The sequence below is a fragment of the Ruegeria sp. CG11 genome (assembly GCF_056537245.1).
Genome location: NZ_JBQFRE010000023.1, coordinates 1 through 43747 on the forward strand (window position 1 = coordinate 1; position 43747 = coordinate 43747).

Sequence of the window (43747 nt, forward strand, 5' to 3'; positions counted from 1 at the left end):
TGCATCGTTCTATTTGATTGAAAGACGAATTGCATTCAGTCGATCAGTTATGTTGAAAAGACATTCCAAGCTGGGCCGAAACGAGTTGGAAGTGGCGTTTTGAAAGTCGTGATCCATCAGGGTTTTCACAAAACCGGAACAACGACGTTCCAAAGGACGCTTTCCAGGAATCAGCATATCCTGAAAGATCGCGTAAATGTGCTTTTGCCTCGGGATGTTCAGGATGCTGGTTTCTCAGCACGACGGTACTCTGTAGCGCCCAAAGATCGAACCCTGCTTAACTTTGGAAAAAAGCTTCGGAGCGCACTTAAGCCCTATATAGGCCAAACTGAAAAACCATTGTTAATCAGCAATGAAGAGTTTGCCGGTTTGATTCCAGGGCGCAAAGGTGTGTGGTCCTATGCCCATACCCACATTCTTGCGGAGGTCCTGTTGGATGAAGTTTTCCGGCTTACAGAGGGGCAAATTCATATAACGCTATTATATACGACCAGAAACGCTGCCGAATGGATTCGAAGTACTTTTTGGCAGAACCTTCGTTCAAACCGAATCCGCTCAGATATCTCTGAATACAGCAATTCCCTGAAAAATGGAGCGGACCTCGACGCGGTGGTTGATCGTGTCAAGGCGTCAGTTTTGTCCCGTGCCGACATCGTATCTATCGATGTAACCGATCTAAATGACCGTTTGCTGCCACTCACCAAGGCACTTTCCATATTAGATGTGAGGTCGGATGACTTGGTTGCAATCAAAGACCAAAATGTTCAACCAGACGGAAGCGCGGAATACTTCCTGGAATTGAACCGATCAAGTATGACAGACGAAGAAGTCGCGGCGGCGAAACGTGCACATTTAGAGTATCTGAAGGCTTCGAAAAAACAACATGCCAAGCTGCCCGGCTTTGGATTTGATTAAGGTTTGTGTGTGCCGATCAAGCAATCAAGTTCGTGGCTGAGGCGAGATGCTATGAGGTGTGGAGCGCAGGCTTGCGCGACCGCAAATGCGTTTTTCCTAAGCTCGAAAATATCGCTCTCACTCAATTCACAAGCCGCTCGCATAGAGCGCACCAATCCGTCTGGGTAAGCCGGGTCATACAAAAGCGGATGATTGCTTTCGGGAAGCATGCTGCGAATGGCTGGCGTGTTCGCGCCGATGACGGGCAATCCAAATGTCTGGGCCAGCATAATCGTCCCGGATGATAAAACGTCGTCGTTAAAGGGAGCGAGGAAGAAATCCGATCCAGAAAACAGTGCCGGTACTTCGAGATCGGGAACTCTGTCCATGTTCAGCAGAACATTTACGCCGAAATGAGCAAACCTGTCCTCTATTTCTTTGCGTCCAGCGTCGTGAACTTTGCCACTGACCGTTGTCTGAAATAGCCGACCTTCTTTTTCCAGACCGCTGAGCGCGTCAGCGATCCGGGCAATGCCCTTGTTCTGTCGAAAAGCGCCAAAGAACAGGAAATTCCGCGTCTCGCCAATAATGGGCTGTCGTGCCAGTGTCGTCTCAGAAGCCTCATAGACCCCCAAGTAAGATGGGTGTGGGATCAAACGGATCTTGTCGGGGTTTACGCGGTACTCAAGACAGATGTGATCGGCAGCATAGTCTGTATGGACATGGATGACATCACTGAGATCGCAAATGTTTCGCCGCAGGTTTACGAAGCTGCCAAAGCTGGCTCCGGGTCGATGGGGGCGCGCATTGTGAACTGAAAACAGGATCGGAATGCCAAGGTCCTTGATCTTTTTAAGCGTATTCAGAATTGCATTATTTTTTTGCTCCTGATCGGCCTGGTCTTGCCACCTATCCAGGTGGAAGATCAGGTCATCCCAATGAAGATGCACGGCTGCGAATTGACCTGATTTTGCCTGTTTGATAATCCGCCGAAAGTTACGTTTTCCAGGCAGAACGGTGTAATTTGAGACCCCGGGCCAATACATCATCCGTTGGTAAGGATTGCTTTCGCCATAGGGTAGATTGAGAATGCTGACCTTGTGGCGACCGTCTGTTTTAAGCTCAGCGGCCGATGCATCCAAGAGAGCAGTAGGTATTTGTTCGCTCATGCGCCTACGTGTCCGACCAGACAGATAGAATGGCGCGTGCACTTAAGGCCTTTAAGGTTGTCATCCACACTTCCCCAGCTTTAGTACGCCCCGCAAAGGTTTAGCTCCACCAACGGCTATATACAGTGCTTTGGATGCTGCTCTATGATGCGTTAGTCCGCTCGCATCTAGTATGATCCGAAGCGGATGATTGCAATCGCGTCGCAAATAATGTGAGTTTGTGCCCCCGGATAGTCGCAGCTAATTCGTGCAAGAATCCAGGATGTTTGCAATCGGAGCGTTGGATAGGTGCGTTCCCTTATAGTTAATGAGTGTCTGGCTGGGTATAATCTATCCATGTTTATCTACATCCCATCAAGCATCAGCGGCCTGATCGCCATGATCCTGGTTGTCGTGATCATCGGCCTGTGTGCGTCAACCGTATGAAAGAGCAAGAAATCCGAGATCGCATCCTGTCATCCGTCGCGATGCTGACCGAGCAAGAGATTCCAGCTAGGTGCGTGGGGCAGGGGCTACGCTTTGAAATCGACGGAAACGCAGTAGTGCCAGCATTCCAGCTCGATGCAGACCAGAGCCGAATTCTGCCAGTCTTGACCAAGATCCTGAAACTGCGACCGCATGACTGGAGTGACCTGCGGGTATTGGAATGGATGACACGGCCACACCTCGATTTTGGATGTGCCCCATGCGATGCCCTGGTCAACCAGCCAGACGAAGTTCTGGGTGCATTCAAACGAGCCATAGAGCCGCCAGCACACGGTTAGCTGTCACAGACACCGGCAACGAATTACCTGACGCCAATGGGCATCGAATGTGCTACTGTCACCGACATGAATGGTGATTTTGATATCTCTAAACGGCCTGCCCAGAAAGCTGTTCAAAGAGCGGCCGATGAAGCACGTCTGAAAAATGGTGAGATTTCAGCTGAAGATCTCCAGGCTGAAAACAGCCATGGCATGAGTAAGTTATTCAGGGGAGCCAGTTGGGAAGAGAGAATGCCTGATGGCTCGATCAGGCGGATCAAGCCGTGATCAAATGAAAAGCCCCGCTCTGGCGGGGCTGTTTTGTCTTCAGAAGCTTGGAGCGAGTTGTTGCCGTTGTTCCATGCGCTCAACGGCATCATCTAGTAACTGCAAACAAACAGTCGTCTCCTAGTCACCAACAATGCCCTGTCAGCCGCCCTCGATGATCGCAACGTGACGAGATTCCCTGGTGAAATCGTCTGCTGCGCATGTGTATGCCTCCAGAGCCGCCTTGGCCTCATCAACTGTCAGGGCTTGTCATGGATCATTACTGGATAATTCCGCGTCTCGATTTGACTCGATCACCAGGCCGCGTTCAATGCGGTTCATGACCTCATCGACATCTTGGCCATCAAAAACTACTGAAAGCATCTCACGTGCCTCGGCGAAATTCTGAAATGAATACTCAGCGCGGTTTGTGACCTGCGGCAGAGCCGGAACGATCTCAGTTGAGTTCTCATCGTCAACCAATTGGCGCAGCCTAAGTGTTTCCTCAAATGCCTGCTCAAGTGCCATTTTACTCATCTGACTATCCTCTTGTTATCTAGTCAGATTAGATGTGCGCTGATGCTTGCAAAAAAGAAAAAGTCAGTCGTCTTTTGTCGGGCCATCATGGTCGATGCCCATCGACTTCAGATACTCGTGCTCCTCAGGCGTGACGCTTTTCTTGCAGGCTAGTGTGGCGATCTTCTCGATTTCAGCTTTAGTCAGTGAGGCCCGATTTAAGTTAGTTTTTTCAGCCATCTTCTAGAAATGGCGCGAAGTCAGAATCCGGCTGCGAGCAATGATCAACTGGCGGCTAAGGAGGTTTGATACCCATGCCAACTCATCCTCTGTTGCCTCACTGACCATGTTTTCCAAAGCTTCCAGCGCAGCAGGAGACAGTAAGCTAGCCAGTTTTTCGGCCACCGCGGCCGAGGTGCTGTCTGTCATCCTGATCATCGGTCATGATATTGGTGCTCTTGTATAGGTGCCATGGCTAACCGCCGTCAAAGCTGGCACTCGCTGATTCTGCCACTCCAAAATCCACTCCTTGGAGCGGAACCGTGCGCACCCATTCCGATACTGGGTAAAAGTCGGTCTGGAATTGGATCAGACCGCGTATCCCCATGGAGGTCACTTGGCCTGCACGTTTTTTTACGCCGTCGTCAAGTTCGTTGAAGAGTACCGTCTCGGTAACTGGGTTTGGCGTGATCGTGGATGGCCCGAAATACCAGAGTGTTGCACCCAGTACGGTTGTGCAAACGCCCAGCTGAACTTTCCTGTTTGCTTTGAAACACTTGCTGGCCAACCAACTGGTCTTCGTAATGTGGAACAACGCCCCAATGATTGAAAATGTGAAAGCTACGAATGGAACAAAGGCAATTCGGACGGCGAGATCGCCAACGTTCTGGTGGCGACCTCCGGCCTCGAAGGTTTCGACAGGGGCTAAGAACTTATCCGCTTCCTTATCGACGATAGCCTGTACCCACGGCTCATACACTTGCGCCTTGAATTGCTTGGGGTTCAGATCCAATGCCAAAGGTATACTGGGCACCATGCCGATCTCTTTTCGCCACTTGGACTGGACCGCGTCACTATTGAAGAATTGTGCCTGCGGCAGGCCGGGTTTCACATAAATACCTGCCTCATTAATCATGCGATAACGGTACTGCTGTTCCGCCTCGTCTTCGATCTTCTCACGTATCACCCGATTAAAGGTTTTTTGATCGCCTGGGTTCCAGTCGTAAGGCACCCATATGCCTTTGTTCTGGACTTTCCTGCGGGCTTCAGCGTGGTACTTTCGTGGCAGATTCCAAGGGTTGTAGTGCTTTCCCAAGGCTCTTCGATATTCCCACCAAGCGTCGTGCTGTTCTTGGGGAATTCTATTTACAGCCTGAAAGTAGCGATGAGAACCTTCGGCGTAGGCATTCCACCCTTCCTTGATAGCAACTTCACTCTCTAAATAGACGTCTTCAAACATTTCCTTGAAATTTGGCATCTGGCCAACGACCTTCGCCCGAATGAGGGCCCGTACTTCGTGTTCGGTTTTGTCTTCTACGTTCTCAGTGTAAAGGGCCATGGCTGGAAACATGGCCATAAAAGTTTTGAATTCCGGACTGTCCCGGTTCATTTGCTCCAAGTTCATACCCGCTAGGGTGGCATCGTCCGCGTGTACTGCTTCGGTCGCCAGAACCAGCATGGAAGCTGCCCGTTTCTGGGCAGGTGTGGCACTTTCTGAAATAACGTGAAGTATACGCTCCTGGATGAAGTATGACGCTGCAAAACATGCGCCGGCAACCAGTGTCATGGCAAGAAGTGAGTCCCGCATACTTCTGTTTGCCTTGATGGCTAGAGACCAGAACCCAAGCGTCAGCGCACATCCGGAAATTAAGCGGCCCCACAGCTCGATTTGATCAATGTCGTGCGAATCGACGGTTGTCCCGATGACATCAAGAAGACGCGCGTTAAACGCAAGTTCGAATGCCAGATAGGTTGCTGTCAAAACAAAGAGTAAAAGAGCCTTTTTTTGCTCTCCGATGCCGTCAGCATTGGCTCCGGCTCTGCTGAGCCGTTCGGCTTCCCAACGCGCTGCTCTGTCTTGAAATGCAGATAAAGAAACCCTCGCACCCAAACGATCCAAAACCTCGGGCGAAATGCTGCTGTCGTATCGGCTCATTCTGGATCGCGCGTTTCGATGAGAGCCGAGGATGCCTCACTGTGGTTCATCTGCATCTCGATATCTGAGATTTTCATTGTCAGCCTCGAAGGTGTTCAAATTTACTCTGAGTTCTATCAATAGGTGTACTAATAATGAAAGAGATTTCATGCAACATCAGTTGCTTGATGCGTAAATAGGGTTAAAGAATGAGCGACCGCTTACAGGGTGATGACTTATCAGGGGTTGAGTCAACGCAAGAACAGAATGTCGATGGCAATGGTGAGCTGGCGCATGATGAAGGGGTTCCGGTCTCCTCGACATCTGATTCTGAAGAACCAGTTGAAGTTGATAGCTGCCTGGATGCTCACCGTGCATGCGCGGCGACAGATAAACTATCTAAATCTGAGAACGAGACCGTTCATCCCGTTGCCGACGAAGTGTCTGGCATTCTCGAAAAAGCAGTCGTTTCCACTTTGAATTACCTGGGCGAAAGTGACGATGACGTTTTGGCTGCCAATACAATTGTCGAGGCTGTTGATATCCCCACTATGGTGACAGCAACAAAAGTGTGGTCGCCTCTGATTGGTGATGACGCCTTCTCAAAGACTGACACTTATAGTGATCGTGGCGATGCCGAGAAGGTCCTTAAGGCGTTCAGAGCTGAGTGCGAAAAGCAGCCTTGGATTGAAGCCAATGTGCAGGATCCTTGCGAATGCGGCTGTGAGACTGTCATTCATTCTAAAGGTGTCAATTATAAGAAAACGTGCTCTACCTGTAATGGCACGAAGACTGTAAGGTGTTCCAAGTGTGGCGAGACAGGTCAGCGTTCCTGTGGCTCCTGCGGTCGCACGGGCAAGCGCACTTGCACTGCCCACAATTGCCACTTGGGCAAGCAGCGTTGTTGGAAATGTCACGGCAATGGCCAGGTCCATGTTTCCAATGGTCAGCAAAGTGGTTACCAGCGGTGCAATACCTGTTCCGGTCTCGGTAACCTGGGAAATTGCATGACCTGCTGGGGTTCGGGCCGTGTGGATTGCGGAACCTGTCAGGCTTCGGGCTTTGTCACCTGTGCGTCTTGCCGAGGTCGTGGTCGAATTCTATGTGGGCCATGCGACGCAACAGGCAAGACCACGCACGGCCTGTCCATAAAGGCAACAATGAACTCTACGGTTGAAGTTCCTGAAATATCTGGATTCAACGATCAGGAAATTGAAGTTCTCTTGCGCCAGGAAGGCCGCGTTGTAGACCGGCTGTCGATTGAGAAGAATGAGAGCCGAGGCATTGTGAAATTCAGTACGTGTTCGTGTGTTGCGACTAAGGAGGGGAGCAACATTCAAGTGAGAGGTCTTGGCAAGGAGGCTCCTATGGCTTTTTCCTTTGCCACGCGGGAGTACTTGTCCAAGACAATTGTGCCAAAGATTGCATCGGGCAACTTGATCAATTTAAAAGAAACCCTTGCTGGAATGGATTTTCTGGCCGTCGCTTCAAAAGGTAAACAAGTAGATGGCGCCCGGTGGACTTTGGATGGTGTCCTTGGTGACGTTAGCGGCGCTGTAGAAGGGCTGGCTGAGCGGCTGGAAAAAGTCTTAAACAAAGGCCAGAAGGCCTTGCGCTGGAAGTTCATGGGGCTTTCATTCGCGTTGGGAGGAGCTTCGCTTCTGCCCCATGTACTCGGGGTTCCTAAACCTGTCGCGCCAACTGTCGTGCAACTCTTGCTGACGCTGTCTGTAGTAACTCCGTTTATTGGATATTCGATTGCCAAAAAACGACGCAGCAAGCTTGTTTTGAGTGAATTGGGAATGGACGCGGATTTTGTTTTGCCCGTGTCATTTTGGAAATACGCAATCGGTGGTCTGGGTCTCGCGGCATTGGGGTTCGCATTTGCCGTCGCTTGGACACCAGTTTTTGGGGGTGAATTGTCGTGCATTGCCAGCGTGACACCTGAGCAGTGTATGCAAGCCTTGGCCTATGTCTCAGCCGTCGGGCTGGGGTTGTAGGAAACGATATCCGGAGAAAAAGGGCGCACTAATGCGCCTTTTTCATTCGATCAGTTGCTATTCGCCGGACATCTGAGCCGTCGATTGACGTCAATCAATCAAGTTTATTTCGACATCAGACGTTTCTTCCTCTTCAACTGCCGTCACACTTCGCTTGGTAGTGTCAATCTTTTGTGCTGGCGGAAGGTAATTGGGCTGAGGTTTGGCGGCGGGTGTTGCCACGGCAGCTGTCCGTCGGTAAACGGGTTGTGGCTTGTCTGCCGGGGCCGCTTGTTCTTGGGGAATAACACCTGAGAGCATCTCGCCGACGGTGAGGTCAAAGTTCCCCGTGCGGCGGAATTCTTCAATTTTTTGGTTAGTAACTTCTTCAGAGCATGCCGATATCAGAGTTGCGATAGTAAGCGCTGCGCCCGGAATGGTTTTGCCTTTAGTAGTCAATTTCTGAGCTCCTTAGGGGGTGCTGTTATTGCAAGAGTTGTTGGGACCTGTCGTGTGAGGAACAAATCTACTGATGTTCGATTTGAAGCCAGAACGCTTGGCAAACTGCTAACAGATGCACAGTAAGTCTTTGTGTTCGTCATCAAATCATTTTTTTGGATGATGCTTCAGTGGATATCAACGGCAGAGATCGTTCGTGCCTAGACAGCGCAATGATCACAAATGTTTAATAGTGTTCGCCGAACCTGTTTTATCAATTCTAGGAGCGTATTCGTTGTCCAAGAGGATGCGCGGTATTCAATTTTGTCACTATTTGTATTCTGTTCTTCTTTGAACAATTATGTAGCCTATTGTGATTATTGTCTCTTAGAAGCACAATCTCAAGTGGAAACAAACACCACAAGGAAAGTTTCGTAAACTATCTGTTTCGTTTCTAGAAAGCCGTGGTTCTGTCCCACGATCCGATCCTGTAGTGGGCAGCAAGACGTTGAGTTTGGTTGGGAGCCAAAAGTTGCAACAAGTGAGAACGTATTCCACTGACGAAGTCTTGGATCCTCATCTGAACGATCCCGAAACTGCGTTGTACTATCTGATGCACTTCTTCGAAGAGAGCAGCCCGGACGATCAGCTTGAGTACGCAATCAAGAGAATTGCATCTGTCTTTGGTGAACAGGTGAACTTCGACCAGCCTGCTATTCAACAGAAGATTTCACAGCTTCGCACGGTTCAAGCGGATCACTTGACGCTTGAGATGATGGCGGAACTGATGGAGTTGGCCGGTTGCAAAGTTGATATGTGGCCTTCGGGCTAAGGATGGCTCGACCACTGGATTACCTCGTTGACGACGTGATCCTCGGATTTTTTGCGGCTTGCCTAATCTGGTTCGCATAAGGGGTTGCTTGCGATACGACGGACTCACATTGGCTGCGCAAGTTCATCGATCCAATCGGAGAACTGTTTTTCCGATACATCCCCCGATGCCAGATCTTCCATCATCCTGAACCTTGAACAGGATCTGGACGAAACGAAAGCCCGTTCAGACGCAGAAAAGTGGCTGCTGTCACAAATGCAATACGTTTGTTGCCGTCCACAAAGGCAGGTGCTTTGGCGATGCCAAACGCGTAGGCTGCCGCGATTTCTGGAAGGCCTGCATCTGTGTAAGCAGCGAAGTTCATCGCCCGAGCACAACCCATTTCCAGAAGAGCGGCATCTCGTAGTCCAGGCGCCCCACCGTGTCGGGCAATTTGTCTGTCATGGATAACGATAATTGCGCCTAACGGAACCCAAACAAGTTCCTTCACGCAAGGGCCTTCAGAAGATCACGGTTTTCATCCATAACGATCTCTGCCGCGGCAAGTGCTTCGGCCACCGAGGGATCATGTGCCATAACCTTCAAAGCGCCATCATCACTGCACACCACGAATAGGCTATCGCCTTCCTTGATATCCAATATGGTCAGCATCTCTGTGGTCAATGTCATGACCGCAGAGTTTCCAACTTTACGAATTTTGCTTTCAATCATGGCGGACTCTTGCGTGTATCCAGATGTATATACTTAACGGGATGTGTCGCAAATTTTAGGGTCAGATTGACTGGGCAGCCTGTTCTGGCATTTGTTTCGCGCAAAAAATTTACTGACAGGTCTTAGTATGATCTCTTTGAAAGGCTGCCATTTCCCCAAGGATGCGGTTCTGTATGCCGTGTATTTCTATCTGCGGTACACAGTGTCCTATCGTGATTTGGAAGAGATCATGGCCGAACGTGGTGTCCGCATTGACCACGCCACCTTGAGCAGATGGGTAACGAAGTACTCGCCACTGATCGCAGCGCGAGCGCAATCAAAGAGACGGCCAACGCTGAAATCTTGGCGTATGGATGAAACCTACATACGGGTTTGCGGCAAATGGATGTATCTTTATCGAGCAGTCGACAAAGCAGGAAACACCCTTGATTTCATGCTGTCTGAGAGAAGGAACTGTCCGGCAGCCACCAGGTTCTTCGCCAAAGCGCTGTCCACAATTGGGATTCCAGAAAAGATCGTGATCGACAAGAGTGGAGCCAACGCGGCAGGTATTCGGGAAATAAATAAGATCCTGAGGCGGTTTGGCTGTCCAGCCAAATTACAAACGATCAAGTCCAAGATTTTGAACAACATGGTCGAACAGGATCAACGGTTCATAAAGCGGCGTGTTCGTCACATGTGTGGCTTCAAGTCTTTCGCATCTGCCTCCGCTACTTTAGACGGCATCGAGGTTGCGAACATGATCCGCAAGCGCCAATTCTCTGACTCTACGAATTCCGGCTTTCAGCAATTTACCCAACTTGCAGGATAAGTGTGACCCGCGAGAGGTCGACTATAACCCCTTCAAAAGTTTGCGACACAGTCTATGGTTTGTACGTCGATCACGACATGATCGGCAATATCGTCAACAGCGGTACAGTGAATGTGCAAGGCAACGGTTTTACCGACGCGACAGTCGGAGGCTTTTATATCAATGGTGACCTGGCCGGTAACTTCAGCAATTCTGGTTCGATAGCTACAGTTGCGACGGATCAGACGGACGACGCGGTGGCGTATGGTCTTTATGTTGACGAAGATTTGACGGGCAACACTTCCAACTCCGGCTCAATTGCATCTAACGCGACCGCCGCGAACCTGGGACTGGATACAGATACGCAAGCAGCGCTTGCAGGCGCTGCAGGGTTCTACATCGACGAAGACTTTGACGGAAACTTCTCGAATTCAGGATCGATTTCAACTGTATCAGTTGCTGATAATGGCGCATCCAATGCTCTTGGACAGGCCTATGCAGACGGGCTTGTCGTGAACGGAGAGATGACCGGGAACATCTCCAACAGCGGAACGATCAGCGTCTCTGCCGAGAGCGAATTCACGGTTGGAGCATCGGGTTTTCATATCGACGACAATTTGGATGGGGACTTCTCGAACTCAGGCTCGATTGCGGTCAATGTGATTCTAGACGGAGGCGAGGTTGAGGCCTGGGGGCTGTATGTCGGCGAGGACGCGACTGGCGATGTCGATACCTCAGGAAACACCAGAGTATCTGTAATGCAAAACGGCGGACCGTCTGGCAATGCCAAAGGCATCCATATCGAAGGGGACCTAAATGGCGCTGTTGAGAATTCCGGCACAGTGGTGACAAGTTTTACCGGCACGGCAGATTCTGCAAGTGCACAAGGGATCGTAATCCTCGGAGACTTGGGTGCAGGCAGTGGTATCCGTAACTCAGGGTCGATCATTTCTCGCGCCGAGAGTGAAGGCGGTTCTTTTGCTGGCGCAACGGGAATGCTCATACGTCGCGCAGCCAACGCCGACATTGAAAACGCCAGCATCATCAACGCAACTGTCACGGGTAGCCGGATCAGCACCGCAACAGCAACCGGTATCAATATCAGTGGCGGGATGACCGGGACTTTGCCCAACAGCGGAACAATTTCAGCTGCAGTTGACGGCGCATCATCCGCTGTTGTCAACGGTGTATCGTTGGCCGGCGGTTTGGTCGGCGATCTGCTAAATTCAGGCACAGTAAGCGTTTCGGTACAAGGCATTGATGGTGACGGAGGAGGAAGTGCTCTGGCGGTGTACGCTAGCGCAATGACCGGAAATATCGAAAACTCTGGGACGCTGGTCGCAATTGCCAGAGGTGACGGCTCGTTCATGAGCGCGGCTGGCATTAACATTCGCAATACGCTTGACGGGAATTTCAACAACAACGGCACAATCAGCGTTCTCGCAGATAATGCGCGAACCGGATCGGCATCTACTGTCGCAATCGGCATTTACATTGGCGACACATCCGGTGTTGTTACCAACAGTGGCTCGATCACCGCAACTGCGATCGGCGTCGGGGCGGAAGCCTACGGTATCAAGATCGACAATTTCGACGGCGTGATCACCGATGTTGGCACGATCTCGGCCAAATCAGAGGGCGGTGATGCCTATGCCATCTATCTGGGCAGCGGCACCGGGACACTGAATGTCGATACCGAAGACAATGTGACCGGCACCATGCGGGTCGAAGATCATAACGTGAATCTGGACGCACGTGGCGGCAGCAGCGTGTTCTTCTTCGAGGGCGCCGCGACTGCTGCCGGGACGTTTACAACCACCGTGTCGGATGGTCGCTCGGCGTGGTATGTCCAAGACGAAGGCGGCTCCAACCCGATCTACGCCAGTGTGGACTCTGTAGATGTGTTTACGCCAGGCAATATCATTGCTTCGTATGGTGGGCTAGTTGGAAGTGCCGGGCGGGTCTTGAGCTACAGCACTCCGGGGCAGGTCGCGCGTGGTTTTGCATTCAGCGAGAATGTTGTGAACAGGTTCCGCCCCTATGCGCTTGTTGATGTGCAATCGAAACAGTTCGAGCAACCCGGGGGATCCGATACCAATCTGAACTTGCTCAATGGCAGCTTCGGTGTCTCTGGCCAATTTGAGAATGGGTGGGCCTTAGCCGTGGGTATAGGTGTATTCACCGCAGATGGAGACAGCGACACGACGTCTTTCGAAACCAACGCTGTCTACCTGAACGCTGCGGTTGGCAGACAGTTTGGCGATTACACGGTTGAAGCAGATATTGGCATCGGGTTCCTGTCGAATGACAAAGCCTGTGAAATTTCGGGCAGCCCGGACGCTAAGGGTGATTATGACTCGACCCTCTATACAGCGGGCTTGAACGTCGAACGGCCATTCAACCTGCAGAGCAACTTCGACCTGCTGGGATTTGGCAGCCTACGCTATACAAGGCAGGATGATGACCGCTATACCGAAACCAGCTCTCTGGCGAATGCTACGGTCGGGGAAGTGACACTGAGGTTTTCGAAGCGCGACTTGGGGTCGAGGTTGAGAAAGCCCTCGTCAAAGATGGTGCCCTGATAGGCAAGCTCAGCGGCGTTTTGCGGCGTGATCTCGGCGATTTATCAACTGATGTAACCGTTTTTTCGACAACGAATTCGCTGATCTTCCCGGGCACGGATTTCACCGGAGGCAGTGTGCTGATTGGCTATGAAAAGGACTTTGCCACCGGCCCGTAACTGGAATTGAACGCAGAACAAGAGTTCGGCACCGATGCCCAAGGACCGTATTTCAATGCTGGTCTTAAATGGTCGTTTTGACCCGATAAAAAGCTGAAAAGAAAGTTTTTCGGGTACTTTTCGATGGGCTCTATTGCAAACTTTTGACTATTGACGCGCTCGAACGCAGACGGTGAATGATCGCCGGTGTATTCAGTCGGGAACCAGTTCATGATCTCTTTTAAAGGTGTGCAATATCCGGAGGACGTGATCCTGTTCGCCGTGTTCTTCTATGTTCGATACGGCGCGTCCTACCATGACCTTGAGGAGATCATGCGAGAGCAAGGTGTTTCGGTCGATCACACCACGCTGAACCGTTGGGTTGCTCGATACTCTGGCGCGATCGCTGAGTACGCGCGTCGCCGCAAAGGATCTTGCGACCGCTCTTGGAGAATGGACGAGACTTACATCAAGGTGAAAGGTGCGTGGGTCTATCTCTATCGAGCAGTCGATAAGTATGGCAGGACACTTGATTTCATGCTCTCGCAACGCCGAAACAAACCGGCCGCCACCAAGTTCTTCGCTCGGATGCTGGAAGTTAATAGGCTACTGCGGAAGATTGTCATCGACAAGAGCGGTGCTAACGCTGCTGGCATCAAGGCTATTAACAGAATGCTTAATGGCTTCGGCTGTCCGATCCCGATCGAGATGGTAAGGCGCAAGTATCTCAATAACGTCGTGGAACAGGATCATCGCTGCATCAAGCGGCGAACGCGCCCGATGCTTGGTTTCAAATCTTTCGTTTCTGCAGCTTCTACCTTGGATGGTATCGAGGTAGCGGGCATGATCCGCAAAGGCCAATTCAAACCCGGACGCTGCCCGCTTCGTCAATTTGCGGAACTGGCTGCTTAACCCGCCGGTTCTGCGGGATCTCTTCGTTCAGTCAGAAACTTCGCAACAAAACCACTTGTATTTGGGAAAAACACGTCAGTTCACGTTCCAAAGAGGAAGGCCGGGTTTTGGCCCGTGATTTGAGACAACAGCGGATCGTGCTACCTTGTGGTAAGGGAAAGCACACATGGAGATTGTGAAGCACTACCTAAACCTCTTCTGTCTCATCATCCTGTGTTTCCTGTCAGCAGACCGGTTGAACGGCCAGGTTGACGCGACAGACACAGCTAGGAACCGCGTGCTGCACACGGTGATTGAAGGGCCGATTGGTCCTGCAACCGTGCATCACATCGCGCGCGTGCTCGAATACGCGGGGAACCAGCCCACAACCGTGGTCGTGTTGCAGTTAAACACGCCTGGAGGGTTGGCGGATGCAACCCGCGAAATCATCTCGGAGATACTGGTGTCACCGGTTCCGGTGATTGCCTATGTCGCCCCGCCCGGTGCCCACGCCGCTAGCGCGGGCACCTTTATTATGTATGCCAGCCACATCGCCGCGATGGCGCCGGGAACGAATTTGGGTGCGGCCACGCCGGTTGCGATTGGTGGGTTGCCCGGGCAACCGCCCGGCGGGGCCGAGGACAAGGACACTGACGGGGACTCCGCCAATGACCCGCTGGCGCCAAGAGATGCGATGACCGCCAAGGTCACCAATGACTCGGCTGCCCTGATCCGCAGCTTGGCTGAAATGCACAACCGCAACGCGGACTGGGCCGAACGCGCGGTACGGCAGGCCGAAAGCTTGTCGGCGGCGCAAGCGCTGGAGCTCAATGTCATCGATCTGATGTCCCCTGACCTGACAACGCTGTTGCGTGACGTGGACGGGCGCAGCGTGACGATGGGCGACACCCGGCAAACACTGGAAGTGTCCGGCCTGCCGGTTGAACGGATCGAGATGGGGACGGTCACACGCATTCTCAGCGTTCTGTCCAATCCGAACGTGGCGTTGGTGCTGATGATGCTGGGCGTTTACGGTCTGATCTTCGAATTCTGGAACCCCGGTGCGATCGTGCCCGGCGTGGTCGGCGCGATCTGCCTGACGCTGGGTCTCTATGCGCTCAACCAGTTGCCGCTCGACTATGCCGGGCTGGCGCTGATCGGGCTGGGTATTGCCTTCATGGTGGCCGAGGCCGTTTCGCCCAGCTTCGGGGTGCTGGGACTGGGCGGGATTGTCGCCTTTTCTCTGGGCGCTGCGATGTTGGTGGACACGGATGTCGAAGCCTACCGCGTTTCATGGTGGTTGATCGGGGTCATGGCGCTGGTCAGCGTATCGGTTCTGGCCGTGCTTCTGGGATACACTGTCCACACCTACCGGCGGGCGCCGGTGTCGGGGTCGAACCTGATGCTGGGGGCGCAGGCTCGGGTGCTGGATTGGTCCGGTAGCGCCGGGTTCGTCTGGATCGAGGGTGAACGATGGCAAGCCAGGGGAATGACCGGCCTTCAGCCCGGGCAAGACGTGCGCGTTCTTGGGATCGATGGGCTTACCCTACGCGTTGGGCTTGCGACTGGTGAGAATTCAGAGGCTGGCAGAGGAGTTTGACCATGGAAGTTTTCCAGTTCGAATGGATCGCTTATCTCATCGCTTTGGTGCTGGTGATCCTGTTCCTGCAAGCAGCGATTTACATTTTTAGGGAGTATGAGCGTGGGGTTTTGTTTACGCTGGGGCGGTTCACACGGGTTTCGGGGCCGGGGTTTGTTCTGATCATTCCGGTGGTACAACAGCTTGTGCGCACTGACCTGCGCATGTTTGTCGAAGATGTGCCCAGCCAGGACGTGATTAGCCGCGACAATGTCTCGGTCAAGGTCAATGCAGTGATCTATTTCCGCATCGTGGACCCACAGCGTGCCATCATCAACGTGGCCGATTTCCGCGCCGCTGTAAGCCAGTTGGCGCAGACCACGTTGCGGTCGGTTCTTGGCAAACACGAACTGGACGAGATGCTGGCCGAACGCGACAAGCTCAACGTCGATATTCAGGAGATTCTGGACCGACAGACCGACGCCTGGGGCATCAAGGTGGCGAATGTCGAGATTAAGCATGTGGATATCGACGAAAGCATGGTCCGCGCCATTGCCAAACAGGCCGAGGCCGAACGCCTGCGCCGGGCGCGGGTCATCAATGCGCAAGGAGAGTTTCAGGCGGCGTCGAAACTGGTGGAAGCTGGCAAGCTTCTAGCGACCCAGCCAAACTCGATGCAGCTGCGCTATTTCAACGCCCTCAATGACATTGCCGCCGACGGTACAACGACGGTTGTGTTCCCGCTGCCCATCGATCTGCTTCCAAAAGCGCAAAAGAATGACGAATGAGGCGCATGTGACCACAGCGAATACCGGAGAAACGGCGATTGTCCTCGGGGGTACAGGGTTCCTCGGGCGCCGGGTGGTTCAGCAATTGCAGGGCAGGGGGTTCGCTGTCGGCGTCGCAACGCGATGTCCGGACAAGGGCGCCCGGTTTGGCAATGATCCGGACGGTGCGGTCCGTGTGGTGCATTGTGATTTGAAAAGCCCCGATACGGTGCAAAGCGCGTTGCAGGGCGCTACTGTAGTCGTCAATTGCATTGGCCTCTATGTTGAAACCCGAACGGACACCTTTCGGGATGTGCATGTAGGCGGAGCCCGGACGGTCGCCGAAACTGCGAGGTCAGTTGGTGCCCGCTGTCTGGTGCATATCTCGGGGATCGGAGCTGACCGAGCCTCTCCATCTGCCTATGTTCGCGCCCGTGCGGAAGGCGAAGATGAGGTCTGCCGCGCCTTTCCGGAGGCCACGATATTGCGACCCAGTGCCATGTTCAGTCGCAGCGGCGCGTTTTTCGGGGAGTTCGACGCAATTGTTCGGCGTATGCCTGTTCTTCCGTTATTCGGTGACGGCAGTGTTCGGTTGCAGCCGGTTTGTGTGGGCGATGTGGCCAAGGCGGTGGCCTCCGTTTCGGAAATTTCCGGGCCCCGCGGACGCCTTTATGAGCTGGGCGGGCCGGATGTGTTTACTTTCAGGGAAATCCTGCGCCGTTTGGCACAGCGCAGTGGCAAAAGGAAGTTTCTGTTGCCTGTGCCCTATCGATTCTGGTGGTTTCTAGCTGCAGCGATGGCGGTCTTGCCCAAGCCGCCCATCACACGAGCTCAGGTCGCGCTAATGCAGAGGGACAATGTGGTCGGTGACAAGTTCGCAAATTTCTCAGATCTTGGGATCAATCCGAGATCCGCAATTGCCCTGGGTCTGATCTGACCCAACCGCAGTGCTGGCTCTGTTGGCAGCACTAGACCGCGACCCTCAGCAAAGCTTCGGAGTTTCTTAGTATTCGAGTGAAGGGGGGCTTTTGGGGTTCGGGCTTAGGTGCTTGCCGGAGGGTTCGACTGGGCAAATGGCCTCGCGAAAGGGCAGTGCAACAGTTCACATAGAGGACGTCAAAAGACGGGTTGGATTTGGTTTGGGGTGCCTAACTTTGAGAAATTCTTGTTAAAATCGGCCATTTGAGGCACAATTCACTGACACATTGAACATTACCACAATCCGAATTCTGGCCGTATCAGGCCGGATAAAAACGTACGTCGGGAGTCGACGTCGATGGAACAGGGGTTTTTTCTGATATTTGCAGTTGGGGCTGTGGCGGCAGCCCTGGGAGTGGTTTTGGCGCGCAACCCGGTCCACAGCGCGGTGGCGCTGATGTTCTGTTTTGTCAATATCTCGGCTATTTTCGTGCTGCTTCAGGCGCCGCTTCTCGCGGTTATCCAGGTCTTTGTTTATGTCGGTGCGATTCTGGTCCTTTTCCTGTTCGTGACCATGATGCTGGATATCCGCGACGCGACGCTGCGGCGGTTTCTACCAGGAAGCAACTTCGCTGCTTTCGGACTGGTCGCGTTGCTGGGGTTTGAGATGTTGGCACTGGTCCTGATGGGCCAGAAGTTTCCGGAAACCGTTGCGGGGACCTCAACCGGCGGTGAGATCCGCGAGCTGGGCACCACTCTGTTTGCCGATTACCTGCTGCCATTCGAAGTGGCTTCTGTCATCCTGCTTGTCGCTCTGATCGGTGCCATCGTGTTGGCACAGAAGGAGTCGCGCTGATGGTGCCGCTGTCGTGGTATATCGTATTGGGCGTTGTCCTGTTCGTCGTCGGAGCAGCCGGGGTACTGGTGCGGCGCAACATCCTGGTGGTTCTGATGTCGCTGGAGTTGTTGCTGAACTCGGTCAACGTCAACTTCATCGCTTTCGCCCATTTCCACGATGATTTCCGGGGCCGCATCTTTGCGATCTTCATCATCGCCATCACCGCAGCGGAGGTTGCCATTGCTCTTGGTATCCTTGTTGCTTTGGTGCGGAACAAGGCCACGCTCAAGGTTGATGAAATCACGATAATGCGGGGGTAGGGGTGGAGGCGGTATTATCCATAAGGCCGCTTCTGGCCATCGCAGTCGCCGGTCTTGCGTCAGGGCTGGTTCTCTATCTCCGTGACCGCGTTGGGCCACGGGACCTCGTGTCACCCGTTGCGTCCGTGGTGCTGTTCGCCTTGGTGGCTTCCATGGCACCCCGGGTTTTGTCAGGCGGAACCTACGAAGTCGTTCTATTCGAAATCCTGCCGGGAATTAATTTTGCTTTCCGGGTGGATGCATTGGGGATGGTGTTTGCCACTATTTCCTCGCTGCTGTGGATTTTTGCGTCGATCTATACCATCGGTTACATGCGCAGCCTCGGTGAACATGCGCAGACCCGGTTCTACATTTGTTTTGCAGCCAGCCTTGCCGCCGCCGTTGGCGGAGCGTTTGCGGCCAATCTCTTTACGCTGGTGATCTTCTACGAAGTGCTGAGCCTCGTGACTTATCCGCTGGTCTATCATCACGAAGATGACGAAGCCTGGGAGGGGAGCCGCAAATACCTCGTCTATCTGATGGGTGCATCAAAAAGCGTTTTGCTGGCAGCTATCGCGTTGACCTACCATCTGGCAGGCACGCTGGATTTCGTGCAGGGCGGCTTGCTGTCCGGGGTTGAGGCTACGCCGATCCTGCTGACGATTGTCTATTTCTGCTACCTCTTCGGGTTCGCAAAGGCGGCGTTGATGCCGTTACATGCCTGGCTGCCCGCCGCGATGGTGGCCCCAACCCCGGTCAGCGCACTTCTGCATGCTGTAGCGGTGGTGAAAATGGGTGTATTCTGCGTGCTGCGCGTGGTGTTCGATGTATTCGGTGCCGGGTTGATGGAGGCACTGGGGCTTGCAATCGCAACAGCATACCTAGCTTCGTTCACTATTCTGACCGCGTCGATTTACGCGCTGACCCGCGACGATCTGAAAGCGCGGCTAGCGTATTCCACGGTCAGTCAGCTTTCCTACATCATCCTCGGGGCGGTTCTGTTTTCGCCCGTCGCGATGGTCGGTGGTATCATACATATCGCCGCGCATGCTTTTTCCAAAATCACATTGTTTTTTTGCGCGGGCTCGATCTATTGCTCCACGGGCAAACGGAAAATCAGCGAGATGGGAGGCATTGGGCGGCAACTGCCCTGGACGATGGCCGCCTTCTTTGTCGGATCGCTCGGCATGATTGGTGTGCCTCCGGCCGGAGGATTTGTGTCCAAATGGTATCTGGCATGGGGCTCGGTCGACGGGGGGCAGTTCGTCTTTCTGGTCGTACTGTTGGTCAGCTCAATCCTGAATGCAGCCTATTTCCTTCCGGTCAGCTATATCGCCTTCTTTGGTAAGGAAACGGAGGGGGGAAGCCGCGTCCGTGAAATCCCGTTGGTCACGGTGCCGCTAGTCGCGACAGGAATTCTGTCGCTGTTGATGGGTATTTTCCCCGGTTATTTCATCACATTGGCAGAGGAGGTGGTCAGATGATCGCGCGTATCGTCGAATTCTTTGGGGACTCGAATTATTCCAACCTCCGCCTCCGCCTGTTCTATCTGGTACTGGCACTGATCGTCGCGGCGGACTTTCTGGTTCCTCGTGAACATGTTGAATACCTGTGGGAACAATTGCCGGGCTGGTCGGCGGTTTATGGGCTCGTGTCCTGCGTGGCGATCATATTTGTTTCCAAGTTCCTCGGTCATCAGGGCGGGCTTATGCGGCCTGAAGATTACTATGACTGAGTTCCTGCACCCGACACTTCTGTTCTTCGCCGGAGCCTTGGTGATCCCGTTTCTGAACGGAAAGCTTCGCAAACTCTGGCTACTTCTGATCCCGGCCCTTGCCATTGCCGTCGTTGTGATGTCCCAATCAGGCTCTTATGGCGCGGTCCGGTTTCTGGGGCAGGAGTTGTTGATTGCACGGGTCGACAAGCTGAGCCTTGTCTTTGCCACCGTCTTTACCATCATGGCACTGATCGGCATGATCTATGCCCTGCATTTGAAGTTGCCCGGCCAGCATGTTGCGGCTTTCCTCTATGTCGGCAGCGCGCTGGGGGTGGTGTTTGCCGGCGACTACCTGACGTTGTTCGTGTTTTGGGAGGGCATGGCCTTTGCCTCGACCTATCTCATCTTCGCCTCAGGCGGTGAACAGGCGATGCAGGCCGGGTACCGCTATCTGATGGTGCATCTCACCGGGGGTGTCGCGCTTTTGGGCGGGGTCATCCTGCACGGGGCGGCAACGGGATCGGTCATGTTCGGCCCGGTCGAGGGACCACTGGGTGCCGCCGCCTATCTGATCCTGATCGGCTTTACCCTAAACGCCGCCGTGCCACCATTGAATGCCTGGCTGACGGATGCCTACCCCGAGGCCACCGTCACCGGCGCGGTGTTCCTGAGTGCCTTCACCACCAAGACAGCCGTTTACGTGCTGGCGCGGGGCTTTCCGGGCGCGGAACTGCTGGTCTGGTTGGGCACCGCCATGGCGATCTATGGGGTGATCTATGCTGTGATGGAAAACGATTGTCGCCGCCTGCTGGCCTATCACATCGTCAGCCAAGTGGGATACATGGTGGCCGGAATCGGTATTGGTACGGAAATGGCGTTGAATGGCGCGACCAGCCACGCCTTTGCCCATATCCTGTACAAGGCCCTATTGTTCATGGGGGCAGGCGCGGTGATCTATGTCACCGGACGGCGCAAACTGACCGAACTTGGCGGGCTCTACCGGACAATGCCGCTGACCGTGATGCTCTACATGATCGGGGCCTTTGCAATCTCGGCTTTTCCCTTCTTCTCCGGCTTCGTCACCAAGTCAATGGTGGTGTCTGCCGCCGGGTACGATCACCGGGCGACTGTGATGCTGTTGCTGACGCTGGCGTCGTCAGGGACGTTTCTGCATACCGGTCTCAAACTGCCTTATTACATGTTTTTCGGCAAAGATTCCGGCCTGCGCCCGCCGGAACCGCCGCGCAATATGCTGATCGCTATGAGCATCGCCGCGGTGCTGTGCATCGGCATTGGCGTCTACCCCGCGCCGCTTTATGCGCTGTTGCCGTACGAGGTCGACTATTACCCCTATACCTGGGCGCACGTGAGCGAGAGCCTCGGCATCCTCATGTTCACAGCGCTTGGCTTTGTGTTGTTCCTGAAGGCGCTGGATCCCGAGGATACGATCAGCATCGACACCGACTGGTTCTATCGCAAGGGCGCGCAGGCGTTCATGCGCTTCGCTGAAAAACCGTTCGCGCGCTATGAACAGGCGGTAAGCACGGTGTCGGAAAAAACGCTGCTGCCCTTCATGCACCGCTCGGCTCAGGCAGGGCTGCGAACCGATCTCGGCGGGATCGATGCCATTGTGAACGGCGTGGCCCGTAAGGTTCTGCGCAGCGGGGAGAGATTGCGCCGGGTCCAGACTGGAATTGTCACTCACTACGCTGTGGGCATGATCGCGGGCGTAATCGCCGCCATCATCATTTTCGCCGTTGTGTGGCTTTAGGAGGTGGCATGGGGTTTCCGCTGCTCAGCCTCATCATCTTCCTGCCGGTGGCGGGGGCGGCTGCCGTGCTGTTCATACGGGATGCGCAGACAATTAAATGGACCGCGCTTGCAGTTACTCTCTTAGATTTTGGCCTTTGCCTGCTCTTGCTGCTGGTGTTCGACTCTTCCACCTATGAGATGCAGTTCGCCGAGGAGCGGAATTGGATACCTGCACTTGGGATCAAATATGCCGTCGCGGTTGATGGCATATCGGTGCTGTTTGTTTTTCTCACCGCGCTTCTAGGCTGGATCTGCGTTCTAGCGTCATGGAACGCCATCGAGAAGATGGTCAAATCCTTCATGGTCAGTCTGCTAGCGATGCAGACTCTAATGCTGGGCGTCTTTTCGGCGCTGGATCTGTTTCTGTTCTACGTGTTCTGGGAGGCGATGCTGGTGCCGATGTACGCGATCATCGGCATATGGGGCGGAGAGCGGCGCGTGTATGCGGCGTTCAAATTCTTTCTCTACACACTGGCGGGCAGCGTGTTGTTTCTGATCGGGATCATCGTGCTGTATTTCCAGGGCGGCAGGACTTTTGACATTCTCGCATTGATGAATGCGGATCTGGATTTTGTCACGCAAGCTTGGCTGTTCTTTGCCTTCCTAATCGCCTTTGCCGTAAAAGTGCCGATGGTACCAGTACACACCTGGCTACCAGATGCCCATGTCGAGGCGCCTACTGCGGGCAGTATCATCCTGGCGGGCGTTTTGCTGAAGATGGGGGCATACGGATTTCTACGTTTCTCGCTGCCGATGCTACCGGATGCAGCGGTTTATTTTTCCACTTTCATGCTGGCCCTTTCCGCACTTGCAATCGTTTACGGAGGATTGCTGGCGCTGGCGCAGGATGATCTGAAAAAATTGGTGGCCTATTCCAGTATCTCTCATATGGGCTTTGTCACACTCGGTATTTTTGCCCTGAACAGCCGTGGGGTCACGGGCGGAATTCTGCAGATGTTCAACCATGGCATAACCACTGGGGCGCTGTTTCTGTTTGTCGGGCTGATGTATGAGCGCACGCATAGCCGCAGCATCGCCGACTATGGCGGGCTGATGAAGGTCGCACCGCTGTGTTCCATTTTCCTCGGACTATTTTCGCTGTCATCGATGGCGCTGCCCGGGTTGAATTCATTTGTCGGCGAGTTGCTCATATTGTCGGGTGCTTTTGCCGCAAATCCTTTGCTTGCAGGTATTTCGATCCTTGGTGCTGTTCTGGCAGCGGCCTATCTGCTGAGCATGTTTAGGCGTGTGGCCCTGGGCTCCGCGACGATCGGCGAACGGTTCGAGTTTTGGGACCTTGACCGGCGCGAGCTTGCCTCGATCCTACCTCTTGCCGTTCTGGTGGTCTGGATTGGCCTTTACCCAAAACCATTCCTTAGCATCATTCAGATTTCGGTCGAAAATTTGCTGACACAGGTTCAAGGACAGGAGGATGCGGAGTGAATCAGGCGCAACTCCTCCAGTCGGTACTGGCCAGTCTGCCCGAGATCGTGGTGATCACCGGGGCATGCGTTTTGTTGATCCTGAGCTTGTTCGTCCGGCCCGAGCGTGGGTATTTTCTGGATCTGGCCGCGATTGCTGTGGTCCTTGTTGCTGCCGCACTGACCTTGGTGCTGGCGGATCAGAACCTGCTTGTCTATTCCGGCATGTTTGTGTCCGATCGGTTTTCTGCCTTTTTCAAGGCTATTTTCTACATAGCCACCGTACTGACACTCTTGCTGTCGCGCCGATATGTCGAGATCGAACGGATCCAGCGCGGCGAGTACAATGTGCTGCTGCTGTTTTCGTTGTCCGGCATGATGATCATGGCTTCGGCCACCGATTTGCTGTCAATTTACGTCGGGCTCGAATTGATGGCTCTTTGCACCTATGTTCTGACGGGGCTTTTACGCCGCGAAGTGCGTTCGAACGAAGCGGCGCTGAAATACGTGATACTGGGCGCGGTTTCGACGGGGGTGTTCCTGTACGGCGTATCGTTAATCTATGGGTTGACCGGCACCACGGAACTTGATGGCATTGCCGCTGCCGTATCCGGGAGCCAGCGCGATCCGGGTCTTTTGTTGGCGGTCGTATTCATCGTTGCCGGATTGGTCTTCAAGGTCGGCGCTGTGCCCTTTCATATGTGGGTCCCTGACATCTATGAGGGTGCGCCTACCCCCATTACTGCCTTCATGTCCGTAGGACCCAAGGCCGCTGGCTTTGCGGTAATTCTGAGGGTTGTCCTGAACCCGCTGCTGGCTGCAACGGAAATTTGGTTAGTCATCGCCGTGATTGCCGTCTTCACAATGGCGCTCGGCAGTTTCGTGGCACTGGTGCAGGACAACATCAAGCGTCTGCTGGCCTATTCCAGTATCGCCCATTCCGGATTTGCGCTGCTGGGCATCGTGGCGGGCGGCCCGGATGGTGCGGCGAGCGTGATGTTGTACCTGTTAATCTATACTTTCATGAATATCGGTATTTTTGCAGCGGTAATCGCGATGCGTTCCGAGGGTAGCCGAGGTGAAGCCATCGACGACTTTTCGGGTTTGTCCAGATCGCACCCCGTGTTCGCGCTGTCGATGCTGCTGTTTCTGTTCGCGTTAGCTGGCATCCCGCCGACAGCGGGGTTCTTTGCGAAGTTTTATGTGCTGGTCGCGCTGATTGAAGGCGGGCACGTGGCGATTTCCGTCATTGCCGTGCTGCTGAGCGTGATCGCGGCCTATTTCTACATCCGTATTGTCATGGTGATTTATATGCGGAAACCGGCTGGGCCGTTCGAGCCGGAATTCACGCCTGGCCTGAAGCTGGCGCTGGTGACTGCGGCGCTGGGAACCATCGTGATCGGCCTGCTGCCAGCATTGTTTTTGGACCTGGTACAGCTGTCGGCGCCGGGGCGGTGATCGGTGGTGCCAAATGCTCGGGGTAACTGGATGCAGAACGCTGATTGTGCTAAAATGCCCCACATCACTAAAAGTTATTGGTGAATATCCGGAGCGAGGGATCTCAGCTATTTAGGAGGATATTCAAATGAACGTTTTAGAACATATCGATATTCTGGAAAAACACCTGACAACGTTTAAATACCCCGATGACGCAGCAATTCCCGCCGCATTTTCGGCGGTTCGCTCAATAGTGAACAAGGCGAAATCTCATAGCGGGCACGCGACAAGGGTGATCGCTGATTTGTCGCGCCTAAGTGATGCGCTTGCGTCGTTCCGCACTCTGCTTAGGGAAGAGGCAGAATTACTGGCCTTGACGCACGAAGCACAGGCCGAGCTGTCCCGAGACCTTTCGAAACGCAAGGCGGAACTGATGGAGTATGCCAGTCGCAAGTTGGGAGCAGATGGAAACACCGCATATATTCGCGAAATCAAGGACCGCGACGCGTTCGGTCTTCCGATCGTCGCTGACAACGCCTTGTTGGTCTACGTTGGAGTAGACGGGGCCAGTGATCCGGATGATGGGATTGACGACCTGACGGCGACATGCGGTGTTTGGGCCTGCATCTTCGACCGTTGCGTTTGTGTCGAGTGGGAATGCAGCGGTGACGGCCCAAGCGGCAGCTTCCCCTAAGCTGGCTTGAGACCGACAGCGGTTGGAATCCCTGTTCGACACGTGATTTTTATTTGAAATACAGCCATCCGCGTATATCATTTCTCCCATAGGGGAAGGCCATGACCTTTCCCCGGGGGCAGAAAAGCCCTCGATCCCGGGGTAGGTTTCACGAGCGCAAGGTCCGTCGAGCACAGGATTTTGCGATATGACCGGACTTGAATTTCTACCTGTTCTCATCATGGTTGCCGGGGTAATCCTCGTAGTGGCCGCGACGCTATTTGTGTCGTCACTGCTGCGCCCTTCCAACCCGTACCCCGCCAAGAACATGCCTTATGAATGCGGCATGGACCCAGCAGGTGAAGCCGCCGCGGGTCAGTTCAAGGCACAGTTCTTCCTGATCGCGATCCTGTTCGTCGTATTCGATGTCGAGGCGATGTTTCTCTTTCCATGGGCCGTCGTGCTGAAAGAAATCGGCATCGTCGGCTATATCGAGATGTTCGTGTTCATCGTCCTGCTGCTGGTGGGATTTGCCTATGCCTGGCTGAAAGGAGCGTTGGAATGGGAAACGTAATCCGCGACAGCGTGTTGTTTACCACAACCGACCAGATCGTCCGCTGGAGCCGCAAATCGGCACTCTGGCCAGAAACCTTCGGTATCGCCTGCTGCGCAATCGAGATGATCTCGGCGGGATGTGCACGCTATGATCTAGACCGGTTCGGGATTGTGTTTCGGCCATCACCGCGCCAGTCCGACGTGATGATCATCGCAGGTACGGTGACACGGAAATTCGCCCCGGTGATACGCCGCCTTTACGACCAGATGCCCGAACCGCGCTGGGTCATTGCAATGGGCACCTGTGCAATTTCCGGTGGAGTTTACAACACTTACGCCGTCGTACAGGGGTCCGAGACCTTTGTGCCGGTAGACGTGCATGTACCCGGTTGTCCGCCGCGACCCGAGGCGCTGATGCACGGATTTCTTCTGCTACAGGAGAAAATCAAGAAATCCGAGGCGCTTACGGATACTCCGCTGGGCCGGGCGGCAGGGCCATGACCGGTGCTGCGGTCCCCTTCATTGCCCGGCTCGAGAAGCGGTTCGGCGATACGGTTTCCTACAACGGTGTGTCACATGGCATCCACGTTTTCACCGCGTCATCCGAAATCATCGTAGATCTCTGCCGGTTTCTGAAAGACGAATTGGGCTTCAATTTTCTCTCCGACATTTGCGGGGTCGATTACCTGCCGGACACGCCCAGATTCGAGGTTGTCTACCATCTGTATTCTCTGTCCGACAAATGGCGCGTTCGTCTGAAATGCCGGTTGGCGGACCCACCGCATATCGCCAGTGTCGTTGGTATCTGGCGGACCGCCAACTGGCACGAGCGTGAAGCGTGGGACATGTATGGCATCGCCTTCGACGGCCACCCGGATTTGCGACGTATCTATATGTGGGAGGGGTTCGAAGGGTTCCCGCAGCGCAAGGATTTTCCGCTCAGGGGCTACCGGGATGAATTGAACCCCTTCGGCGCCGAGGGTGTGCCGCCAACGCGGCCGGACCTTGAGACCAAGGACATCCCCGGCGGCACCGGAGAAAAATCATGACCGAGGCCACGGAACTCAGGCCACCCCTAGGCGGGGTGCCGGATACCAAAGAGGTGCTGCTGAACCTCGGGCCGCAGCATCCCAGTACGCACGGGGTTCTGCGTCTGGTGCTGGAAATGGACGGTGAATATGTCGAACGGGTCGATCCGCATATCGGCTATCTGCATCGCGGCACGGAAAAACTGTCCGAAAACTTCACCTATACGCAAATCTTTCCGCTGACCGACCGGCTGGACTATGTCTGCCCGCCGTCCAACAATCTGGCCTTTGCGCTGGCGGTGGAAAAGCTTCTGGACATCGAGGCCCCCGTTCGCGCGCAATATATCCGGGTCATCATGGCCGAGCTTGCGCGGCTGTCGGGTCATCTGCTGATCACCGGCGCACTGCCGATGGACCTCGGTGCGATGACTGCGCTGCTTTATGCGATGCGCGAACGGGAAATGATCATGGATCTCATGGAGATGGTCACAGGCGCGCGGATGCATACTTCGTATTGTCGGGTGGGCGGCGTGCGCGAGGACCTGCCCACGGAATTCGCAGGCAAGATCAGAGAGTTCTGCGATATCTTCCCCAATCGAATCCGCGATTACGAACGTCTGGTCGAAAAGAACCGGATGTTCCTCAAGCGCACCAAGGGCATCGGCGTGATTGAGCCCGAGGATGCGATCGATCTTGGGCTCAGTGGCCCCAATCTAAGGGCATCGGGGGTGGATTGGGACATTCGCCGAGATGAACCCTATGAGATTTACGATCAGGTCGAATTTGATGTGATTACCCGTAAGGAAGGCGATTGCTACGCCCGTTGGCGCTGCCGGGTGGAAGAGATGCGCGAAAGCGTCAGGATCATTGAACAATGCCTCAAGCAGATGCCCGAAGGCCGTTTTCTGGCGGATATTCCCACAGTAGCCTTCCCGGTCGACAAGGACCGCGTGCACAGTTCGATGGAGGCGCTGATCCAACATTTCGACCTTTCGGCCTATGGCTTCAAAGTCCCGGCGGGCGAGGTCTATTCCGCCATCGAGGCGCCTAAGGGTGAACTTGGGTTCTATATCGTCAGCGATGGCAGCCCCAAACCGTTCCGGATGAAGGTTCGGGCTCCATCCTTTGTCAATCTCCAGGCGCTCTATGGAGCGAAAAACGCCCGTTACCTTGCGGACATGATCGCGGTTCTGGGCAGTCTGGATCCGGTGATGGCGGAGGTGGACAAGTGAACGCGCCGATGGACATGCGTATGCGGATCGAAGCGGCGGCGGCGTGCTACCCCGACCAGCGCTCGGCGATCATGCCGGCGCTGTATATCGCGCAGAAAGAACGCGGTGTGTTGACTGGTGAGGTACTGGAAGAGGTGTCCGACATCCTTGGCGTGGAACGGATCTGGGTCTATGAGCTGGCCACCTTCTACACGCTCTATCACACCGAACCGGTGGGGCGGTTCCACCTGCAGCTTTGCAACAACCTGTCCTGCATGTTGTGTGGCGCAGAGGCGTTGCAGGCGCATATGGAACAGGTGCTGGGCATCGCAAAGGGGGACACCACCGAGGACGGATTGTTCACGCTGTCCACTGTGGAATGCCTGGGCGCTTGCGAGATGGCGCCGGTGATGCAGGTTGGCGACGAGTATCACGGCAATCTTGATACGGCGCGGGTCGACGACTTGTTGGCAGCATTGCGAAATTCAAAGGGGGCGGATGATGACTGAGGCTGTCCTTCTCAAGAGTGTCGGTATCTCCGACAGCCAACGGATGAGCGTTTACGAAGCCACTGGCGGATATCGCGCGCTGGCTAAGGTGCTGAAAGAATACACCCCCGAAGAGCTTATCGAAACGGTCAAGGACTCGGGCCTGCGCGGGCGCGGCGGGGCGGGGTTCCCGACCGGGGTCAAGTGGAGCTTTGTTCCAAAAGATGTGGAGACGCCGAAGTACCTCTGCTGCAATGCGGATGAGGGTGAGCCGGGCACCTTCAAGGACCGGATCATCATGGAGGAAGATCCGCATCTGCTGATTGAGGGGATGGCCATCTGCGCCTACGCGATTGGGGCCGAGACGGCTTATGTCTACGTTCGCGGTGAATATGTGAAGGCGATCCGAACTTTGCAGGCGGCGATCTCAGAGGCGCAGGAAAAGGGGTATCTCGGGCACCGCATAATGGGGTCGGAATTCAGATTTGACGTCCATATTCATGAGGGCGCAGGCGCCTATATCTGTGGCGAAGAAACCGCGATGCTGGAATCGCTGCAAGGCCGGCGGGCGCAGCCGAAATTGAAACCCCCCTTCCCGGCTGTGGCCGGGCTGTATGACAGTCCAACGGTCATCAACAATGTCGAGACGCTGGCTTGCCTGCCTGCCATTGTCGAACGCGGCGCACATTGGTTTCGCGGGATCGGGCCGGAAAAAAGCCCGGGACCCAAGCTGTATTGTCTTTCGGGGCATCTGCGAAAGCCCGGCCTATACGAACTGCCGATGGGCATTCCCCTGCGTGAGTTGATCGAAGTATATGGGGGCGGGCCGGCCGAGGGCCGCCGGATCAAAGCGGTTATCCCCGGAGGCGTGTCGGCGCCGATGATCCCCGAAAGCGGGATGGATGTCGGAATGGACTTTGACTCACTGGCCGCGGTCGGGTCCATGCTGGGTTCAGCAGGGGTCATCGCGATTGATGACAGCACCTGTATCGTCAAGGTTGCGACGCGTATCATCGAGTTTTTTCACCACGAAAGCTGCGGCAAGTGCACGCCCTGCCGCGAAGGACTGGACTGGGTGGTCAAGATCCTGCGCCGGATCGAAGCGGGCGAGGGCGAATCCAACGATCTCGATCAGCTCGAGGGGCTATGCAACGGCATATTCGGCAACACTTTTTGTGCTTTAGGCGATGGGGCGGCGATGGGGCTGCGTGCGTCCTTGGAACATTTTCGGAGCGAATTTGTTACCCATATCGACGAAGGGAGGTGCCCGTTTCATTGAGCGAAACCAGCGACATCACCACCCTGACTGTGACCATTGATGATCACGAGGTGCAGGTCCAGCCGGGAACAACAATCCTGAGCGCTGCCGAAGGGTTGGGCATCGACATTCCCACTTTCTGTTTCCAGCGACGGCTGCCGGTTCTGGCCTCGTGTCGGATGTGCCTGGTCGAGATCGAAGGGCAGGGCAAACTGCAACCCGCCTGTGCAACTGCGGTTATGGATGGAATGGTCGTGCGGACGACAACCGAGCAGGTCGCTGAGACACGCTCGGTCATGCTCGACATGTTACTGGCCAATCATCCGCTAGACTGCCCGATCTGCGACAAAGGCGGGGAATGTGAATTGCAGGACATGGTGATGGAATACGGCCCTCGGGAAAGCATGTTCCGCGATCCCAAAAGGGTATTTCATTCCAAGGACATCCAACTCAGCCCGGTTGTCATCATGAACGTCAACCGCTGCATCCAGTGCCAGCGATGCGTACGCATGTGCGAAGAAGTGGTCGGCGCAGTAGCCCTGGGAACCGTGGAAAAGGGCATGGATACCGCCGTGACCGGGTTTGAAGGCAGCCTTACCAGTTGCGATCAATGTGGCAACTGCATCGAGGTCTGCCCAGTTGGGGCACTGATGAGCTTTCCTTACCGCTACAAATCGCGACCCTGGGATCTGGTTGAGACCGATACGATCTGCGCCCATTGTGGGACCGGTTGCCAACTGACAGTAGGCTCGCGTGACGGTGAATTCATGCGGGTACGGTCCCAATGGGACAAGGGGTTGAACCTGGAAATCCTGTGCGTGCGCGGTCGGTTCGGGATGGATGTGTTTGCCAGCCCAGATCGGATCAAGCGCCCGATGGTCCGGCAGGGCGACGCCTTAACGCCGGTATCCTGGGAGGACGCAGGGACCCATCTGCGCACGAGGTTGTCCCGGACCAGGGAGCGCGCGGCGGGGATTGCCTCACCTCGGTTAACAAATGAGGCGCTGTTTCAGTTCGGGAAACTGATGCAGGGTGCCTTTGACAGCGATCTGGTTGCGATATCCTCACGCTTCGACTTTCCCGATGTGTTAGGGCCACTGCTGGGCGATTTCTATACGCGCGCGCCCTTCGAAGAGGTGATCAAAACCGATTGCACGCTTGTCATCGGCAGCAACGTGACCGAAGAGAATCCAGTCAGCGAGTACCTTCTGCGGGGCGCGGTACGAGGCGGGGCGACGCAACTCTATCTTTTGTCGGCGCGCCCCTCTCGGCTGGATGCCGATGCACGCGTAGCGGAGCGGATGCTGCCCGGAACAGAGGCGTCCGTTTTGTCGGAGTTGCTAGAAAGTTTGCTTGACCGGCGTGAGAAGCCGTCCGAACAGGCACGTGCAGGATTGGACGTTCTGATTAACGCGCTGTCTACAGCACCGAGCGTCACGGTTCTGATCGGCATGGACCTGTTCAGAGCCCCGGAAGCCGAGACAGTTTTTTCCTTGCTTCACGGCCTTTTACATTGCCTGCAGACACTTGGAAAGAACGTGGCCTTACAGGGACTTTTTGATCGCCCCAACCTGATGGGTGCGCTGGACATGGTAGTGGGCATGGAAGGTAAACCGCTTGTCGGGGTTGGTGAGGTGCTCGATCTGTGCGCCTCAGGCGAGATCGGCACGCTTTACATTGCGGGCGCCGATCCTGTCGGTTCCTACCCGGATCGCGCCCGCGTCGTTGATGCGCTGAAGAAAGTGGACCTTCTGATCGTGCAGGATTGGGTTCATACGGACACTGCCGAGTTGGCTGATGTGGTGTTGCCTTCTGCGGCACATGGTGAAGAGGCTGGAACATTCACCAACAATGAAGGACGGGTTCAGATCGTTCGAAAATTCCGTAATCCGGTATTTGCGGCGCGCAGCGACCTTGAGATCTTCGAATGGTGTGCGGCACCGATCGGTACCGGTTTGAAACACTCTGATCATGCAGGAATCTTTGGTGAAATCGCCCGGACACACCCCGTCTATTCCGGCCTTTCGATTGATCAGATTGGACCAGACGGAGCATTTACGTCCGTGTTGAAAGGGCCCTCGGATGGATCGATCAAGGCGCCAGAACTGGTCAAAACGGCAAGCAAGCAAGGGCTGGCGCTGGTTACGGGCAACGGGCTGTTTTATGGAGGGAGTTTCTCTGAACATTCGGCCACGCTCGCCACGGTGGCAGAAGAGCCTTACGTGGAGATGAGTGTCAGGGACGCCGAAGAACGGGGGCTTGCAGCCGATCATATGGTGGTTGTGACATCAACTGCAGGGCACTTGACGGCTCGTCTGAAGATTAACCCGCAGTTTCCTGAAGGGCTGGTTTTTGTTCCGGAAAGCTATCGGAGCTTGCGGCTCAACAGTCTGATGAAGAAAGGTGAATATCCCTGTCGCGTCGAGGTCCGCAAACCTGACGGCTGAAACTCGCGCGAATTGATGTAGTTTAGTGATATCCGGTTCCTGCGATATATTCGTGCAGTTCCTTTTGCGTCCTCAGTGCTTCGTCCAACCGCGCTTTGACAACATCGCCAATGCTCACAACCCCGACAAGCGTTTCACCGTCCATCACCAGAACGTGCCGTGTCCGCTCCTGGATCATTGTTGCCGAGACCTTTGGCAGCAAGTCATCTTTAGAACAGGTGGAGATGCCGTTTAGCATGATGTCCGAAACCGGTAAATTGGCGACCATGGCGCCACGTTGCGCCACTGCATTACAAAAATCACGCTCGGAAACCGTGCCCAAAACATGGTTTGACGTTGTACTCACGATGGCCAGGCCGATCTGCTTTTCATGGAAAAGCCTTAGAACATCTACCATCGTCGTGTCCGGGCTCACCGAAATTACTTCGGAGCCTTTCAACTGCAATATGTCAGAAACGAACATCCACACCTCCTTGGCGGGGTTCCCGCCAGTTGTTACATGCGCATTTCCTTTCGGCTTTTACTTGCGCCGAATATTCCGCCACCAATTGTATCCCGCATCCTGCGCGGTCTCTACACGTACACCGTCTGTGGTTTTCAGACGTGCGTCTACCACACCGCCGCCTGTTTCCGCTTTGCCGGGCATTGTCAGGAGTGTATCCCGGTCCACAACCAGAAGAGCTGAGTCGTAGCTGGAAAATTCGTATTGTTGCCCCAGCGCGATGGCATCCGCCGGGCATGCGTCCTCGCATAGGCCGCAAAACAAGCATCGCGCAGTATCTATATCGAACACCTTGGGGTGGCGCGCGCCGTTTTCGTCCTCATAGGGAACGACGGTGATGCAGTCGCAGGGGCAGATCTTGGCGCAAAGTTCACAGGCGACGCAGTTTATTTCACCCTCTTCGTTACGCTTTAGGAAGTGGTGGCCGCGATAGCGCGAATAAGGTAGCCATTTCTCTTTGTCGGGATATTGCTCGGTCACCGGACGCGACAGCATGTAACTGAACGTCAGCACCAGCGCATCGCCAAGGTCGGCGAAGAACGCCCACCCGATCCAGCCTTGTCGTTTGTTTGCAGCGTCTGTCATGGTTGCCCTCATAGGAAAACAACCCCGGTTATCATTATGTTCGCCAGTGATAGCGGAAGCAAGACTTTCCACCCGATCTCCATCAACTGATCATAGCGGTATCGCGGGAAAGTGAAGCGGAACCACATGAAGACATAGATGAAAAAGGCCACTTTTAGCAGGAACCAGAGGATCGGAGGCAAGGGGACTAATACACCGTTCCAGCCGCCGAAGAACAAGATCACTGTCAGAACTGAGACCAGCACCATCACCACATATTCGCTGACCATGAAGAAGATGAACCGGATTCCGCTGTATTCTGTGTGAAATCCCGCACCCAGGTCGCCTTCGGCCTCGGCCAGATCGAAGGGAATGCGCTGAGCCTCGGCCAATCCGGCGACGAAGAAAACAAAGAACCCCACAGGCTGATACACCACATTCCACATATCGGACTGCGCGCGCACAATATCGAGAAGGCTCATGGACTGCGCCAGCATCACCACACCGATGACAGCAAACCCCATCGGTATCTCGTAACTGATCATCTGGGCGCAAGTCCTCAGCCCACCCAGAACCGAGTATTTGCTGTTGGAAGCCCAGCCGCCGAAGATGACTCCGTAGACCTCAATCCCGATCACCGCAAAGACGAAAAGAAGGGCTACGTTCATGTCCGAGACATACAGTGTGATTTCGTGACCCAAAACAGAAACGCTCTCGCCAAATGGTATCGCGACAAACACAACAAACGGCGGTAGCATCGCCAGAATCGGGGCCAGCTTGAATATCAGCCGATCGGCATCGGCGGGGATATGATCCTCTTTGGTCAACAGCTTGATGCCGTCGGCCAAAGGCTGCAACAGGCCGTGCCAGCCAACGCGCATCGGGCCCATTCGTTGTTGAATGTGGCCGGCGATCTTGCGTTCAAGCCAGACCAGTGGAAGCGGCAGCAACAACAGAGCCGCGATCAGGATTGCGACCTTCAGGACGATCAGGCCAATTGCGATAGCAAGTTCCATGGCTACAGGCTCGTTCAATTCAGGATCAGGGCTCGATGTGAGCGGCCCGATGATTAATGCCCATAGTCCAGATTAGCATATTATTGGTTATCTTGTCAGAGCGGCCGTTTCGGATCTGTTGCGAAGATTGTTGCTGACCGAAGAAATTTCTCCGAGCTAAAGGGTTAAACGGTATCGCCAAGTTGCCTGACAATCTTTCCCGCGCCATCCGCTCGGGATGAAGATTCCGACCAATATGCCTCGCCTGATAGGCTTTCGCTTTCCTCGTGAAATCATCGCCTACGCAGATTGAGCCCGTCATCGCTTTCCCCTCAGCACGGCCGATGTTGAGGATTTACTCGCGGAACGGGGCGTGAATGTGAGCCGTGAGGCAACCCGGCTTTGGGTTATTCGTTTTGGCAAACATTTCGCAGATTGTGTTCGACGGGATCGGCTGCGGCCGAGCGATAAATGGCACTTGGATGAGGTCGTGCTCACGATCTGCGGCAAAAAACACTGGCTTTGGCGCGCTATCGACGCGGATGGGAATGTGCTTGATATTCTGGTCCAGTCACGGCGGAGCGCGAAGGCCGCAAAGCGCTTTCTGCGTGGATTGATTGCCCGGTTTGACGAGCCGAGGGTTGTGATCACGGACAAATTGCGAAACTACACCAAGCCAATCAGACATCTTGCTCCGGACGCAGACCATCGCGCGTGCAAGGGATTGAACAATGCCATCGAAGTTTCGCACCGGCCAACTGACAAACGCGAGAAGATCATGGGCCGGTTTAAGTCACCACGTCAGGCACAAAGGTTTCTTGCCGCTCACGACCAGATCAACCTGATCTTTCGACCCCGTCGCCACAAAATGTCCGCCTCCTACCGCCATTGGGAAAGGCCATCATACCCAGATTGGAAAATTCACGCAGGAACGCCAAAAGCTCTCTCGGCAATGGCTCTGAGTAGTTGCGCTGCAGATAAACCTTTGCCTTTTCTTCGAATTGTTGAATTATTTCAATTTGGGTTCTTTCGTCATTGAAACTGATTATTCCGCTGCCAACGCCGTTAAACACTTTGATGGATTGCGGAAGTGGTTCATAGGACTTGGCGAAATTTTTTCGCGGCGCCGGTGGGATTGGCGATCTCGCAGGCTTAGGTATGCAAAAAAGATGATCAAGCCGCTGATTATCCACCACATGCCCTGTGCTCCTCGTTTAGTGTGCTGCGATTTGAAATTTAGCGTCCTTGTGCGCCAAAAGCTAACGGCAGCAAAGTCCGCATAGCAGCCGTTGGGTCAGAAATGCTTGACGTTTTGGCCAACAATGCCTGCTCAGGTGCTATGATAAGATTCAGAAATTTCGTATCGAGAGTCAGAAATTAGCGACGTTCCACAGTTGGTGTTGAACGTCACACGAATCTGACCCAGCCTTCATAGTGTGACCAAGAGCGAGGTGAGCGCCCTACATCAGATGGCGCACCTGGCCGAAAATTACTTTTGCAATGAAATTGGCATCGAGCTGCAGATCCGCACTAAATGCGCTTAATAATGTCGGCTACGCGGTTTCTGTTAAGCCTATCTCTCTCCATCGGTCTGCCGCGCAGGTGTTTGAGCAAAGCTCTTTAATTGGTTTGCTTCCTACGGGCGTAGCTGCGGGAGGCTTTGGCTCGGTTTCCGCAGGATTCCATGATGCACCACTTGCGCCGGGCGTTTTTGGTTTCGTCAGGAAACAGCCAACCGCAATCGGTGCCGGGACACTTCTTCACGAGCGTCAGTTCGCGCGTATCGCTCAATATCGACATCGCTGAGATTGCGATCAGCCCTAAAAAAGGTTGACAACGCAGGTATTCTACGGACCTGCCGGGCAGGGCTTCGAGGCTTTTCAGGTGTTCGTCGAGGTTCAGATTTTTCGTTTGTGCAGGGTCCAGAAAAAGCAGATCGCAGGTTTGATCTGAATTCATGGATGGTCTCAACTGACGAAATATTAAGCGCGTTGGGTAGCCCAAGCGTCTGCGCCCACAGATCTAAATCAGCGGTTGTTTCAATTTTTTCGTGCGGGACCTGATTGTCATCCGTCCAGTTTGCCGTGTTCAGGAAATCCAGCGCCAGCCTTCCTGCAATCGGTCGAACTATGGAGTGTGTACTGTAGGTCATGCATCTATCCAACCGTTGCAGGGTTTGACTGGCAATGCGGCCCGTAACTAACCTTTGTTCTGGTTAGAAACGCTTCGCCCGATATTCCTCCCGAAAACAGCAAGTTTGTCCTGACTTGGCGAGGAATCCTGCGTGGTGCCCTGCGGCTGGCCCCCATAAGTGCCCACTTGCGGACTATCGTCCGGCCTACTCAGAAGGACCAAGTTAAGCCCGCTTTCACAAAGGGTCCTTGTGCACCATCTCCGAACTCTTTCTCTGCGGTCAACTCCAGCGTTGCTCCGGACGAAAACTCCTTTTCGTAGCCAAGCAGTACATTGCCGCCGGTAAAGTCCGATGCTGCAAAGGTCAGTGAGTTTGTGACGGAAAAAACAGTGACGTCCGCTGCCGAGTCCCCAAGATTTCTGCGGAGCACACCGCCAACTTGCCCAATGAGCGACCCGAAATCAGTGATCGACTTCTTGGCTCCCAGGCCAAGCCGCGCCTCTACTACTTCTGTCGTTACCTCACCCACTGTAGCATTCACTTCAGAACCGGTTTCGGTATAGCCGTCGTCGTCCTGCCGCGTATATCGAACGCTGCCAAACCCCACCAGATCAACGCCGGCTTCAAGATTGTATGCCCGCTCGACGCCAACGCCTAGGGTCAGCAAAGTACTGTCGTACTCTCCATCCGCGTCCGGACTGCCCGAGATCGTTCGTGTTCTGTCAGTCAAAAGAAGACCAAAACCCAGATCGGCTTCGACCAGATAATCCCCGAAATTTCGTCCGCCCGCTACGCTCAGAAAAACCGCGTTCGTGTCAAAGTTCGAATTGTCACTATCGCCATCGGCGTAGAACACGCCAAGTCCGAGCGCCAACGACACTCCGTTTTCTAGCTGCCCCGAAATGCCAGCATTGCCATTGAACAGACTGAGGTCGGTCCTGTCCCCGAAACTGTCTTCAAATCGTTTCCCTTGGGCGTCAATAATTGCAAAGGGTTTGAAGTCGGTTACAGCTAGGTATCTTGCGTCACTGAATGGCATAGCTCGGCCAACTTCCGGCACTGCACCGTAGTTCAATGCATCACGGACGCTGCCTATGACCTCGCCGTAAGTAGCGATGACATCGCGCGATGTGAAGAGCCCGCTGGAGTCCATTGCGGCATACACTGGATCAGTGCCCCCTTCATCCTGCACGAACCAGACAGACCGGTCGTCGGAAACCGTTTTCGTAAACGTTCCGACCCCAGGGGCCGCATCCTCGAAATAGAACACGGCACTTTCACCTTGGGCATCCAGATTTACATCGTGATCAGCGACCCGTATTTTTCCTGTAACGGTATCACTTGTGTCCAGATTTACTGATCCGGATCCCGTTCCCAGATAAATGGCAAAGGCCTCACCTGTTTCGGACTTGGCCGAGATTGCGCCCACATCCGAAATCACCCCGTCATGGTTTTCTATGTAGAGGCCGTACGCATTCGCGCCGACCCCACCGGATGCCGTCGCTTCGATGGTTCCGCTGTTTGCAAACTCACCCTGAAAATCGTTGATACGAAAGCCCGCTGCAGTAGCGACGGCGCTGCTTGTGGCATTGTCCAGATTTGCTGCCGCATTCACAAATCCAGCGTTGGAAACAGACCCGGACACGTTGCCACGCAAGTAGACCGCTATCGCTTCGGCTTCTTGGGCTCCGGCTGCTTGGGCAGTCAACGAACCTGTGTTGGTGAAGTCTCCGGTCAGGTCGCTGCCCACGTAAAGCGCGCTGGCGTCGGCGACCCCCGTTTGGGACTCGGCCGCTGCCGCAATCGTGCCAGAGTTCGAAAAATCCCCACTCAAGTCGTCGTCGATGTAAATCCCGGCAGCGGTGACATCTTCAACTCCAATCGCCGTTGCGGAAATGTCCCCGTTGTTGGCGGCATTTCCAACTACGTCGATGTTGACATACACACCGTAGGCTTCGGCGTCATCGCTGTCTGCATCAGCTGTGACGGCGAGGGAACCTGAATTCTGAAAATCTCCAATCAGGTTATTGTTATAGTAGAAGGCCATCGCCGTCGCGTCGTCACCACCCTTTGCCGAAGCGGCAACGGAACCCTGATTGTCAACGTTTCCAGTAGCATCGCCATCAACGACGGCAAACCCGATGCCGAACGCATCACCGTTCACAACTTCGGCAGACACGTCCACCGTACCTGAGTTACGCACTGCTCCATCAAGTCCACCAGCGACGAAAACCCCGTGAACGGCGGCGGTTTCGCTTCCGGCACCCTGCGCGGCGATTGTGCCACTGTTTGAGATACTTCCGGTCATGCCGTCCGAGACAAACAGCCCGTACGATACGGCTTCTGATGACTCCGAAATCGTCGAGGTGGAAATTGTTCCGGAATTGTCGAAACTCCCCTCAAGTCCGCGGGAGATGAAAACTCCTGCAGCGGTCGAGGATGTAATTCCATCTACTTGAGCACTGATCGAGCCCTGATTGACGATGTTGCCAGTCATGCCCTGATCGGCCCACAAACCATAAGCGTCTGCTTCAGAGTCCTGAGCCGTGGCAGCCACCGCGATCGTTCCTGTGTTGCTGAAATCACCGGTCAGCCTGCCAAAAGTACTAATACCTGCAGCAAGTGCGGAAGAAAAACCATCAGCCTGGATTTCAATGGCACCACTGTTCACGATGTTGCCATTCATTTCACCACCGACATACAGGCCGAATGCCTCGGCTACGCTGTCTCTGGCCGTTGCCTCGACCGTTACCGAGCCGGAGTTTGTGAAACTGCCATCCAGAATTTCGTCGATAAGAAAGGCTCTTGCGTCTGCATCCGTTGCGGCGCTCGCCGCTATGTTGATTGTGCCGCTGTTTTCAATGTTTCCGGTCATCCCGCGTTCAAGTTGGAGCCCGTATGCATTTACACTGGATGATTGATCCAACGCTCTTACGACGAGTGTTCCGGTGTTTGTGAAACTTTCAACCATCTCCCCCGGTGCGTAAACGCCGGCGACGGACACGCCGGAAAAACCATTGGCCAAAACATGGATCGACCCTTCATTCAGAAAATCTCCGGTCGCACCATCACTACTGCTAACATACACGCCATATGCGTAGGCTTCGTCCGCCTGAGACTCCGCTGAGGCCTGAATCGAGCCGGAATTTGTGAAATTCCCATCAAGGCCCCGTATGATGAACAGCCCGTATGCCTCTGCCGACGAAAAACCATCAGCAGTTGCGCTTAAGGTTCCGCTGTTCGTGAAACCACCGTCCACGCCCTGTCGTACATAAAGCCCGTAAGCATCGGCGTCCGCGGATGCTGCTCTCGCAACGACTGAGATTGTGCCGGAATTATTGACGTCACCATCCAAGCTGCCGCGAATATTGAAACCGGCTGCCGTGGCGGATGATCCACCTTCAGCGTAGACCAATACGGTGCCGCTGTTTGTGATATCTCCGGTCATGTCTTCGTCGACACGCAGACCATACGCATCCGCTTCGGATGTTTGACCGAGCGCTATGGCACTAATCGTAAGCGAGTTGTTGAAGTCACCGTTCAGGTTGTCAGAAATTCTAACCGCGCTGGCTGATGCAAAGCCCGCGCCATCGGCCTTCGCGTCGATAATTCCACTGTTCGTAATGTCACCGCTGGCATCGCCATCGACCTCAAGGCCATTAGCTGTGGCCGGCCCACCTTTTGATTTTGCGACAACGCTAATCGAGTTGGTATTTTCGAAGCCGTCCTCAAGATCGGCAGCTGCCAAAATCCCGACGGCACGCCCATCCCCCTCAGAGACGGCAGTGACCTGAATAGCCCCACTGTTTGACACCTTTCCTCGGAGGTCACCATCGATATTAAGGCCAAAAGCGGATGCTGCCCTCATTTGATCGATCGCAGTCACTGTGATGGTTCCGCTGTTTTCGACTGTCCCGGCTACATAATCTCCAACGTACAGCCCCATGGCGGATGCCGCTGTAGCCCCATCGCCACGGACATGGATGTTGCCGCTATTAGTGAGGCTTCCGTCGACATTGTTCCCGGTGAAAAATCCAAAAGCTTCCGCGTTGGCAATTTGGTCCTGCGCGGCAACGTTGATCGTGCCAGAGTTGGTGAAATCACCCGTCAATGCACCCAGCGCAAAATAACCCGCAGCAGTAGCCGAGGAAAAACCATTGGCGCGGACATTAATCGTCCCGCCGTTCACAACATTCCCATCCACACCGCTATAAGCATACAAACCGTAGGCCTTGGCCTCATCCTGAACGGAGTCTGTTGCGGTGACAGAGATCGTCCCTGCATTTGTCAGATCGCCTGTCGAAAGCCCCGGAATATATGCGCCATATGCTAGCGCGCCCGCCGCACCATCGGCCTGTGCGGTGATATCACCCGTGTTTAACCAGTTACCCGAAGCGGCGCGCCGGTAGCGGACGCCGTAAGCTGTGCCTCGGGACGTCTCCGAGTTGGCACTTACGTTAATCGAATTGGAATTCTGGAAGTCGGTGTTCATCTCTTCGAAAAAGAAGAAGCCGGATGCCAATGCCTGCGTTTCAGCATTGGCTGTCACGTCGAACGTTCCCGAGTTCTCAATGACCCCGGATGCCAGGACATCTTCGTCGAAATAGGCGCCAAACGCATTCGCATATGCCCCCGAGGACGTAGCGGTTGCAATTACGATCCCGGAGTTTGAAAACTGGCCGCCAAACGATTGATCGAACCGGAAACCAAACGCGCGCGCAAAGGGCGACCGATCCGTGTCAACCATGATCGTGTTGTTGTTCACGATCTGCCCAGTCGAACCCAGCGTCCCGTTCAGAAATAGGCCGTAAAGGGTTGTTTCAGAGCTCCCCTCGATCGAGATCGTTCCGTCATTGGTAAATTCGCTGGAGTAGTCAGTATCAATCGTAACGGCAGGTGCAGCGGCTCCGGTCGTAGTCACTGTTCCTGCAACCACCGTAACCGCACCCGTGGAAGTGATGCTGTTGTCCTCGTCGATGGCAAATACAGCCTGCGAGGTTTGCGGCACCGTGATCTCTTCTGCTCCGACCATATCCGCACCGAGAACGCCGAAGGATGCCGATGTCAGAAACAAGGATGGCGCAACACTGGCGACCCTTCCTTTCCATTTCACAAGACGTCCGCCACGAGCCACGACCCTCGGATCGTGCCGCTTACTTTTACAATTAATCACAGGAGACCTTTAGATTTTTGAGCTTACTGAACAGCCTCAAGCTCGGCACACATCGCCGGCTTCAGATCCAAGCAACGCTTGGAAGGTGACATGCATTTCATTTTGAAACTGCGCCGCATCCTCAACCCTTGAGTTTATTGTTTTCAGTGAACTCGTTTCACAGTTGACGCACAGTAAGACTTGGCAGGCCCTTTCGGATCAAGGACAGTTCGCGCAAACAACCGGACAGTTTGCGCCAATCTGCAACTCTCACCCTAAGGTCTGGTCGAAGGGTCACACGGCGCGAAAATCCAGTTCAAATGATTGTCAATCAGCAAACCCGGCGCTAGACGAACGAAAGCCCTTTGTGGCAAGGACAGACCTACTTCCACAATAGATACGCGCGACGCAGCGTATGCGCTGCTAAACGACAAAGAACCTCAAAGTGCCGCAAGCAGAAAATCCGTTAAATCATAAGACCATCGCAGCGGCCGCTGCCAACATGGTAAGCTATGCCATTTCGCGCGGAGTTCCGGTCACGGAAATCGTCGAGGAATTGGGTATCGACCCGGCTCAATTGCTCAATCCGAATGCAAGGATTAACGAAGACGATTTCCCGAAGATCATGAACAAAATGGCGACTTCTTTGCCGGGTGAACCGCTCACTCTCGATCTTGCAAAAGTCACACCGTTTTCCATGCTTGGTTATGTGAGCTCGGCGGTCGAATTTGCGCCCACGGTCCGCGACGCGCTTGAAATGCTTGTTCAATATCGGTCGGTTTTGTCGGATCGACTGCATCTAACGCTTGAAATGACAAACACACATGCGCGCCTTGGGATTTACCATCCAATGGACGAGCTTGATAACGGCGCGACGGGAGAGTTCGGTTGTGCCCTTTTGTACCGGACAATGTGCGAGTGGTTTGACCTTGCAGACGCGATTACCGAAGTCCAATTCGCGCACAAAGCTTTTTTGGAACATAGTCTGTACGAAGAATTCTTCGGTACAAAAGTAACATTCGAACAGCCGAGAAACACACTGGTTATAACCCGTGATGCGCTGGATAGACCTAGCCGACTATCCAGCAAACCTCTTTACGATTACGCGCGGGCGCATTTGGGGCGCATGAATAAAGAGAATGGCCTTTCAAACCTCGATATCCAGGACCTGCAGAAAGTGCATGACGCAATCTGTGAGAATGCGGCAGTCGGTGAATACGGTGCGACAGCGCTCGCAGAAAAGCTTCACTTAAGCCTGAGATCGTTGCAAAGGCTTGTGGGCCAACACGGTAAGGAGCTTCGCGAGATGCTTGAGGAAGTGCGCGAGGCCAACGCCAAACGCCTGCTTGCCAATCCTGACTTGAGCATCGATGCAATTGCGCAGTTACTTGGCTACTCCGACGACAGGGCCTTCCGCCGGTCCTTCAAGCGTTGGACGAACCAATCCCCATCGCAATTCAGGGACACGAATAAGAGCGATATATTGTAAGCGCGTTTCATCATAAAGCTGGTACCATTTCCCAGATGTTGGATGCGCATGGGATTGAAATTGAATGGATTTTGATGAAATCGGAAGATTTGATCACAAGCAGTAGTCGGTCCTCGGCACTGTGTCACAAACAGGACTTTTCGACATTCTCCAAAGCAAGCAGGTCTCAGTTCCGGAAGCTTTTCAGCTAGGCATGGCCCACTACAAGAACGGTCAGCTCAAACCGGCTGTACATATGTTCTCAGGGCATTGCCCAGTTGATCGCGTTGTCCTTCTCGGATAGCTCGGTACCATGACCATACCGACCTCATTGCTGCGGCTGAAGGGCTTCCGTTTTCCTCGCGAAATCAATGCCTATGCGGTGTGGGCATATCATCGGT

The 43747-nt window shown here is 54.4% G+C and carries 39 protein-coding genes and 3 pseudogenes; 28 read left to right on the forward strand and 14 right to left on the reverse strand.

Features of this window, described 5'->3' with window-relative positions:
* The first annotated feature begins 99 nt into the window (after positions 1-99).
* Positions 100-915, forward strand: a complete 816-nt coding sequence (locus tag ACR0KW_RS21915) for a hypothetical protein (RefSeq protein WP_480806909.1) — start codon at positions 100-102, stop codon at positions 913-915.
* Here the strand turns inward: ACR0KW_RS21915 and ACR0KW_RS21920 are convergent.
* Positions 912-2063: a glycosyltransferase family 4 protein gene (locus ACR0KW_RS21920; RefSeq protein WP_480806910.1), complete on the reverse strand. Its 1152-nt coding sequence runs from the start codon at positions 2061-2063 to the stop codon at positions 912-914. The genes ACR0KW_RS21915 and ACR0KW_RS21920 overlap by 4 nt on opposite strands.
* 800 nt (positions 2064-2863) lie before the next feature.
* Here ACR0KW_RS21920 and ACR0KW_RS21925 point away from each other — a divergent pair.
* Positions 2864-3094, forward strand: a complete 231-nt coding sequence (locus ACR0KW_RS21925; protein WP_480806911.1) for a hypothetical protein — start codon at positions 2864-2866, stop codon at positions 3092-3094.
* Positions 3095-3343: 249 nt separating this feature from the next.
* On the opposite strand, the gene ACR0KW_RS21930 is transcribed toward ACR0KW_RS21925, so the two are convergent.
* From ACR0KW_RS21930 to ACR0KW_RS21945, 4 genes are all read right to left on the reverse strand, one after another.
* Complete coding sequence (locus ACR0KW_RS21930; RefSeq protein WP_480806912.1) at positions 3344-3610, reverse strand: hypothetical protein; 267 nt, start codon at positions 3608-3610, stop codon at positions 3344-3346.
* A 63-nt stretch (positions 3611-3673) separates the two neighbouring features.
* A complete protein-coding gene (locus tag ACR0KW_RS21935) occupies positions 3674-3829 on the reverse strand; it encodes a hypothetical protein (RefSeq protein ID WP_480806913.1) in 156 nt (51 codons plus the stop codon).
* Between the two features lie 3 nt (positions 3830-3832).
* Positions 3833-4018 (reverse strand): hypothetical protein, encoded by a 186-nt coding sequence (locus ACR0KW_RS21940; protein ID WP_480806914.1) that lies wholly within the window; start codon positions 4016-4018, stop codon positions 3833-3835.
* Between the two features lie 46 nt (positions 4019-4064).
* Positions 4065-5744 (reverse strand): hypothetical protein, encoded by a 1680-nt coding sequence (locus tag ACR0KW_RS21945; RefSeq protein WP_480806915.1) that lies wholly within the window; start codon positions 5742-5744, stop codon positions 4065-4067.
* A 188-nt stretch (positions 5745-5932) separates the two neighbouring features.
* Here ACR0KW_RS21945 and ACR0KW_RS21950 point away from each other — a divergent pair, with 188 nt between their 5' ends.
* A complete protein-coding gene (locus tag ACR0KW_RS21950; protein WP_480806916.1) occupies positions 5933-7723 on the forward strand; it encodes a UbiA prenyltransferase family protein in 1791 nt (596 codons plus the stop codon).
* A gap of 90 nt (positions 7724-7813) precedes the next feature.
* Here the strand turns inward: ACR0KW_RS21950 and ACR0KW_RS21955 are convergent, their stop codons facing one another.
* Positions 7814-8161, reverse strand: a complete 348-nt coding sequence (locus ACR0KW_RS21955) for a hypothetical protein (RefSeq protein ID WP_480806917.1) — start codon at positions 8159-8161, stop codon at positions 7814-7816.
* Between the two features lie 547 nt (positions 8162-8708).
* Here ACR0KW_RS21955 and ACR0KW_RS21960 point away from each other — a divergent pair.
* The gene (locus ACR0KW_RS21960) at positions 8709-8972 is read left to right on the forward strand and encodes a hypothetical protein (RefSeq protein ID WP_480806918.1); all 264 of its coding nucleotides are present in this window, start codon (positions 8709-8711) and stop codon (positions 8970-8972) included.
* A gap of 181 nt (positions 8973-9153) precedes the next feature.
* Here ACR0KW_RS21960 and ACR0KW_RS21965 read toward each other — a convergent pair whose 3' ends face one another.
* Together ACR0KW_RS21965 and ACR0KW_RS21970 are read right to left on the reverse strand one after the other, a co-directional pair.
* Positions 9154-9462: a type II toxin-antitoxin system death-on-curing family toxin gene (locus ACR0KW_RS21965; RefSeq protein ID WP_480806919.1), complete on the reverse strand. Its 309-nt coding sequence runs from the start codon at positions 9460-9462 to the stop codon at positions 9154-9156.
* A complete protein-coding gene (locus ACR0KW_RS21970) occupies positions 9459-9683 on the reverse strand; it encodes an AbrB/MazE/SpoVT family DNA-binding domain-containing protein (protein WP_480806920.1) in 225 nt (74 codons plus the stop codon). The genes ACR0KW_RS21965 and ACR0KW_RS21970 overlap by 4 nt, the downstream gene beginning before the upstream one ends.
* 127 nt (positions 9684-9810) lie before the next feature.
* On the opposite strand from ACR0KW_RS21970, the gene ACR0KW_RS21975 reads away from it, so the two are divergent.
* The 21 genes and pseudogenes from ACR0KW_RS21975 to nuoG all read left to right on the forward strand — a co-directional run bounded on the left by ACR0KW_RS21975 (position 9811) and on the right by nuoG (position 32531).
* Positions 9811-10494, forward strand: coding sequence for an IS6 family transposase (locus tag ACR0KW_RS21975; protein WP_480806921.1), 684 nt, complete (start codon positions 9811-9813; stop codon positions 10492-10494).
* A 77-nt stretch (positions 10495-10571) separates the two neighbouring features.
* Positions 10572-13055, forward strand: a complete 2484-nt coding sequence (locus ACR0KW_RS21980; protein WP_480806922.1) for a beta strand repeat-containing protein — start codon at positions 10572-10574, stop codon at positions 13053-13055.
* A gap of 368 nt (positions 13056-13423) precedes the next feature.
* A complete protein-coding gene (locus ACR0KW_RS21985; protein ID WP_480806923.1) occupies positions 13424-14104 on the forward strand; it encodes an IS6 family transposase in 681 nt (226 codons plus the stop codon).
* A gap of 166 nt (positions 14105-14270) precedes the next feature.
* A complete protein-coding gene (locus ACR0KW_RS21990) occupies positions 14271-15683 on the forward strand; it encodes an NfeD family protein (protein WP_480806924.1) in 1413 nt (470 codons plus the stop codon).
* Positions 15684-15685: 2 nt separating this feature from the next.
* Positions 15686-16450: a slipin family protein gene (locus ACR0KW_RS21995; protein WP_480806925.1), complete on the forward strand. Its 765-nt coding sequence runs from the start codon at positions 15686-15688 to the stop codon at positions 16448-16450.
* A gap of 7 nt (positions 16451-16457) precedes the next feature.
* On the forward strand, positions 16458-17366 hold the full coding sequence (locus tag ACR0KW_RS22000) for a complex I NDUFA9 subunit family protein (RefSeq protein ID WP_480806926.1): 909 nt from the start codon (positions 16458-16460) through the stop codon (positions 17364-17366).
* 339 nt (positions 17367-17705) lie between these two features.
* Positions 17706-18194, forward strand: a pseudogene (locus ACR0KW_RS22005) (NADH-quinone oxidoreductase subunit J family protein); the annotation flags it as partial.
* An 8-nt stretch (positions 18195-18202) separates the two neighbouring features.
* Entirely contained in the window at positions 18203-18505 is a 303-nt protein-coding gene (nuoK, locus tag ACR0KW_RS22010; protein ID WP_480806927.1) for an NADH-quinone oxidoreductase subunit NuoK, read from the forward strand.
* A gap of 2 nt (positions 18506-18507) precedes the next feature.
* Complete coding sequence (locus ACR0KW_RS22015; RefSeq protein ID WP_480806928.1) at positions 18508-19968, forward strand: monovalent cation/H+ antiporter subunit D family protein; 1461 nt, start codon at positions 18508-18510, stop codon at positions 19966-19968.
* Positions 19965-20219 carry a hypothetical protein gene (locus ACR0KW_RS22020; protein ID WP_480806929.1) on the forward strand — a complete coding sequence of 85 codons (255 nt, stop codon included), beginning with the start codon at positions 19965-19967 and terminating at the stop codon, positions 20217-20219. Before ACR0KW_RS22015 ends, ACR0KW_RS22020 begins: the two co-directional genes overlap by 4 nt.
* Positions 20212-21972, forward strand: a complete 1761-nt coding sequence (locus tag ACR0KW_RS22025; protein ID WP_480806930.1) for a Na(+)/H(+) antiporter subunit D — start codon at positions 20212-20214, stop codon at positions 21970-21972. Before ACR0KW_RS22020 ends, ACR0KW_RS22025 begins: the two co-directional genes overlap by 8 nt.
* Positions 21973-21980: 8 nt before the next feature.
* Positions 21981-23456: an NADH-quinone oxidoreductase subunit M gene (locus ACR0KW_RS22030; RefSeq protein ID WP_480806931.1), complete on the forward strand. Its 1476-nt coding sequence runs from the start codon at positions 21981-21983 to the stop codon at positions 23454-23456.
* Positions 23453-24892, forward strand: coding sequence for an NADH-quinone oxidoreductase subunit N (locus tag ACR0KW_RS22035; protein WP_480806932.1), 1440 nt, complete (start codon positions 23453-23455; stop codon positions 24890-24892). Before ACR0KW_RS22030 ends, ACR0KW_RS22035 begins: the two co-directional genes overlap by 4 nt.
* Positions 24893-25019: 127 nt before the next feature.
* Positions 25020-25565 (forward strand): hypothetical protein, encoded by a 546-nt coding sequence (locus ACR0KW_RS22040; protein WP_480806933.1) that lies wholly within the window; start codon positions 25020-25022, stop codon positions 25563-25565.
* A gap of 187 nt (positions 25566-25752) precedes the next feature.
* On the forward strand, positions 25753-26118 hold the full coding sequence (locus ACR0KW_RS22045; RefSeq protein WP_480806934.1) for an NADH-quinone oxidoreductase subunit A: 366 nt from the start codon (positions 25753-25755) through the stop codon (positions 26116-26118).
* On the forward strand, positions 26106-26600 hold the full coding sequence (locus tag ACR0KW_RS22050) for a NuoB/complex I 20 kDa subunit family protein (protein ID WP_480806935.1): 495 nt from the start codon (positions 26106-26108) through the stop codon (positions 26598-26600). Before ACR0KW_RS22045 ends, ACR0KW_RS22050 begins: the two co-directional genes overlap by 13 nt.
* Positions 26597-27148 carry an NADH-quinone oxidoreductase subunit C gene (locus tag ACR0KW_RS22055; protein ID WP_480806936.1) on the forward strand — a complete coding sequence of 184 codons (552 nt, stop codon included), beginning with the start codon at positions 26597-26599 and terminating at the stop codon, positions 27146-27148. The genes ACR0KW_RS22050 and ACR0KW_RS22055 overlap by 4 nt, the downstream gene beginning before the upstream one ends.
* Positions 27145-28359, forward strand: coding sequence for an NADH dehydrogenase (quinone) subunit D (gene nuoD, locus ACR0KW_RS22060; protein WP_480806937.1), 1215 nt, complete (start codon positions 27145-27147; stop codon positions 28357-28359). Before ACR0KW_RS22055 ends, nuoD begins: the two co-directional genes overlap by 4 nt.
* Positions 28356-28847, forward strand: a complete 492-nt coding sequence (gene nuoE, locus ACR0KW_RS22065) for an NADH-quinone oxidoreductase subunit NuoE (RefSeq protein ID WP_480806938.1) — start codon at positions 28356-28358, stop codon at positions 28845-28847. Before nuoD ends, nuoE begins: the two co-directional genes overlap by 4 nt.
* Positions 28840-30105, forward strand: a complete 1266-nt coding sequence (nuoF, locus tag ACR0KW_RS22070) for an NADH-quinone oxidoreductase subunit NuoF (RefSeq protein ID WP_480806939.1) — start codon at positions 28840-28842, stop codon at positions 30103-30105. Before nuoE ends, nuoF begins: the two co-directional genes overlap by 8 nt.
* Positions 30102-32531, forward strand: a complete 2430-nt coding sequence (gene nuoG, locus ACR0KW_RS22075) for an NADH-quinone oxidoreductase subunit NuoG (protein WP_480806940.1) — start codon at positions 30102-30104, stop codon at positions 32529-32531. The genes nuoF and nuoG overlap by 4 nt, the downstream gene beginning before the upstream one ends.
* 22 nt (positions 32532-32553) lie before the next feature.
* Here nuoG and ACR0KW_RS22080 read toward each other — a convergent pair whose 3' ends face one another.
* The 3 genes from ACR0KW_RS22080 to nuoH are packed head-to-tail and all read right to left on the reverse strand — an operon-like array spanning position 32554 to position 34613.
* On the reverse strand, positions 32554-32994 hold the full coding sequence (locus ACR0KW_RS22080; RefSeq protein WP_480806941.1) for a CBS domain-containing protein: 441 nt from the start codon (positions 32992-32994) through the stop codon (positions 32554-32556).
* A 57-nt stretch (positions 32995-33051) separates the two neighbouring features.
* Entirely contained in the window at positions 33052-33618 is a 567-nt protein-coding gene (locus ACR0KW_RS22085; RefSeq protein WP_480806942.1) for an NADH-quinone oxidoreductase subunit I, read from the reverse strand.
* 8 nt (positions 33619-33626) lie between these two features.
* Complete coding sequence (nuoH, locus tag ACR0KW_RS22090) at positions 33627-34613, reverse strand: NADH-quinone oxidoreductase subunit NuoH (RefSeq protein WP_480806943.1); 987 nt, start codon at positions 34611-34613, stop codon at positions 33627-33629.
* Between the two features lie 217 nt (positions 34614-34830).
* On the opposite strand from nuoH, the pseudogene ACR0KW_RS22095 reads away from it, so the two are divergent.
* A pseudogene (locus tag ACR0KW_RS22095) lies at positions 34831-35520 on the forward strand (IS6 family transposase); the annotation flags it as partial.
* Between the two features lie 692 nt (positions 35521-36212).
* Here ACR0KW_RS22095 and ACR0KW_RS22100 read toward each other — a convergent pair.
* The 3 genes from ACR0KW_RS22100 to ACR0KW_RS22110 all read right to left on the reverse strand — a co-directional run bounded on the left by ACR0KW_RS22100 (position 36213) and on the right by ACR0KW_RS22110 (position 41839).
* Positions 36213-36392, reverse strand: coding sequence for a CGNR zinc finger domain-containing protein (locus ACR0KW_RS22100; protein WP_480806944.1), 180 nt, complete (start codon positions 36390-36392; stop codon positions 36213-36215).
* Positions 36313-36744, reverse strand: a complete 432-nt coding sequence (locus ACR0KW_RS22105) for an ABATE domain-containing protein (RefSeq protein WP_480806945.1) — start codon at positions 36742-36744, stop codon at positions 36313-36315. The genes ACR0KW_RS22100 and ACR0KW_RS22105 overlap by 80 nt, the downstream gene beginning before the upstream one ends.
* Before the next feature lie 190 nt (positions 36745-36934).
* A complete protein-coding gene (locus tag ACR0KW_RS22110) occupies positions 36935-41839 on the reverse strand; it encodes a beta strand repeat-containing protein (protein WP_480806946.1) in 4905 nt (1634 codons plus the stop codon).
* A gap of 484 nt (positions 41840-42323) precedes the next feature.
* On the opposite strand from ACR0KW_RS22110, the gene ACR0KW_RS22115 reads away from it, so the two are divergent.
* Positions 42324-43367 (forward strand): AraC family transcriptional regulator, encoded by a 1044-nt coding sequence (locus ACR0KW_RS22115; protein ID WP_480806947.1) that lies wholly within the window; start codon positions 42324-42326, stop codon positions 43365-43367.
* Positions 43368-43659: 292 nt separating this feature from the next.
* A pseudogene (locus ACR0KW_RS22120) lies at positions 43660-43747 on the forward strand (IS6 family transposase); the annotation flags it as partial.

Coding starts and splice junctions, on each gene's coding strand:
- ACR0KW_RS21920 (WP_480806910.1), bottom strand. CDS start 2,063: ATGAGCGAACAAATACCTACTGCTCTCTTGGATGCATCGGCCGCTGAG.
- ACR0KW_RS21925 (WP_480806911.1), top strand. CDS start 2,864: ATGGGCATCGAATGTGCTACTGTCACCGACATGAATGGTGATTTTGAT.
- ACR0KW_RS21930 (WP_480806912.1), bottom strand. CDS start 3,610: ATGAGTAAAATGGCACTTGAGCAGGCATTTGAGGAAACACTTAGGCTG.
- ACR0KW_RS21935 (WP_480806913.1), bottom strand. CDS start 3,829: ATGGCTGAAAAAACTAACTTAAATCGGGCCTCACTGACTAAAGCTGAA.
- ACR0KW_RS21940 (WP_480806914.1), bottom strand. CDS start 4,018: ATGACAGACAGCACCTCGGCCGCGGTGGCCGAAAAACTGGCTAGCTTA.
- ACR0KW_RS21945 (WP_480806915.1), bottom strand. CDS start 5,744: ATGAGCCGATACGACAGCAGCATTTCGCCCGAGGTTTTGGATCGTTTG.
- ACR0KW_RS21950 (WP_480806916.1), top strand. CDS start 5,933: ATGAGCGACCGCTTACAGGGTGATGACTTATCAGGGGTTGAGTCAACG.
- ACR0KW_RS21970 (WP_480806920.1), bottom strand. CDS start 9,683: ATGATTGAAAGCAAAATTCGTAAAGTTGGAAACTCTGCGGTCATGACA.
- ACR0KW_RS21975 (WP_480806921.1), top strand. CDS start 9,811: ATGATCTCTTTGAAAGGCTGCCATTTCCCCAAGGATGCGGTTCTGTAT.
- ACR0KW_RS21980 (WP_480806922.1), top strand. CDS start 10,572: ATGATCGGCAATATCGTCAACAGCGGTACAGTGAATGTGCAAGGCAAC.
- ACR0KW_RS21985 (WP_480806923.1), top strand. CDS start 13,424: ATGATCTCTTTTAAAGGTGTGCAATATCCGGAGGACGTGATCCTGTTC.
- ACR0KW_RS21990 (WP_480806924.1), top strand. CDS start 14,271: ATGGAGATTGTGAAGCACTACCTAAACCTCTTCTGTCTCATCATCCTG.
- ACR0KW_RS21995 (WP_480806925.1), top strand. CDS start 15,686: ATGGAAGTTTTCCAGTTCGAATGGATCGCTTATCTCATCGCTTTGGTG.
- nuoK (WP_480806927.1), top strand. CDS start 18,203: ATGGTGCCGCTGTCGTGGTATATCGTATTGGGCGTTGTCCTGTTCGTC.
- ACR0KW_RS22020 (WP_480806929.1), top strand. CDS start 19,965: ATGATCGCGCGTATCGTCGAATTCTTTGGGGACTCGAATTATTCCAAC.
- ACR0KW_RS22025 (WP_480806930.1), top strand. CDS start 20,212: ATGACTGAGTTCCTGCACCCGACACTTCTGTTCTTCGCCGGAGCCTTG.
- ACR0KW_RS22030 (WP_480806931.1), top strand. CDS start 21,981: ATGGGGTTTCCGCTGCTCAGCCTCATCATCTTCCTGCCGGTGGCGGGG.
- ACR0KW_RS22040 (WP_480806933.1), top strand. CDS start 25,020: ATGAACGTTTTAGAACATATCGATATTCTGGAAAAACACCTGACAACG.
- ACR0KW_RS22045 (WP_480806934.1), top strand. CDS start 25,753: ATGACCGGACTTGAATTTCTACCTGTTCTCATCATGGTTGCCGGGGTA.
- ACR0KW_RS22050 (WP_480806935.1), top strand. CDS start 26,106: ATGGGAAACGTAATCCGCGACAGCGTGTTGTTTACCACAACCGACCAG.
- ACR0KW_RS22055 (WP_480806936.1), top strand. CDS start 26,597: ATGACCGGTGCTGCGGTCCCCTTCATTGCCCGGCTCGAGAAGCGGTTC.
- nuoD (WP_480806937.1), top strand. CDS start 27,145: ATGACCGAGGCCACGGAACTCAGGCCACCCCTAGGCGGGGTGCCGGAT.
- nuoF (WP_480806939.1), top strand. CDS start 28,840: ATGACTGAGGCTGTCCTTCTCAAGAGTGTCGGTATCTCCGACAGCCAA.
- ACR0KW_RS22080 (WP_480806941.1), bottom strand. CDS start 32,994: ATGTTCGTTTCTGACATATTGCAGTTGAAAGGCTCCGAAGTAATTTCG.
- ACR0KW_RS22085 (WP_480806942.1), bottom strand. CDS start 33,618: ATGACAGACGCTGCAAACAAACGACAAGGCTGGATCGGGTGGGCGTTC.
- nuoH (WP_480806943.1), bottom strand. CDS start 34,613: ATGGAACTTGCTATCGCAATTGGCCTGATCGTCCTGAAGGTCGCAATC.
- ACR0KW_RS22100 (WP_480806944.1), bottom strand. CDS start 36,392: ATGTCGATATTGAGCGATACGCGCGAACTGACGCTCGTGAAGAAGTGT.
- ACR0KW_RS22105 (WP_480806945.1), bottom strand. CDS start 36,744: ATGACCTACAGTACACACTCCATAGTTCGACCGATTGCAGGAAGGCTG.